General features: G+C 53.9%; 61 protein-coding genes, 1 tRNA gene and 3 pseudogenes (1 of these 65 only partly in view). 58 read left to right on the top strand and 7 right to left on the bottom strand.

What is annotated here, in order from left to right:
• The first annotated feature begins 252 nt into the window (after window positions 1–252).
• Both FEM44_RS12840 and FEM44_RS12845 read left to right on the top strand, forming a co-directional pair.
• Window positions 253–1,644 carry a TraI domain-containing protein gene (locus FEM44_RS12840; protein ID WP_138159033.1) on the top strand — a complete coding sequence of 464 codons (1,392 nt, stop codon included), beginning with the start codon at window positions 253–255 and terminating at the stop codon, window positions 1,642–1,644.
• Between the two features lie 10 nt (window positions 1,645–1,654).
• Window positions 1,655–2,617, top strand: coding sequence for a tyrosine-type recombinase/integrase (locus FEM44_RS12845; protein ID WP_138159035.1), 963 nt, complete (start codon window positions 1,655–1,657; stop codon window positions 2,615–2,617).
• Between the two features lie 212 nt (window positions 2,618–2,829).
• Here FEM44_RS12845 and FEM44_RS25165 read toward each other — a convergent pair.
• A tRNA-OTHER gene (locus FEM44_RS25165) sits at window positions 2,830–2,908 on the bottom strand.
• Window positions 2,909–2,969: 61 nt separating this feature from the next.
• Here FEM44_RS25165 and FEM44_RS12850 point away from each other — a divergent pair.
• The gene (locus tag FEM44_RS12850; RefSeq protein WP_047659266.1) at window positions 2,970–3,848 is read left to right on the top strand and encodes a ParA family protein; all 879 of its coding nucleotides are present in this window, start codon (window positions 2,970–2,972) and stop codon (window positions 3,846–3,848) included.
• Complete coding sequence (locus tag FEM44_RS12855) at window positions 3,842–4,102, top strand: hypothetical protein (RefSeq protein WP_138159037.1); 261 nt, start codon at window positions 3,842–3,844, stop codon at window positions 4,100–4,102. Before FEM44_RS12850 ends, FEM44_RS12855 begins: the two co-directional genes overlap by 7 nt.
• 338 nt (window positions 4,103–4,440) lie before the next feature.
• Here the strand turns inward: FEM44_RS12855 and FEM44_RS25545 are convergent, their stop codons facing one another.
• Window positions 4,441–4,605 (bottom strand): hypothetical protein, encoded by a 165-nt coding sequence (locus FEM44_RS25545; RefSeq protein WP_240731790.1) that lies wholly within the window; start codon window positions 4,603–4,605, stop codon window positions 4,441–4,443.
• Between the two features lie 227 nt (window positions 4,606–4,832).
• Between FEM44_RS25545 and FEM44_RS12870 the strand changes: the two genes are divergently transcribed.
• From FEM44_RS12870 to FEM44_RS13005, 26 genes and pseudogenes are all read left to right on the top strand, one after another.
• Window positions 4,833–5,570 (top strand): hypothetical protein, encoded by a 738-nt coding sequence (locus FEM44_RS12870; RefSeq protein WP_138158904.1) that lies wholly within the window; start codon window positions 4,833–4,835, stop codon window positions 5,568–5,570.
• Window positions 5,571–5,923: 353 nt separating this feature from the next.
• Window positions 5,924–7,291: an SPI-7-type island replicative DNA helicase gene (dnaB-PI, locus tag FEM44_RS12880; RefSeq protein ID WP_138159042.1), complete on the top strand. Its 1,368-nt coding sequence runs from the start codon at window positions 5,924–5,926 to the stop codon at window positions 7,289–7,291.
• Window positions 7,291–9,003 (top strand): ParB family protein, encoded by a 1,713-nt coding sequence (locus FEM44_RS12885; protein ID WP_138159044.1) that lies wholly within the window; start codon window positions 7,291–7,293, stop codon window positions 9,001–9,003. The genes dnaB-PI and FEM44_RS12885 overlap by 1 nt, the downstream gene beginning before the upstream one ends.
• Window positions 8,996–9,721 carry a DUF2786 domain-containing protein gene (locus FEM44_RS12890; RefSeq protein ID WP_138159046.1) on the top strand — a complete coding sequence of 242 codons (726 nt, stop codon included), beginning with the start codon at window positions 8,996–8,998 and terminating at the stop codon, window positions 9,719–9,721. The genes FEM44_RS12885 and FEM44_RS12890 overlap by 8 nt, the downstream gene beginning before the upstream one ends.
• Window positions 9,718–10,296 carry a DUF2857 domain-containing protein gene (locus FEM44_RS12895; protein WP_001065818.1) on the top strand — a complete coding sequence of 193 codons (579 nt, stop codon included), beginning with the start codon at window positions 9,718–9,720 and terminating at the stop codon, window positions 10,294–10,296. The genes FEM44_RS12890 and FEM44_RS12895 overlap by 4 nt, the downstream gene beginning before the upstream one ends.
• Window positions 10,293–10,541, top strand: coding sequence for a ParE family toxin-like protein (locus tag FEM44_RS12900; RefSeq protein WP_000784282.1), 249 nt, complete (start codon window positions 10,293–10,295; stop codon window positions 10,539–10,541). The genes FEM44_RS12895 and FEM44_RS12900 overlap by 4 nt, the downstream gene beginning before the upstream one ends.
• Window positions 10,542–10,614: 73 nt before the next feature.
• The gene (locus FEM44_RS12905; protein ID WP_001004374.1) at window positions 10,615–10,890 is read left to right on the top strand and encodes a hypothetical protein; all 276 of its coding nucleotides are present in this window, start codon (window positions 10,615–10,617) and stop codon (window positions 10,888–10,890) included.
• 80 nt (window positions 10,891–10,970) lie between these two features.
• Entirely contained in the window at window positions 10,971–11,318 is a 348-nt protein-coding gene (locus tag FEM44_RS12910) for an ead/Ea22-like family protein (RefSeq protein WP_240726930.1), read from the top strand.
• Window positions 11,319–11,478: 160 nt separating this feature from the next.
• Window positions 11,479–12,723, top strand: coding sequence for an STY4528 family pathogenicity island replication protein (locus FEM44_RS12915; protein ID WP_135524150.1), 1,245 nt, complete (start codon window positions 11,479–11,481; stop codon window positions 12,721–12,723).
• A gap of 475 nt (window positions 12,724–13,198) precedes the next feature.
• A complete protein-coding gene (locus FEM44_RS12925) occupies window positions 13,199–13,945 on the top strand; it encodes a MipA/OmpV family protein (protein WP_135524149.1) in 747 nt (248 codons plus the stop codon).
• 164 nt (window positions 13,946–14,109) lie between these two features.
• Complete coding sequence (locus FEM44_RS12930) at window positions 14,110–14,802, top strand: PFL_4669 family integrating conjugative element protein (protein ID WP_135524148.1); 693 nt, start codon at window positions 14,110–14,112, stop codon at window positions 14,800–14,802.
• A 15-nt stretch (window positions 14,803–14,817) separates the two neighbouring features.
• Entirely contained in the window at window positions 14,818–16,827 is a 2,010-nt protein-coding gene (locus FEM44_RS12935; protein WP_135524147.1) for a DNA topoisomerase III, read from the top strand.
• Window positions 16,828–17,417: 590 nt separating this feature from the next.
• Complete coding sequence (locus FEM44_RS12940) at window positions 17,418–17,873, top strand: STY4534 family ICE replication protein (protein WP_055385412.1); 456 nt, start codon at window positions 17,418–17,420, stop codon at window positions 17,871–17,873.
• A 90-nt stretch (window positions 17,874–17,963) separates the two neighbouring features.
• Complete coding sequence (locus FEM44_RS12945) at window positions 17,964–18,167, top strand: hypothetical protein (protein WP_047659586.1); 204 nt, start codon at window positions 17,964–17,966, stop codon at window positions 18,165–18,167.
• Window positions 18,168–18,182: 15 nt separating this feature from the next.
• Window positions 18,183–18,719, top strand: coding sequence for a single-stranded DNA-binding protein (gene ssb, locus FEM44_RS12950; protein WP_135524177.1), 537 nt, complete (start codon window positions 18,183–18,185; stop codon window positions 18,717–18,719).
• Window positions 18,720–18,767: 48 nt separating this feature from the next.
• A complete protein-coding gene (locus FEM44_RS12955; protein WP_135524145.1) occupies window positions 18,768–19,700 on the top strand; it encodes an Rpn family recombination-promoting nuclease/putative transposase in 933 nt (310 codons plus the stop codon).
• A 191-nt stretch (window positions 19,701–19,891) separates the two neighbouring features.
• A complete protein-coding gene (gene pilL2, locus FEM44_RS12960; RefSeq protein ID WP_171022614.1) occupies window positions 19,892–20,488 on the top strand; it encodes a PFGI-1 class ICE element type IV pilus protein PilL2 in 597 nt (198 codons plus the stop codon).
• A complete protein-coding gene (locus FEM44_RS12965; protein WP_135524144.1) occupies window positions 20,485–21,258 on the top strand; it encodes a Tat (twin-arginine translocation) pathway signal sequence in 774 nt (257 codons plus the stop codon). The genes pilL2 and FEM44_RS12965 overlap by 4 nt, the downstream gene beginning before the upstream one ends.
• A gap of 6 nt (window positions 21,259–21,264) precedes the next feature.
• The gene (locus tag FEM44_RS12970; RefSeq protein WP_171022597.1) at window positions 21,265–21,984 is read left to right on the top strand and encodes a TIGR03759 family integrating conjugative element protein; all 720 of its coding nucleotides are present in this window, start codon (window positions 21,265–21,267) and stop codon (window positions 21,982–21,984) included.
• Window positions 21,963–22,637 carry a transglycosylase gene (locus tag FEM44_RS12975; protein WP_135524142.1) on the top strand — a complete coding sequence of 225 codons (675 nt, stop codon included), beginning with the start codon at window positions 21,963–21,965 and terminating at the stop codon, window positions 22,635–22,637. Before FEM44_RS12970 ends, FEM44_RS12975 begins: the two co-directional genes overlap by 22 nt.
• Window positions 22,634–23,152 carry an integrating conjugative element protein gene (locus tag FEM44_RS12980; RefSeq protein ID WP_135524141.1) on the top strand — a complete coding sequence of 173 codons (519 nt, stop codon included), beginning with the start codon at window positions 22,634–22,636 and terminating at the stop codon, window positions 23,150–23,152. Before FEM44_RS12975 ends, FEM44_RS12980 begins: the two co-directional genes overlap by 4 nt.
• Window positions 23,149–23,754: a restriction endonuclease gene (locus FEM44_RS12985; RefSeq protein ID WP_135524140.1), complete on the top strand. Its 606-nt coding sequence runs from the start codon at window positions 23,149–23,151 to the stop codon at window positions 23,752–23,754. The genes FEM44_RS12980 and FEM44_RS12985 overlap by 4 nt, the downstream gene beginning before the upstream one ends.
• A complete protein-coding gene (locus tag FEM44_RS12990; protein ID WP_135524139.1) occupies window positions 23,751–24,263 on the top strand; it encodes a hypothetical protein in 513 nt (170 codons plus the stop codon). Before FEM44_RS12985 ends, FEM44_RS12990 begins: the two co-directional genes overlap by 4 nt.
• On the top strand, window positions 24,260–25,042 hold the full coding sequence (locus FEM44_RS12995) for a hypothetical protein (RefSeq protein WP_135524138.1): 783 nt from the start codon (window positions 24,260–24,262) through the stop codon (window positions 25,040–25,042). The genes FEM44_RS12990 and FEM44_RS12995 overlap by 4 nt, the downstream gene beginning before the upstream one ends.
• Window positions 25,039–27,135, top strand: a complete 2,097-nt coding sequence (gene traD / locus FEM44_RS13000; protein ID WP_138159048.1) for a type IV conjugative transfer system coupling protein TraD — start codon at window positions 25,039–25,041, stop codon at window positions 27,133–27,135. The genes FEM44_RS12995 and traD overlap by 4 nt, the downstream gene beginning before the upstream one ends.
• A pseudogene (locus tag FEM44_RS13005) lies at window positions 27,128–27,868 on the top strand (TIGR03747 family integrating conjugative element membrane protein); the annotation flags it as partial. The gene traD and the pseudogene FEM44_RS13005, both read left to right, overlap by 8 nt.
• Before the next feature lie 120 nt (window positions 27,869–27,988).
• Here the strand turns inward: FEM44_RS13005 and FEM44_RS13010 are convergent.
• The 3 genes from FEM44_RS13010 to FEM44_RS25860 form a co-directional block, all read right to left on the bottom strand.
• The gene (locus FEM44_RS13010; RefSeq protein ID WP_138159050.1) at window positions 27,989–28,492 is read right to left on the bottom strand and encodes an outer membrane beta-barrel protein; all 504 of its coding nucleotides are present in this window, start codon (window positions 28,490–28,492) and stop codon (window positions 27,989–27,991) included.
• A 60-nt stretch (window positions 28,493–28,552) separates the two neighbouring features.
• Window positions 28,553–29,494 carry an omptin family outer membrane protease gene (locus tag FEM44_RS13015; RefSeq protein WP_135524134.1) on the bottom strand — a complete coding sequence of 314 codons (942 nt, stop codon included), beginning with the start codon at window positions 29,492–29,494 and terminating at the stop codon, window positions 28,553–28,555.
• A gap of 263 nt (window positions 29,495–29,757) precedes the next feature.
• A complete protein-coding gene (locus FEM44_RS25860) occupies window positions 29,758–29,946 on the bottom strand; it encodes a DUF1093 domain-containing protein (protein ID WP_138159247.1) in 189 nt (62 codons plus the stop codon).
• A 1,398-nt stretch (window positions 29,947–31,344) separates the two neighbouring features.
• Between FEM44_RS25860 and FEM44_RS13035 the strand changes: the two genes are divergently transcribed.
• The 12 genes and pseudogenes from FEM44_RS13035 (at window position 31,345) to FEM44_RS13090 (ending at window position 40,473) form a co-directional block, all read left to right on the top strand.
• On the top strand, window positions 31,345–31,689 hold the full coding sequence (locus FEM44_RS13035) for an integrative conjugative element protein, RAQPRD family (RefSeq protein ID WP_057698393.1): 345 nt from the start codon (window positions 31,345–31,347) through the stop codon (window positions 31,687–31,689).
• A complete protein-coding gene (locus tag FEM44_RS13040; protein ID WP_135524132.1) occupies window positions 31,689–31,931 on the top strand; it encodes a TIGR03758 family integrating conjugative element protein in 243 nt (80 codons plus the stop codon). Before FEM44_RS13035 ends, FEM44_RS13040 begins: the two co-directional genes overlap by 1 nt.
• A 43-nt stretch (window positions 31,932–31,974) precedes the next feature.
• Window positions 31,975–32,373, top strand: coding sequence for a TIGR03745 family integrating conjugative element membrane protein (locus tag FEM44_RS13045; protein ID WP_171022596.1), 399 nt, complete (start codon window positions 31,975–31,977; stop codon window positions 32,371–32,373).
• Between the two features lie 12 nt (window positions 32,374–32,385).
• Window positions 32,386–32,751 carry a TIGR03750 family conjugal transfer protein gene (locus FEM44_RS13050; RefSeq protein WP_135524131.1) on the top strand — a complete coding sequence of 122 codons (366 nt, stop codon included), beginning with the start codon at window positions 32,386–32,388 and terminating at the stop codon, window positions 32,749–32,751.
• Complete coding sequence (locus FEM44_RS13055; protein ID WP_138158894.1) at window positions 32,748–33,410, top strand: PFL_4703 family integrating conjugative element protein; 663 nt, start codon at window positions 32,748–32,750, stop codon at window positions 33,408–33,410. Before FEM44_RS13050 ends, FEM44_RS13055 begins: the two co-directional genes overlap by 4 nt.
• The gene (locus FEM44_RS13060) at window positions 33,410–34,357 is read left to right on the top strand and encodes a TIGR03749 family integrating conjugative element protein (RefSeq protein WP_135524151.1); all 948 of its coding nucleotides are present in this window, start codon (window positions 33,410–33,412) and stop codon (window positions 34,355–34,357) included. The genes FEM44_RS13055 and FEM44_RS13060 overlap by 1 nt, the downstream gene beginning before the upstream one ends.
• Window positions 34,347–35,847 (top strand): annotated as a pseudogene (locus FEM44_RS13065) (TIGR03752 family integrating conjugative element protein). Before FEM44_RS13060 ends, FEM44_RS13065 begins: the two are co-directional and overlap by 11 nt.
• 32 nt (window positions 35,848–35,879) lie before the next feature.
• Window positions 35,880–36,272 carry a TIGR03751 family conjugal transfer lipoprotein gene (locus FEM44_RS13070; protein ID WP_112935046.1) on the top strand — a complete coding sequence of 131 codons (393 nt, stop codon included), beginning with the start codon at window positions 35,880–35,882 and terminating at the stop codon, window positions 36,270–36,272.
• A 207-nt stretch (window positions 36,273–36,479) separates the two neighbouring features.
• Window positions 36,480–39,174: pseudogene (locus tag FEM44_RS13075) on the top strand (conjugative transfer ATPase).
• Window positions 39,175–39,178: 4 nt separating this feature from the next.
• Complete coding sequence (locus FEM44_RS13080; RefSeq protein WP_135524201.1) at window positions 39,179–39,559, top strand: acetyltransferase; 381 nt, start codon at window positions 39,179–39,181, stop codon at window positions 39,557–39,559.
• 100 nt (window positions 39,560–39,659) lie between these two features.
• On the top strand, window positions 39,660–39,884 hold the full coding sequence (locus FEM44_RS13085) for a hypothetical protein (protein ID WP_135524128.1): 225 nt from the start codon (window positions 39,660–39,662) through the stop codon (window positions 39,882–39,884).
• A gap of 385 nt (window positions 39,885–40,269) precedes the next feature.
• Complete coding sequence (locus tag FEM44_RS13090) at window positions 40,270–40,473, top strand: DUF1187 family protein (RefSeq protein WP_096147722.1); 204 nt, start codon at window positions 40,270–40,272, stop codon at window positions 40,471–40,473.
• A gap of 213 nt (window positions 40,474–40,686) precedes the next feature.
• Here FEM44_RS13090 and FEM44_RS13095 read toward each other — a convergent pair whose 3' ends face one another.
• Entirely contained in the window at window positions 40,687–41,343 is a 657-nt protein-coding gene (locus tag FEM44_RS13095) for a DsbA family protein (RefSeq protein WP_135524187.1), read from the bottom strand.
• 517 nt (window positions 41,344–41,860) lie between these two features.
• Here FEM44_RS13095 and FEM44_RS13100 point away from each other — a divergent pair.
• From FEM44_RS13100 to FEM44_RS13120, 5 genes are read left to right on the top strand one after another with little or no spacing between them, the layout of a single operon-like run.
• The gene (locus FEM44_RS13100) at window positions 41,861–42,256 is read left to right on the top strand and encodes a TIGR03757 family integrating conjugative element protein (RefSeq protein WP_135524188.1); all 396 of its coding nucleotides are present in this window, start codon (window positions 41,861–41,863) and stop codon (window positions 42,254–42,256) included.
• Window positions 42,253–43,227, top strand: coding sequence for a TIGR03756 family integrating conjugative element protein (locus FEM44_RS13105; protein ID WP_135524189.1), 975 nt, complete (start codon window positions 42,253–42,255; stop codon window positions 43,225–43,227). The genes FEM44_RS13100 and FEM44_RS13105 overlap by 4 nt, the downstream gene beginning before the upstream one ends.
• Before the next feature lie 13 nt (window positions 43,228–43,240).
• On the top strand, window positions 43,241–44,692 hold the full coding sequence (locus FEM44_RS13110; RefSeq protein WP_138159052.1) for an integrating conjugative element protein: 1,452 nt from the start codon (window positions 43,241–43,243) through the stop codon (window positions 44,690–44,692).
• The gene (locus FEM44_RS13115) at window positions 44,685–45,020 is read left to right on the top strand and encodes a hypothetical protein (RefSeq protein ID WP_001422118.1); all 336 of its coding nucleotides are present in this window, start codon (window positions 44,685–44,687) and stop codon (window positions 45,018–45,020) included. The genes FEM44_RS13110 and FEM44_RS13115 overlap by 8 nt, the downstream gene beginning before the upstream one ends.
• Window positions 45,021–45,022: 2 nt before the next feature.
• A complete protein-coding gene (locus tag FEM44_RS13120) occupies window positions 45,023–46,597 on the top strand; it encodes a conjugal transfer protein TraG N-terminal domain-containing protein (protein ID WP_138159249.1) in 1,575 nt (524 codons plus the stop codon).
• A gap of 46 nt (window positions 46,598–46,643) precedes the next feature.
• On the opposite strand, the gene FEM44_RS13125 is transcribed toward FEM44_RS13120, so the two are convergent.
• Complete coding sequence (locus FEM44_RS13125; protein WP_135524191.1) at window positions 46,644–47,057, bottom strand: hypothetical protein; 414 nt, start codon at window positions 47,055–47,057, stop codon at window positions 46,644–46,646.
• A 126-nt stretch (window positions 47,058–47,183) separates the two neighbouring features.
• Between FEM44_RS13125 and FEM44_RS13130 the strand changes: the two genes are divergently transcribed.
• From FEM44_RS13130 to FEM44_RS13180, 11 genes are all read left to right on the top strand, one after another.
• On the top strand, window positions 47,184–47,747 hold the full coding sequence (locus tag FEM44_RS13130; RefSeq protein WP_000949412.1) for a hypothetical protein: 564 nt from the start codon (window positions 47,184–47,186) through the stop codon (window positions 47,745–47,747).
• 1,629 nt (window positions 47,748–49,376) lie between these two features.
• Window positions 49,377–50,297, top strand: coding sequence for an integrase domain-containing protein (locus FEM44_RS13135; protein ID WP_135524121.1), 921 nt, complete (start codon window positions 49,377–49,379; stop codon window positions 50,295–50,297).
• A 13-nt stretch (window positions 50,298–50,310) separates the two neighbouring features.
• On the top strand, window positions 50,311–50,592 hold the full coding sequence (locus FEM44_RS13140; RefSeq protein ID WP_135524122.1) for a hypothetical protein: 282 nt from the start codon (window positions 50,311–50,313) through the stop codon (window positions 50,590–50,592).
• 608 nt (window positions 50,593–51,200) lie between these two features.
• Window positions 51,201–51,632 (top strand): hypothetical protein, encoded by a 432-nt coding sequence (locus tag FEM44_RS13145; RefSeq protein ID WP_115439820.1) that lies wholly within the window; start codon window positions 51,201–51,203, stop codon window positions 51,630–51,632.
• A gap of 105 nt (window positions 51,633–51,737) precedes the next feature.
• Window positions 51,738–52,130 carry a hypothetical protein gene (locus FEM44_RS13150; RefSeq protein ID WP_113379720.1) on the top strand — a complete coding sequence of 131 codons (393 nt, stop codon included), beginning with the start codon at window positions 51,738–51,740 and terminating at the stop codon, window positions 52,128–52,130.
• A gap of 82 nt (window positions 52,131–52,212) precedes the next feature.
• Window positions 52,213–52,671, top strand: coding sequence for a hypothetical protein (locus tag FEM44_RS13155; RefSeq protein ID WP_135524123.1), 459 nt, complete (start codon window positions 52,213–52,215; stop codon window positions 52,669–52,671).
• Between the two features lie 105 nt (window positions 52,672–52,776).
• The gene (locus FEM44_RS13160; protein ID WP_135524110.1) at window positions 52,777–53,154 is read left to right on the top strand and encodes a hypothetical protein; all 378 of its coding nucleotides are present in this window, start codon (window positions 52,777–52,779) and stop codon (window positions 53,152–53,154) included.
• 87 nt (window positions 53,155–53,241) lie between these two features.
• Window positions 53,242–53,871 carry a hypothetical protein gene (locus FEM44_RS13165; protein ID WP_135524109.1) on the top strand — a complete coding sequence of 210 codons (630 nt, stop codon included), beginning with the start codon at window positions 53,242–53,244 and terminating at the stop codon, window positions 53,869–53,871.
• A 122-nt stretch (window positions 53,872–53,993) separates the two neighbouring features.
• The gene (locus tag FEM44_RS13170) at window positions 53,994–54,377 is read left to right on the top strand and encodes a hypothetical protein (RefSeq protein ID WP_135524108.1); all 384 of its coding nucleotides are present in this window, start codon (window positions 53,994–53,996) and stop codon (window positions 54,375–54,377) included.
• 92 nt (window positions 54,378–54,469) lie between these two features.
• Window positions 54,470–55,447 (top strand): ArdC family protein, encoded by a 978-nt coding sequence (locus FEM44_RS13175; protein WP_135524107.1) that lies wholly within the window; start codon window positions 54,470–54,472, stop codon window positions 55,445–55,447.
• 114 nt (window positions 55,448–55,561) lie between these two features.
• Window positions 55,562–55,674: the beginning of a DUF1281 domain-containing protein gene (locus tag FEM44_RS13180; protein ID WP_135524106.1), read on the top strand. Its footprint extends 835 nt past the window's final position; 113 of the gene's 948 nt are visible here — the first part of the coding sequence; the start codon lies at window positions 55,562–55,564; the stop codon falls past the right edge of the window.

The raw sequence follows: 55,674 nt of genomic DNA on the forward strand, positions 1-55,674 counted from the left end.
AGATATAACTTTTCTGGATGAGAGAAAATTATTTTTCTTATTGTTAGGTATAGATGTATGTAAGTGCTACTGAATAATTATTCAGTAGGCTATTAGGTGATGTGTCACTGGGAGTGCGTGATACACATTATTTTTTCTTTTGGTATGTATGGATTTTATACTGAAATTATATGGTTTGATAAATAATTATTTATTGCATGTTTCCTATAGATATTCAATATTGCGATATTTTTTCTATATTGGTTTCCATTTATGCTAAATCTGAAATTTTTTTCTCGCCCGGGGAGTGCTCGTTCAAATGCTCTATCAACTGTTGAGGCAATAAAACCCTCTTTACCTCCAGGTTACTTCCGGCCTGTGACCGTTAACGAGCTGCTGGAGACGACCTGCCGTCAAAAATGGTTGCAATCACTCTGGGATTATTCCTCTGTGCCAAAGGACATGTATCGCCAGTATTACCTTGCCCCGCTGAAGCATTGTGTTGCGCTCATGCAGGAATTTCCGCTAACGGAGAGTGGTCCATATGCCCGTCTTGGGGGAATGGTTGACTACATGCTGGAAACAGTATCGTATGCAACACGATTGTCGAAAAATTACATGTTGCCGGTTGGCGCTTCGCCTGAAGAACAGGCTGCGCAAAACGCGGCCTGGAATGCAGTAGTGGTTTATGCAGCAATGCTACCTACGCTTAAATACCTTTGTCATCTCCACGTCGAGCTGGAGAGTGGCAAACGCTGGTTTCCGTTACTGGACGCACCTCCAGAACCTTATCGCTTTCGTTTTGCGTCGGAGCAGTCTCCGGAAAGGTTGCAGAGCTTTGGCGCCATGCTTGCGTGGAAGATTATCCCTCCAGAAGCGATTAACTGGTTGAGTAGTTGGCCGGAAGCCATCAAAACTCTGTCAACGTACCTGAGCGGTTTTCGGGCGCAGTCGGGCGTGATCGATGCCATTGTGTCTGAGGCTATTAGCCTCACTGCCGGAGAACAGGAAAGTAAGACATTGGTTACACCGGCGGCAATGGTCCCTGTTCCGACAGAATCATTGCTGGGTGACACGTTGCTGTTTGGATTAGCTGGTGATCTGCCGGAGCTGGTTGCGTCGTATTCCGAAGACGAAATCCTTCTGGCTGCGGCCCCCTCTCCCGGGCCGGTTACAGAACTGTTATTACCGGATGGGCAAGAGGAACCGGATGATACTGATACGTTGCTGGCGATGATGGGATTTGTCAGTGCTGATACCAAGGAAAACTGTGAAATCGCGCCGTCCGTTGAACTGAACGATCCCGGAGAGGCATTCTGGCAATGGCTGGTTACTGGATGCCGTTTAGGAAGTCTGATTCCGAACAAATCCGACGGGCGGATTCATCTGGTCGCCGGTTACGTGTTTCTTCGTGCGCCAGGTATTTTTCACCAGTATATGACAGAGAAGAATGCGCCGGTGGAGGATAAGGCCCGGCTTCAGAAAGCCTTTGAACGACTCGGCCATCACCGGCAGGACAGTGGCGCGATGTACACTTGTCACCTGTATCAGAACGAGCAAAGGGAAGGGCGTTTTCAGAAGCTGAGTGGCTATCTGGTGCTTGCTAGTAAAGTTTACGGCAGCGATAACAATCCTGGGGATAACCCGTTATTGATTGTTATATAAGGATATTCTTATGAATGCTTGTACGTTTGGGACGTTAACTGAACACTATTTTTACAGCAAATCATTACGTCCGGCGACTGAGTGGAGTTACCAGAAAGTGGTTCGCTCGTTTGAAGGCTTTACACCGCATAACCCTGCAAATATCGATCATCTTACGGTGCTGAAATGGCGGCATCGGGTACTGAATGACCAGAATTGTGCCACCCGGACGTGGAATAACAAAGTTGCACACATGAGGGCGCTGTTCAATTTTGGAATTAAGCAGGGATTATTACCGCAGGCCGAAAATCCATTTAATGGTGCGGTTGTGCGTCCCGGAACGAAAAAGAAGAAGACCCTGACTCAGACGCAAATGGATGCGATGTACCGTCTGATGGAGCGGCATCTGGAAACTGAGGGAATGAAAGGGAACAGCAGCATGTTCAATGGTCGCAGAAATGCACTCCGCCCGGTGTGGTTCTGGCTGACGGTAATGAATGTTTTTCGCTATACCGCAATACGGCAGAACCAGCTTCTGCATATCCGGTTGGGTGACGTCAATCTTGAGGAACGATGGATTGACCTGAACGTTGAGGGGGCAAAAAATCACCGTGAACATCGCGTTCCGATTGTTTCGGCGCTGTATCCGTCGCTGGAGCTACTGGTTCTTAGGGCAGGCGAAGTAGGCATGGAACTGGATGACCAGCTATTTAACGTGGGATGGTTTGACTTGGTCAGAAAGAAAAAATACCTTGATATGATGAACGAATATCCTCTACGCGCATTCTTTAAGCGTTTGTCCCGGGAATGCAAATTCACGATATCCCCGCATCGGTTCCGTCATACGGTGGCAACGCACATGATGAAATCCCCGGAGCGTAATTTGTACGTGGTAAAGAAATTGCTGGGTCACGTCAGCATTACATCAACGCTGGAATACATTGACGAAAGTGTTGATAGCTTGCGGGATATACTGGAAACGGAATTGATGTAGCAGCCCGATGAATATGGCGCTGACACAATTTGACATTAACAACGAAGATCTGTAAAGATTACGCACGAAAAAAACAGACTTGCAGGAACAAGTCTGTTTCTCAAGAGCCTTTTCTCAACCACAAGTAACAGCGTTACATCGTGTTTTTACTGGCTCGCCTTCGTGTCCGTCAGAACTGCATCTTGCAAAACTGACCAACCGGCTTTGAATAGTGGTGCCCGGACTCGGAATCGAACCAAGGACACGGGGATTTTCAATCCCATTGTTCTGGCTTTCACGGGTAATCCGGACTGTCAGACAGGAGTCTTCAGTGTAGTTCATTGGTTGCACATTTTAAAGAGAGTGTGTGCCAGTGAACATTCTGCCCGTTGTGTCCACCAAAGGTGGCGAAGGAAAATCAACCCAGTCTGCTAATCTTGCCGGTTTTCTGGCGGATGCCGGCCTCCGTACCCTGCTGATAGACGGAGACCATGCCCAGCCCACGGCAAGCAATATCTTTCCGCTGACGTATGAAGCGCCGGCCGGTCTTTTTGAATTACTGATGCGCACGGTTGACCTCAGTCATCCCGACAACATCATCTCCCGCACGGCTATCGACGGCCTTGACCTGATAGTCTCCAATGATCCCCATGAACAACTGAAAACGGCCATGCTTCATGCACCGGATGGTCGCCTCCGTCTGCGTAATGTGCTCCAGCATCCACTTTTCCAGAGTTATGACGTCATTGTGGTGGATTCACAGGGCGCGCGTTCCGTCATGCTGGAAATGATTGTGCTGTCTGCCACGGAGTCTGTGGTGGGGATGGTGAATCCGGTTCTGCCGGATGTGCGTGAGTTCATTCGTGGCACAGTCAATGTCATGGAAAACCTGTTGCCCTACCGTGAACTGGGTATCCCCCTGCCGAAAGTCCGCACCCTGGTTAACTGCATGGATTATACGGCGCTGGCCAGACAAACACTGGCGGAGCTGACCGACATTATTAACTCAGGTCGCTACAGCAAAGTGCTTCCGGAAGGCGCGGTCACCCTGCTTTCAACACAGATTTATGACCTGAATATTTACAAACAGGGACACGCAGCCGGTCAGCCGGTGCACCGTCTTGAAAAAGCGTCTGCCCGTCGCAGTGATTCTGCGCTGGTCACCATGCATAGCCTGGCCTGTGAGCTGTTGCCGGAGTGGAGTGAGTTTTTTGATGAACTGCTGGAAAACGGAGGCATGCGTCAATGGTAAAGCCGTCGTTTAAATCCCTGACAGGACGCAGCCGGACAGTGTGTGTCGGGTGTGGTTATTCCGGTGTGCGGTTTGGTGATGCTGCAGGTCAGGACACCCGGCAGTGGGTGAAGGTGAACCATGAGAGCGGGCTGGGGCTGTGCTCCAGTTGTGACAACTTTCTTTTGCAGGAGCGCCAGCGTCGTCAGCGGCATGACCAGCTTTTTTCATGTTGTATTTCCGGCAAACAGCGAAAAACAGAGGGGGCGGTATGACAGTTTTTGTAATGCATATCCCTGTCGGTACGGGGGACAGCGGACATGTGTGGTGTCCGCTGCATGCTGATGAATCAGCCTTTACCCGTGAACGGGTCATCCAGCTTATCCATGCGTCTTTCTGCGTTGCGCAACACGTCCTGTGCTCCCGGGGTGGATGCATATGCCTCCAGCTCAGCAGCAAGAACCTGTTCCATTTCTGTTGCTGTCATGGTTGCAACATCGGCTGCAGAGCGGTTGTCGCGAATAATGAGGTAGCTGTGCAGGATATTAAGTGGTGCCGCATTTTTATTGATGTTTTTCAGTCCCTGCTGAACAGCCAGCCAGTCGCCCAGCCACTACAGGCGATACAGTTTGTGCCGGTTGTAAGTTTCATTCGTTGTGTTACAGGCCATACGCCAGAACTCCTCAGACATGTAGATGAGCGTATTTTCACCTTCCGGCAGACTGAACGCAGCGAAGTAATCAATGCCGGACGGCAGTTGTTGATGATTTGTATTCATCTTTTTTCCTTTTTAAGTCAATTGGTTATGAATATAAAGATGCTGTCCGTACCTTCTGACCGGGGTCGGCAAACTTACCGGTCTGAAAATGTACAGACAGTTACCGGGATTTTATTCCCGACAGCTGTACGTCCGGCACCCTTTTTCCTTTTTTTACACAGCCAGGTTTCCGGTTATCTGCGGGGAAGTGACGCACCTGGCGGGCTGAGAGATATGGAGGTGAAAGTATGTCTTCCTCAGTGAAATATTCTCCGGTTCCGGCGGTGTTAACCCGCCCTGAATCGCTGGCTGAACTGAACCTGCTGATGACCCGGATTGCCAGTGGGTGTCGTGTGGGGCTTCCGGCGTCAGGTCGTCCGGTCATTGCGGTGCATGGTGGTTATATTTCATACAGTTCTCCACGCACCGGACATGTTTTTCAGGACGGTTCCCGCCCGGAGACAGTGATGACCGTCAGTAACCGGGAACGGATGTGTGAATGGTTCAGTCAGGTCTGGCTTCCGTTGCATCTGGCTGCCCTTGAAGGTGATGAGAACGTTTTTTTCAGTGCGGAGGTCAACATGGTGCGCCGGGAGCTGCAGCGCGTTCCGGGGGATTCAGTGAACTGCATGTGCTGGGCAAGCCTTGCCGCACTGGCATTTGATGCTGAAGAGCGGGTGGAACTGCAGAAAGGCAATAATGAGAACATCGCAACATATGATGAGAGCATCGCGACATATGCATTCCGTGCTGCCTGTACTGTGAGTCGCTGTCTGAGCCGGAATGCTTCCGGAGGTATTCCGCGCTCATACCCTGAATGGAAAGCGATTTTGTTTCCCCGTGATGGTGCTGATATTTTCCCCGACGGGTGGCTGGAAAATATGACCCGTCGGGCTGAACGTGTTTTTACGAGTGCGAAACGTCAGTGTGGAATGCTCTCAGCCAGTCAGGCAGCGCTTTTTTCTCAACGTGTTGAAACAGAGTGAAAGGATGAGCCGATTCAATACAGTTCGGGGGAAAGGGGTTACAGAGCCCGTCTTTTTCCGTCATGACCTTTCCGTTACTCAGCAGCCAGAACTGCAGGGTGTATTTCACTTCAGATTCAATGCCGGACGGCAGTTGTTGATGATTTGTGTTCATAAGGCTTTTCTCCTCGTAAACATGTTGATTATGAGCGCAAAGATGCTGTCCGTACCTTCTGACCGGGGTTGCCAGACTTGCCGGTCTGAAAACGTACAGACAGTTACCGGGATTTTATTCCCGACAACTGTACGTCCGGCACCCTTTTTCCTTTTTTTACACAGCCAGGTTTCCGGCAGTCAGAGGGGGAGGGTACGCCATGGCTGAAGTGTCTGTTCTCTGTGCATACGAAGCAGAGCAGGCCGTTCTGGGCGGCCTGATGCTGGAGAATGAGCGCTGGGATGAAGTGGTGCTGATACTGAACCCTGACGATTTTTATGTGGCTCCGCACCGGGCCATCTTCCGTGCCATGTCTGAACTGGCGGTGAATGGTCAGCCTCTGGACCTGATTACACTGTCAGAGCATCTGGAACATCAGGGCAGGCTGGACGTCCTGGGTGGTTTTGCTTATCTGGCCGAGCTCAGCAAGAACACACCTTCTGCGGCCAACATCATGGCCTATGCAGGCATTGTGGTGGAGAAAAGCGTTCTGCGTCAGTTACAGGCCACCGGAAACACCCTGATTGCTGATGTGGCGGCTCCGAATGCCACATCACGGGACGTGCTGGATGCAGCAGAGCGGCGTCTGTTTGCTCTTGTGCAGAACAGGACGCTCCGGGAGCGCACGGAAGCCTCTCTTTCATCCGCGCTCGATACTGTTCTGCAGCAACTGGAAAGTGTGCTCGGTTCCGACGGTGTGACCGGTACCCCCACGGGATTTGACTGTCTGGATGAAATGACCTGTGGCCTGCAGCCCGGTGACCTGGTCCTGCTGGCTGCCCGTCCGTCAATGGGGAAAACCTCTCTGGCACTGTCCATGTGTCTCAGTGCCGCCCTGCGGCGGACAGAAGAGAGCGTTCTGGTATTCAGCATCGAGATGCCAAAGGAGCAACTGATTCTGCGCATGCTTTCCATGCTGGGGCGTGTGGAACTGAATCATCTGCGCAGTGGCAACATGGATGATGAGGACTGGGCGAGGGTGTCATCTGCGGTCGGCATGGCGCTGGGTGACGGAGACATGGATGCGCTGGGTGAACGCCTGATAATTGATGACTGCAGCCAGCAGACACCGTCATCGCTGCGTGCCAGTGCCCGCCGTTATACCCGCCTGTACGGTAAACCCGCTCTGATTATGGTGGATTATCTGCAGCTGATTCGTGCGCCGGAGCTGGAGAACCGCACTCAGGAAATTGCGGAAATTTCCCGTTCCCTGAAAGCGCTGGGGAAGGAGCTGGGCTGCCCGGTGCTGGCCCTCTCCCAGCTTAACCGGCAGGTGGAACAGCGTGCAGATAAACGCCCCAATAACGGTGACCTGCGTGATTCCGGGGCACTGGAGCAGGATGCTGACCTGATTATGTTTATTTACCGCGACGAGGTCTATAACCCCGATTCACTGGCAAAGGGAGAGGCTGAAATCATTGTCAGCAAGCAGCGTCAGGGACCCACAGGCACGGTAAGGGTCAGGTTCGACGGTCGTTACACACTGTTTACGCCCTCTGAAAATGACGGGCAGGGAGGATATGCGTGATGGCACACAAGCCACTGAATCTCGGGGCTGCCATTATGCAGCCTGGTCGTCAGGCCAGTGCCGCCGGTAATGTGGTGGCGCTGGGGGAAACTCCCATGATTCTGACGCTGGACCAGTTACGTCCGAATCCGGATAACCCGCGCACCACGCGCAATCCGCGTTATGACGACATCAAAAACTCCATTCACGCCCGCGGGCTGGATACGGTGCCCAAGGTCACCCGTATGCCGGACAGTGAGCCGGATGTGTATATCTTCAGTGACGGGGGAAACACCCGTTACCAGATACTGACGGAACTCTGGAAAGAAACAGGGGACCCGCGTTTTTACCGTATTCATGTGCTGTTCAAACCCTGGCCGGGACGGCTTCAGTGTGTGATTGGTCATCTGGCGGAAAATGAAGTTCGCGGTGAACTGACCTTTATTGAGAAGGCGCAGGGGATCCACAAGGCAAGACAAATTCACGAGGAACAACTCGGCAGAAAAGTTTCTCTTCGTGAACTGGCAGATTTGTTAACCCATGAAGGGTTGCCGGTACACAACTCCACGATCAGCAGAATGGAGGATGCCCTGAAATATCTGTACCCCTGGATCCCCGACCTGATGGAGTCAGGACTGGGGCGACATCAGATTACTGCACTGCTGGCACTTCGTCAGGACGCAGAGCGTGTCTGGGGACAGTTCGCGCTGGCGTCCGGCACGGATGCGGAATTTGATCGTGTGTTCGGGGAAAGCTGCCGGAAGTTTAATTCGCCGGAGCTGTGGTCACTGGAGATGTTCCGCGACGAGCTGATCGGGGATTTGTTGCAGGCGCTGCCACATCCCTCCCTGGACTATGACCGGTGGCTGCTGGAGCTGGATCCGAAAGAGCGAAACCGCCGTCACCATTTTGGTGAGCCGGAACCGGTGGTGATACCGCCGTCAGTTCGTTACAGCGGCACAGGGCAGCCCGGTGCACCGGTATCCCGTACCCGGTCTGAGGCACCGGAGTGTCTGCCGGATACGAACGCAGAGCCGGTACCGGAAATCTCTGCCCCTGATACTGAACCCGGACAGCATGGTATCGCCCGGCCGGGGAACGCTGTTTCTGACACAGACCACACTGAAAAATGCGGGTTTCTTTCCCCGGAGGAGACTGCAGACAGAGCGCCTTCTTCTGCCGGGAAAGTCCGGCGTTCAGAGATGCAGCCGGATATGTACGGTGGTGAGCCGGTCTTCAGCGGTGACGCTGTGGAAGCGGGGATTGCCGGGGCCGCTGTGCCATCCGTTATGACCGGAGATACAGCGCCGTCCGGAACACCTGATGCACTTCCCGCGTCTGTGACGCATTTTGCTGAAGGACGGGATGATATCGAGCATCTGCAGAATGAGGCCTTCCGGCTGGCATGGGAACTGGCTGAATCTGCCGGCTGTGCTGAAGAAATTGCCATGGACAGGGAAAGTGACCTGTCGGCTGGTTTTGGGATGGCAGAGGAGAAATGTTCGCCGGTGACGGCATTTCTGATGGGTCTGACCGGTGATGCACCGCTGACAGTGTCTCCCGTCAGTCTGACAGACCTGCTGACAGGTGGCAGTGCGCCGGAGGCATGGCCACTGCTGGATGATGAACATGCCGTGAAGCTGCTGCGTCTTCTGAGTGTGCTGCGCCGTCTGCGCGCCCTGCAACGCAGTGTGTTACCTGAAGATGATGAGGAGGAGGAAAGTGATGAGTGATATGTCGCATCAGGAGCGCCTGGTCAGACGGGTCAGGAAACTGCTGGAGCTGAGCCGCAATAACAGTAATGCCCATGAGGCCGGGCTGGCGCTTGCAAGGGCACAACAGCTGATGGCGAAACACGGTATCACGGAGCAGGATGCGGGACTTTCTTCGGTACAGACATCTTCATCACAGGGGGCACCTTCTGAGGCTGAAAAAGTTCCGGCGTGGATGTTTCGTCTGGTCATGGTGGTGTCACAGACATTTGGCTGCAGGGCGTATTACGACTGGCGGGAGATGCCCGGGGGGCGGTATCGCCGGTGTGTGACGTTTTACGGTTTCAGTGAACGTCCTCAGGTGGCGGCTTATGCGTTTGATGTTCTGTGCCGTCAGCTGAGGGACGCAACGGATGCGTATCTCCGTACACAGAGCCGGCGGCTGAAACTGAGCACCCGCCGTGCCCGGGCCGCCCAGTTCCGTGATGGCTGGGTTCTGGGCGTTCGTCAGGTGGTGATGCCATTCAGTGTGACAGAAGAGGAAAGCCGGCTGATGCGTCTCTGGCTGGAGCAGCAGGAGATGGAGACGGTGGACCCCCGGGAGGTGAAAGCCTGTCGCGGCGGTGACCTGGCCCGCTGGCAGGGGTATGAGGCCGGGAAAAATGCCTCACTGCATCATGGTGTGGGGGGAACTGCCCGCCAGATGGTGCCGGGGCTGATGATACGGGAGGCGTCATGAATAACAGCTTATCTCAGGCAACCAACGGTCTGCTGATGCAACTGGTGATGGACCTCAAGAGTGGCTATCTGCGCCGTTGTGAATCTCTGGGACTGGCCCGGGAGGAAATGCAGATGCTGCAGGGACTGACCATTGAGGAAATCCATTACCTGTCGAACTCGGAAGTGTCGGTTATCCGGCTGGACATTAATCATGAAAACCTGCTGCGTATGCTGCAGCAGGCCCGGACGGAGCAGAAACGTCTGCAGCGCATTGACCGTGCACTGGCGCTGGGTGGCTCCATTGAGCTGATGGCGTTTTACTTTGGACTTTCCAGTGTGGATGTTGCGGCGCGCCGGCGCATTGCCGGTATTGATGTTCGTCCGGGACGTGGTGTCACGCTGAGCGATGAGGAAAGTGCAGAGCTGTGGCGGTTATGGCAGAAGGCCGGCATCACGGATGTGGAGAGTGCGGACGGACTGGATGTCATGATGCTGGCTGCGGAGCAGATGAATATCCCGCTGACGGCTATCTGGCATGCGGTAAGGGGATGGTGCGCTGACCGGCAGACGGAGCCGGTAAGGAATGCGTCATGAAAATGACAGAACTGGCACCGGGCATTCTGGCCAGCCCGTGCGTTCCGCCGGCCTGCTGTCGTAAGGCGGTTCAGATGGTCAGTCTGTTCCGGCAGGGTGTGCGTAATTACCGGCAACTGAATGACCGGGGGACCCGTTATTACAAGATAAACGTCGGACGCGCCTGGCGTCTGCTGAGCCGTAACCGGGGAGAGACCTGGGAACTGCTCAGTCATGAGCGTTACAACACTGCCAGACGTAAATGAAATGTGCAGGCCGGACCGGAGTATCGGGGCCGGCCCTGTTGACGACAAGGTATTGCACAGGAAATTGACTCCCATGAATGAGCTTAGCTGGAAGGCGTTAAGTAAGGCGGTAAAACGATATCAGGATGTGCTGTCGTGGAGTCGTTCAGACAGGCACAGTCCGGGCGCTGAGCGGGAATTAGCTGCTGCAGCCAGAAATATCAGGAAGGCCATTGGTGATCAGGAAATTGACGTGATTGTGGAACTGGTGACGGAACTGGAAGATGCAGAATGGAGAATTACAGTATACGGCTTCCTCTTATTATGGACGTGGGCATTAATCGCCCTGTACATCCTGTATTTCCGATGAACGGGGAAAACGTGAAATTGCGTGGGAACTGGATGATGGTTCTCGCAGGGTGTTAAGGGGTGAAAAACAGGAGGCAATCAATGAACAGTATTCATTATCAGGCACTGCGTGAGGCAGCGCAAAACTATCAGTCGATGCTGGCGTGGTATGAAGCTATCCCGGATAGCCCAGACGCAGATGTTGATTGTGATGAAGCTTTGGCTGCGTTTAAGCGTCAAATCCGTCACAGGGAAGTGGATATTATCGCCGATCTGCTGGATGAACTGGAAGCCGCAAAAAAGCGTATTGCAGAACTGGAGAAAGAGAAAGAAACATTGCGTCCGGTTGGTGTTATGAGCAGGAGAGCATTTTGGCGGCTTGAGAATAGTGAGTCACGATTTATTGCACTCTGGCCCGGATCGGGAATATACCTGCCGCGTAAACAATAACGCCCTGATGACGGCGTTATTGTTTACGCCAGAGCTGATGCTGGTATTAAGGATTAACCGGAAGTGTTTAGCCAGCCCCCTGCATCCAGCAGGGTGCTGTAATAAGCATTTTTGTACCGGATAAAAAGCGGCGATATTGCCGTTACTGAATGAGGTGATTATGGCGTTACCTGCGGAAAGCCTGATTGCGTATACCCTGGAAAAAATGAAGCATCGTATGACCACCGGAGCCCGGAAGGAGGAGGGGCGAATACGCAGCGGACTGTTGTTCACCGGCAATGTGCACGATGCCATTCCGCGCCGTCTGTTGCTGGATACGCGTCTTTCACCGCTGGATAAGATGGCATGGATGATGATCCGGTTGTATGCACAGAATAATGAGGGGGCCATTTTTCCCACTTACGATGAACTGCAACTGCAGCTGGCATCGCCGGGAAAGGGAAAAGCCTCCAGAGAAACCGTCAGCCGGGTATTGCTGATGTTGCGGATCACGGGCTGGCTGAGCCTGTGTAAACGGGTGCGTGATGATAAAGGCCGGGTTCGGGGAAACATTTACGCCCAGCATGACGAGCCCCTGACGTTCTGCGATGCAGAGGCGATGGATCCACGTTATCTGGATATGGTGGCAGAAGCCTGTATGAGCCGGAACCGGACCATCAATCAGACGGCACGGGATATTCTGGGTGAAATAAAAAATGATCCGGGAATGCGCCACTACCACAGCCATATCAGTCAGCTGGAAGCCCGGATAGGAAGTGCCCAGACACCGGGGCTGATGGCTGCCCGTCAGCGGGTGACGGAGGGCAGAATGCAGCCGGGTTCGGAAACCGAACCGGTGGTGAAAACACTGAGTTCGGCACCGGAAAAGCTGAGTTCGGAAACCGAACCGGGTAAAAAAATGGGGCAAGAAAGACAGAGTTCGGATTCCGAACCATCAGGAAAATCAGCAGGTTATCACAGAGTCCGGAAACCGAACCATTACGTACGTAATATCACACACAGTGTGATTAAAAACACGTACGTACTGCCGGCGTCGCTGACGGGACAAATTCGGGAGGAGGATGCCATCATGCTGACCAGTCAGTTGCAGGCGTTGCCGGAAGCGCTGGCACAGGGGGTGCTGGAAAGCCTGTCAGGGATGCTGGGCAGTCAGTCACTGCAGAACCCTGTGGGCTGGTTGCTTGCGGTGCTGAAGCGTGCCCGGGAGGGAAATTTTTATCCGCCGAAACAGAAACAGCGCGTCGCTGCATTAGCCATCACACGGGCGGGAGCAGGAGGGCGCTCCACTTCGCAACCTGTTGTCACCCGGAAACGTACAGAACCCATTTCAGCAGAACGTCTGAGTGGTATTGTGGCAGGGCTGCGGGCCTCCCTGCGTAACCGTTCTGCGATAAGAGCCCGGTGATGGCGTTGTGGTCCACGTTCACAGAGAGCAAAAATCAACCAGTGTTGCCCGGGGCAGCATAGAGCAAAAATTAGCCAGTGCTGCCCGGGGCAGCATAGAGCAAAAATTAGCCAGTGCTGCTCGGGGCAGCATAGAGCAAAAATTAGCCAGTGTTGCCAGTGGCAACAGAGAGCAAAAATTAATCAGTGTTGGCAGTGCCAACAGAGTATAAAAATTATGCTGCGTCAGCAGCATGGAAGGCGGCGGTACTGAATATCCTGGAACATCTGACGGTAAACCGCCGAAGCCCGGCGTCAGCCGGAAACCCCCTGACAGGATGCAGTGTTCCTCCAGCCCTGCCAGACCCTGTTTGTTTCTGGGAAAAGCCAGGATTGCATAAAGGGACCGGAAGATAAGAGTAAAACAGAATACTTGTCGCCGTTTTTCTCGTCAGTATACTTTCCGCGCTGAAATTTTGACTAAGGAAGGATTTTTTATGACCAAAATTAAAATTCTGGCGCTCAGTATGCTGGCCGCCTTATCAGTAAACACGGCTTATGCAGAAAGCACTCTGACACTGGGGGCCGGTGTCGGAGTGATTGACCAGCCTTATAAAGGTTACGACGCTAAAGCGTATCTTATCCCGGCTGTGTCTTATGACGGCGACAACTTCTGGTTCCGTGGTCTGGGCGGTGGATATTACCTCTGGAACGATGCTGCAGATACTCTGTCGGTGATGGCCTACTGGTCGCCGATGTATTTTCATCCGGATGACAGTAATCACTATCAGTTACGTCAGCTGGATAAACGTAAAAGCACGATGATGGCAGGGATATCATGGTCCCACCATACGGCGTATGGTTTTCTGCGAACGAGTCTGGCAGCGGATGTCCTGGACAACAGTAATGGTGTTGTCGGTGACGTGGCGTGGTTATATCGTTATGTGAATGGCGGATTCATCCTGACGCCCGGTATTGGTGTGGCGTGGAGCAGCCAGAAACAGAACGACTATTATTATGGCGTATCGCGTCGTGAATCTGCGCGCAGCGGTCTGGAGCGGTATAAAGCGGATAATGGCTGGTCACCTTACCTTGAGCTCAGTGCAAATTACACCTTTGCCAGTAACTGGGGGATTTACGGAACCGCACGTTACAGCCGCTTATCTGATGAAGTTAAAAACTCTCCCATGGTGGATAAGTCATGGGATGGACTGTTTTCCACCGGGATCACTTATCGTTTCTGATATCGGTATGATCTGATGCTCACCGGTGCCGGATCACGGGCACCGGTGTACTGAACTTCCCTTTCTTCCCCATTTTTCTGTGGCCTGAATCTGGTTTTCTGTTGTTCCTTCTGCGCTTCGTCCTGACGATCTCACTTTATCCCTGATTGTTATAAGGAACTGATATGAGTGAAGATAAACTGAACCAGAAAGAAGTCCGGGCCGGCGCATTGCAGTCCTCGCTGTCCATTCTGTTACACACCCATTATGCCATCCGCCTGTGGGAAGGGCGCAAAACGGAGAAGGTATCCGGTGATGGTAAACCCCGTCCGGGTATCATCAGCATGCCTCAGGTCATTGCCCGGGCCGGGCAGGCAACACGGGATGCGGAGCGTGATAATCCCTGGGCAGATATGCTGCTGGTCAGGCTGGAGGAGGCATTATCGCAGGCATCGGAGCAGATCCGGCAGCAGGTCGCCGGACTGGAGGTGGTGCTGAACAACATTCCCGGCAATATCGTGATCTCAGATATTGCATCATCTTCGCCCGTGAACATTGGTGTTTTCAGCAGCTCTCCGCTGGGATATCGCTGTGTCTGGTTGCTTGTGGGGTATGACGAACTGGTCATGAAAGCGTTTCATGCCTTTCACTACGGGCTGATTTCGCGGGCTCAGCGGGACAACATACTGGATACCGGAGGACACGCTGTCCGTAAGGTGTATGGCGTGGTGCAGTCCTATAAAACGGTTCATGCCACCCGGCAGGATATTTTATCCGGCACGGAGAAGGGCAGGGTGGCTGTCAGCCGTTTTGGCAAACCTGATCCGGATGTCATGAGTGGTAAAAAACGCTCTGTTTTTTCTCCGCCCCTGAAATAATACAGCGGAGGTACCATGCAACTCTATTTGTGTGAAAAACCGTCACAGGCGCGGGATATTGCCCGGGTGCTGGGGCTCAGCGGGCGGGGAGAGGGCTGTATTGAAGGTGATACTGTCACGGTCACCTGGGCTGTGGGGCATTTGCTGGAGCTGGCCGCCCCGGAAGCGTACGGGGAGCAGTTCGGGGTTCCCTGGCGTATGGAGTCGCTTCCCGTTCTGCCTGAAAAGTGGCAGATGACGGTTAAACCGCAGACGAAATCCCAGTTTGCGGTGATCAGCCGCCTGCTGAAGCGTGCGTCTGAAGTGGTGATCGCCACGGATGCGGACAGAGAAGGGGAAGTCATCGCCCGGGAACTGCTGGCGTACTGCCAGTATCGCGGGCCAGTCCGCCGGCTGTGGCTGTCTGCCCTGGATGAGGCCAGCGTCCGGGAGGCGCTGGCAAATATTCTGCCCGGTGAGCAGATGGCCCGTCTGTATGATGCCGGCCTGGCCCGTGGTCAGGCTGACTGGCTGATCGGGATGAACCTGACGCGCCTGTATACCCTTAAAGCCCGGGCGTCGGGGATCCCGGATGTGTTATCCGTCGGAAGGGTACAGACGCCGACACTTGCCATGGTGGTCAGACGGGATCAGGAGATTGCCGGTTTTGTGCCACGGCCCTGGTGGCAGGTGTTTGTCGGACTGGAGAAAGACGGGATCCGGTTCCGGGCCGTCTGGGCGGCGGCAGAGCAGTACTGCGATGAAGAGAAACGGTGCGTGAACGTTCAGGCGGCCCGGGCTGTTCTTCAGTTGTGTCAGCAGACACCGTCAGCGGTGGCGCATGAGGTAATCCGGAAGCGTGAAAAAACACCGGCTCCGCTCTGTTTTTCGCTGGGTACACTGCAGGAAGCCTGCTCCCGGAAATTTGGTATGGGAGCGCAGACTGTGCTGAATATCGCGCAGTCTCTGTATGAGACGCACAAAGCCACGACGTATCCCCGGACGGACTGTGGCTATCTGCCTGAATCCATGCAACAGGAAAGCCGGGAGGTACTGGCTGCGATGGCGCGTTCAGATCCCGCCCTGACGCCGGTTCTGGCACAGCTCGATCCCGGTTTTGTTTCACGTATCTGGAATGACAAAAAAATTACGGCACACCATGCCATCATTCCGACCCGGCAGGTCTTTGATATCAGGGCACTGAGTGAAGATGAGCTGAAGGTGTATCAGCTTATCCGCCAGCATTATCTGGCCCAGTTTCTGCCTCTGCAGGAATCTGATATCACCGATGCAACACTGACACTCGGCGGGCAACTGTTCAGGGCACGCGGGAAAGTGAATGTGGTGACGGGCTGGCGAGGCCTGTTTTCCGGGGAAGCAGCAGAAGCTGCTGAAGGCGAAGATGAACAGACGACGGAAATGGCGTTGCCGGCGCTTGAACGGGGTGAGCACTGCCGGATTAGCGGTTCAGAACTCAAGGATCGGATGACGTCACCTCCGGCACCTTTTACGGAAGGGACCCTGATTGCCGCCATGAAGAATGCTGCCAGTCAGGTCAGTGACCCGAAGCTGAAAAAAGTGCTGAGGGAGAATGCTGGTCTGGGAACGGAGGCCACGCGGGCCGGTGTGCTGGAGGTGTTATTTGCCCGGCAGTATCTGGAGAAGAGCGGGAAGCATATCCGGTCAACGCAACGGGGCAGGGAACTGACGGCCGCCCTGCCGGAAGCCCTGACCAGCCCGGGCATGACGGCGCTGTGGGAGCAGGCTCTGGATGATATTGCACAGGGCAGAATGTCACTGGATACCTTTATGGGCAGACAGCAGCAGTGGGTGCGTCATCTGGTCTCATCCGGGCGGGAACAGCCCTTCAGTATGACGGTTCCGGTGACGCCGCCGTGCCCGCTTTGTCAGGGGCCAACCCGGCAGCGAAAGGGAAAGCACGGGCTGTTCCTGAGCTGTCAGCGGTATCCTGAGTGTAAGGGGGTGGTGAACACGCAGAAAAAGGCCGGGCGGCGAAAAAAATCGGGAAAAACTAAAACAGAGTAATCTTAATTTCTCCCTGTTCAGGATCGGGTAGTGTGATTAAGCTTTGATGCAATACCCTGCTGACCACAGTGGAGCGGGCAGCTCCAGGGTCCGGTAACCCGTAATGCACACTCGCGGGGTTACAAGGCGCATCCCCTCCGTGAAAACCGCGCCGGGATTTATCCCCGGAGATGATGAGAATTAACCCCGGGGGCTGGTATCCCCCTCAGGCACCGGAAATCCCGGTGCCTTTTTTATTTGTTTTAGCGTTGACATTTGTCAGTGGTGACTTAAAGATGACCGGGCTTGACAGTCGTTTTTACGACCACCAATGTTCCGGCAGCCTGTGAGGAACGCCTTCGGGTGGCTGCATTCAACACCCCCTGAGCCTGAAAGGGTGGTGCATTCCACGTGAATGGGGTAAATCTGCGCGCTCTTGAGAGCAGAATGTCGTCACAAAAAGCGCATTATGACGCGACGATGAGGGCTTTTTTATCTGTTCAGACAGCCGGAATTCAGCTGATCCGGCATCCCCGACGGGAACATTCACTCCCGTCAGGGATGGTGATGTTCTCCGTCATCACATTTTTTAACTCCATGGAGAAATCATCATGTCTGTAAATACTGCCAGAACTGAATACTTTAATCTGACCCTCAAAGGTCTGGGGTATCTCAGTAATGTACGTCAGGTGAATCACCAGAACGGCTCGTTTCTCAGCTGTGTGGTGAATGCGCTGAGCGGACCCACGGACAGCCCGTCCTACGTCCGTTTTGATGTCACGGTTGCCGGTAAAGAGGCGACCGCCCTGATTGCCCGCTGCCAGAAGGCGGTGGATGAAGATCGCAAGGTGCTGCTTGGCTTCACGCTGAGCAACCTGTCCACTGACATTTTCACCCTGAACAAGGGAGAGCATGCCGGTGAGCAACGCGTCAGCCTGAAGGCCCGCCTGATCAAGGTAGACTGGATCAAGATAGGCCAGGAGATGGTTTACAAGGCTGAAAAATCAGACTCCCTGCCGCCGCAAAACGGCACCATGCAACAGCAATACGCAGAAAACTCTTTCTGATCGTACTTTTCTCAACCGTCCTGATGAAAACAGACTGCCTCATCAGGGCGGTCTGTTTTCTTATTGTCTTTATCTTTAAGGAAACTTCCCATGCAACAGCCAAATGGCATTCTGGCCGCACAGGCCGGTTATACGTTACCCCTTCAGGTTCTCAGCAGCGTACGTGGTTATTATATTGGTACTCAGTGTGATGAGGGACCGGTGTCCCGTGAATCCGTGGAGTATTACAGAGACCATGAGCAGGCGGCACAGGCGCTGGAAAACGGCACCTGGACGCAGCGGACGTGTGCGTGAGGATGAGGAGGGTATATGGCGTCACGCGGTATTAATAAGGTGATACTGATAGGGCATCTTGGACAGGATCCGGAACTCCGTTACTTCCCCAATGGCGGCGGAGCTGTGGCGAACCTGACCCTGGCCACCAGTGAATCCTGGCGTGATAAACAGAGCGGTGAAATGAAGGAGCAGACCGAGTGGCACCGCGTGGTGATTTTCGGAAAACTGGCGGAGATTGCCGGTGAATACCTGCGCAAGGGTTCACAGGTATACATCGAGGGCCAGTTAAGGACCCGGAAATGGTTCGATCAGCAGAATGGTGTTGATCGCTATTCGACGGAGGTGGTGGTGAGTGTCAACGGCACCCTGCAGATGCTGGGCTCTCCGCGCCAGCAGGGCAGTGGTACCGCGTCCGCACACAGCGGTCAGGGAACTGCCGGTGTGCCGGCGGGTAACTCACCGTCACCGGCTTCCGGGAACGGTGGGGGAATGCCGATGGATTTTGACGACGACATTCCTTTCAGTGGACCGGGATATGGCGCTGAACGGCGGATTATCCATGCCATGTAATGTTAACCCCGGGGGCATCACTGCCCCCATTTTTACCAAGGAGGTATCGTGAGTGAAAAAAATCATACCACCCCCACGCCACACGATGCGGCGTTCAGGGCGATGATGGAAACCCCTTCGGTTGCAAGGGATTTTCTGGAGGCTGCGTTGCCGCCGGCACAGTTACAGCGGTGCGATATGAACACCCTGAAGCTGGAGCCGGCCACGTTTGTGGATCCGGATTTGCGTCAGTATGCCAGTGACGTTCTGTGGAGCATGAAAACCACCGACGGGCGTGATGGTTACATCTACGCGCTGACGGAACATCAGAGCTCTGCGGATCGTTTTATGGCCCTGCGCATGATGCATTATGTGCTGGCGATAATGTATCGTCACCTGAAAACGCATAAGCAGGCCCCCATTGTGATCCCGGTGCTTTTTTATCACGGTGAACCCAGTCCGTATCCGTACAGCCTGAACTGGCTGGACTGTCTGGACGATCCGGCGCTTGGTCGTGAGCTTTACGGCGAAGGAAAGCCGCCCCGCGTTATTGATGTGGGTCTTCTTGATGATGAGGGTATCCGCTGCTATCAGCAGATGGCCGCCCTGATGCTTCTGATGAAGGTCCGTCAGCGGAAGGGCGATCTGATGGCGCAGCTTGACTTTCTGTCACAGTTGCTTCAGATACAGGGAACACACGATCAGGTGGTGGTTCTGTTAAACTATATGGTGAAGGCGTGCGATTCGGCTTCACCGGAATTTATACGGGCGATGGCAGAACATCTGCCCCGGTATGAGGATGAGATTATGACTATCGCTGAACGACTTGAACTGGCGGGTATCGAGAAAGGTATCGAGAAAGGTATCGAGAAAGGCCGTCAGGAAGAGAGAAAAAAGACGCTTGAGGCAGCCCGTCGGATGCAGAAGATGGGGATGTCGCCTGAGAGTATTCAGGAGATCCTGCAGCTTTCTGATGACGAGCTGCAGAAAGCGCTCGGTTAATCCGTTTCCGTGTTATCACGGGGCGGAGTGTGGCTGATATGAGAGGCCACTTTCCGCATAATCAACATCACGCCAGCTTTTACGCTGGCGTTTTTTTTGTTTACTGATAATGAGTTGTTCGTTGAGCCAGCCGGCGCTTCTTTGCACAGTGACCGCTGTTTTATCACTGCAGAGGAGTTATCCGGATGAAGATGCAACCCGGGATCTTATTTTCCCTGGTTACCCTGGCCCTGCTGGCCGGGTGTAACAGTCCACAAAAACTTCAGCAACGTGCGCCGGCCATGCCGGTACCTTCCGTCAGCGTTTCCCGCAATGTACAGCCGGTGTCACCGGATATTTATGCGCAGCCGGCACCGGAAGTGGTGCGTTACGACCGTTACCTGCTGGTCAGCACGGCACCGCAGGCAGCGCAGCGTGACCCGCTTTCCCAGGTGATTGATATCCGTATTCCGGCGTCGTTAAAGCCCACTGTGGCCGATGCCATGCGTTATGCCCTGAAACAGTCCGGTTACACGCTGTGTGCCACCGGGCCGGCCAATGGTGTGCTGTACCGCCAGCCCCTGCCCGCCGTGCAGTATCAGCAGGGACCGGTGCGACTGCGTACAGCCCTGCAGGTGATGGCGGGACCGGCCTGGCAACTGGAGGTGGATGACGTTCAGCGTGTGGTCTGCCACAGCCTGCGGGCGGGGTATCAGTTACCGGCAGGCCAGCTGGCACCGGTGCCGGCTTCTCCGGCAATCACGGCCCCGGTGGCGCAACCGGCTAGGGGAGGCTTCCTGAAAAAATGAGCGAACAACAGGAGATGATGACACCCGTCCCTGCAGATAAACCCACAACGCGCCGGCGTTCACTTCTGCGGGGCGTGGCAGTCGGTTCCCTGACTTTGCTGGTTATGGTGACGGGCGTGGCTCTGTATCTGACGGGACGCGGCATGCTGGCGATGGATACCCGTCTGGCAACCCTGGAACAACAGCAGGGGGAGCGTCTGACACCGGCGTCGCTGGCCCCGTTGCAGTCACGCCTGAGTGAACTGGAGACGAAGCTGCAGGCGGAGAGTGCGCGTCTGGCGCAGCTGGCCCGGCAGCCCGTTCTGACCGAGGTTCAGCAGACGCTGCTTAAGGAAGTGCCGGCGTCCCTTGAGCAGATTCAGGCAGCACAGAAAGCCCTTTCCCTGCGGCTGGACACACTGGCGGCACTGGCAGAGAAGCCACAGCCCCGGGCTGTTCAGTCCGAATCCCCCTCTGCTTCCGGCACCGGGAAAAAGGACGTGTCCGGAACGAAAGACCCCTCTCCGGTGGTACAGAAAATCGCCCGCCCTCTGACTGCACGTTCAGGTACGTCGCACACTTTCCGTCAGGCACCGTTTGTGCTGACCGGCACCGAGCGCCGGGGGGCGCAGTCATATGCGGCGGTGGCACCCCGGGGATATACCCGTCTGTCGCAGGTGGCACTGCTCGGGGAAGGTGAGAGTGTGGCCGGCTGGACACTGATTCATGCCGGTCACGAACAGGCGACGTTCCGGGTGAACGGACGTCAGGTACAGGTCAGGGTGGAGTGAATGAAGATGAGACTGAAATCCCTGTTACTGGTGATACTGATACCTGTACTGGTACAGGCCGCAGACCAGAACACGACCGTGACGGACGTGTCCCGTACGGATACGTCACAACATACGCAGAGCACCACGCAGTCGCTGCAACAGCAGGCTGGCCGGTGGGGGCTGAGTGAGGAGGACTGGGGGCGTTATCAGGCACTGATGGCGGGCCCCCGCGGGATACACTCACCGGGTCTTGACCCGCTGACAGCACTGGGTATTGAGGCCCGGACACCGGCTGAGCGCCGGGCGTATGCCGAAAAGTGGGTGAAGGAAGAGTATGCCCGTACAGAGAAGGAGCTGGCTTTTCAGCGGGAGGTTGATGCGGCATGGCAGCGTCTTTATCCCGGAAAGCTGCCGGTCAGCATGGGCAATACCGGTGTTCTGGCCGGGGACACCGGAGGCAGACTGGCGCTGTTTGTGAAGGCGAAGGACTGTGCGTCCTGTGATATCCGCCTGAGTAAGGTGCTGGCATCCGGTAAGCCGGTGGATATTTACCTGGTGGACAGTCAGGGGAAAGACGGGCTGCTTCGTCAGTGGGCACGTGAGCACAATATCCCACCAGAGAAGGTTCGCAGCCGGCATATCACCCTGAACCATGATGCGGGGCGCTGGCTGCGTTTTGGTGAGGGACAGATGCCGGTGGTACTGCAGCAGGGGGCGGACGGATGGCGCGTGGCTGCATTCTGACCGTTCTGCTGATGCTGGCAGGCAGCGGTATGTGTCAGTCTGTTGCACAGACCATTCCTGACGGGTATGTGCAGGTGGCCCGTGCACACGGTATTCCGGCAGAAGTGCTGTATGCCATCTCCCTGACAGAGACCGCCATGGCGCCCGGTGATGTGGCCGGCGTCATGCAGTATTCCCGCCGCGACGGGCGTCTTCCGGATGTCTCCCGCCCCTGGCCCTGGACAATCAATGTGGCCGGGAAGGGGTACCGTTATGCCAGCCGTCTGGAGGCCTGGCAGGCACTGCAGGTGTTTCTGAAACGTTATCCGGCCAGATGTATTGATGTCGGGATAGCGCAGGTCAATCTGGGGTGGAATGGTCATCGTTTTCCGTCAACATGGGCGGCTTTTGACCCGTACACCAGTCTTGAAACGGCGGCAGTCATTCTGCAGGAGTGCCGTCAGCGCCATCCTGACAGCTGGCTGAAGGCAGCCGGTTGTTATCATCATCCTGCCGGTGGAAAGCCGGCCGCCCGTTACACCGCCGTGGTCAGACGTCATCTGGACCGACTGCATGCCCGGTCAGCAGCAACAGGGATGACGCCACGGCAGACAGCCATGCTGACGCCTTCTCCCCGTTATATCTGGACTGAACCTCAGGAGAAACAGAAATGAAACAACACGGGCGAATTTATGCCCTGAGTCTGCTGCTGTTCTGTGCGGCGGCAGAAGCGGAACTGACGGTGATTGCTGACCTGGGTGGCAGGGATGCCGCGCCTTTTTTTGAGGGTATCAACCGGCAGGCACCGGCTTCTGCACCGGTTATTTCACCACAGCCTCTTCTGCAGGGAGAAGCCGCGATGCTGCCGGTCAGCACACCTGAAATGTCACCCGGCGAGGTGACACCACGCCCGCTTCAGCTACCGGGCATCGGTGCACTTTTCCTTGTGGGGGATGATGTGTATTCCCGCGCGTGGCTGCAGAAAAATGCGGCTGTGCTCCGGGCGCGTCATGCTGCCGGAATGGTGGTGAATGTGGCTGATGAAAACGGCCTGCGCACGCTGCGTGAACTGGCCCCCGGCGTGGCGATGGCACCGGCATCCGGTTCTGCGCTGGCCCGCCGGTTACAGCTGAAGTCTTATCCGGTACTGATAACGGACAACGGGCTGTCACAGGAGGTGGAGCCATGATGCAGGCACCTGTGATAACCGCAGCCCTGCTGGTCAGCCCGGTGCTGATGGTTTGTCTGGTGTTCTGCCTGCTGGCCGTGTTGCTGATGCTTATCCTGCGGGGAGGGTGGCGAAAACAGAAATGCGCCCGGACCCGTCGCCATCAGCGTTATCGTGCCACTGCCGCCCGGGTACTGGCCAGACTGAAGACGCTGCCGGGGGATGCGCATCGTCTGAAGTATCTGCGCAAAATCAACCCGTATGTCTTCGAAGAAGTGTTGTTACTGGCCCTGACGCAGCAGGGGATGACGGTTATTCACAATCCCTGCTACAGCGGTGATGGCGGCCTGGACGGACAGGTGGTGATTAACGGTGAGCGCTGGCTGATACAGGCAAAGCGCTACGGACGGACCATCCGCCCGGCACATATTGATGCCTTCGGGGAACTGCTGCGCCGGGAGGGGTGCCGGGGGTTTTTTATTCATACCGGTCGTACGGGGCCGGTCAGCCGGGCCAGGCTGACACTGTGGCCGGATATCGAACTTGTCAGCGGTCAGCGTCTGCTGAAACTGCTGAACGGAACATTACTGACAGATGAACTTACCAGGGGGGAGCGGGGATGATGACGGTAAAACGGATGTTTATGCTTTTATTCAGAACAGTGATTGTCTGGCCATCCGTGCTGACGGGATGCCTGATGATGCTGTATTTCGTTGAGGTCGCCAGCGGTGGTGTGACAGGGCTGGCGCAGCGTTATGAGGCGGAGTCAGCACGCTGGCGTGATGCGCCGGAAGGGACGGTGATGATGCTCCGGTGCCCGTCGCGTCCTTTCGTGGCACCGGTGACAACCGGGGAGTGGCGTGCACTGTCCGCCACTGATGCCGAATGCCTCCGGTCACCGCGCTCTTTCAGGCAGGCTGCAGAGGCAGATTTTCAGTCACTGCACACGCTGGCGCTGACACTGCTGCTGGCATCCGTGGTTCTGGAAGGCATTTCGGCCGGCATGTTGCGCCGGAAAACCGCATCCGTACCGGTATCACCACATTGTGGATGTGGCCGGGGCCGTGGTGCGGTTGCACACTGGCCTGACCATGATAATGATGCAATTCCGCAGAAGGGAGGTCAGGTATGACGGCTTCACTGCTGGTCCGTGTGCAGGCAAATGTTCCGGCCTGGGCACATGAACAACTGGCTGCATGGGATGCTGCAGAGTTTGCGGCAATGTCGGATTTTATTACGGAACACTACTGGACGGGACAGGGCAGTATCAATGTGTACCGCATTGTGGGAACTGACCATCCACAGTATGCCGGAATGACCTGGCTGGAGCTGCTGGAGCGCGGTAAACGCATGGACATCAATATCCCGTTACTCGAAAAGAATCCGGGATATTACACGCAGGCAGAGCAACAGCATGCCGGGATGAGTTTTGTCAGCACGGATGGCATTCACTGGTATGTCAGTGCTGACGGTAATCACCGCAGCTGTCTGGCCCGCTTTCTGTTTCACCTGCAGGGGGAGGGGCGTACACAGCTTCACAATGTGGCCCAGAGTGTTTATCACACAGACCAGGCGTTCCGGTCTGCCTGTCGGGAAATTCACAACCTGACAGAACCGTTGTCCCGGCATGGTGTGTATCTTCGTCTGCAGACCCGGCGGCAGTGTGTTTCCCGCGAAGACCAGGCCTGCTGGAAAGTGGACCGTTTCAGCACAGAAGCCCTGCTGATAGTGGATGATGTGCATGCAGGCGGACATGACGGGCCACCGGTGTATAAGGCATTACTGCTGAATGCGGCGGACGCATGGCAGGAGGTAATGGCGCTGCGATACCGTCTGGAAAGATTTTCAGCGCGTGCGGATACAGGGCGCTCATGGTGGCGCCGTCTTTTACAGAGAGGTACCCGGTCATGAGTAATCGTTATGTCATTGAGGCTTTGCTGCGACCGGCGGTGGAGCTGAACACTGCCGTGGTGGCGGCAACGGCGGCCGGTGTCTGTGTGACAGCGCCCTGGGCGGTGGCGCTCGCGCCGTCGGTCAGTTATGCCACTGCTGCCGGTTTTGGTGTTCTGGCAGCGGTCCGTTTTCGCCAGGGAATGAAGGTCATCCGCTACCGTCGCAATCTGCGGCGTCTGCCCCGTTATGTGATGAGTACCCGGCAGATACCCGTGAGCCGTCAGCGCCTTTTTCTGGGCCGGGGATTTCGCTGGACACAGAAACACACCCAGCGCCTTCAGGATACGTTGCGCCCGGAGGTGGCCAGGTACCTTCAGCCGGGCTGGCTGTACCGGATGGCCCGTCAGCTTGAGCTGAAAACGGAGCATACCGTCCCCCGTCTGGGGCAGCTTTTGCGCAAGGACTCTCCGCTGAATCCGGTACGCCCCCTGCCGCCAGTGGGCGGGAATCCGGCACTGCATGGTATTGAACCGGATGAACAGGATGTGACGCTGGCGCTGGGAGAGCGGGTGGGACATACCATTGTTTATGGTACCACCCGTGTCGGTAAAACCCGGCTGGCAGAGCTGCTGGTCACACAGGATATCCGCCGGGGAGAGGTCACCATTGTCTTTGACCCCAAAGGGGATGCTGACCTGTTGCTGCGTGTCTGGGCAGAAGCACACCGGGCCGGCAGGGGCGATGAGCTTTATATCTTTCATCTGGGCTGGCCGGAAATCTCTGCGCGTTATAACGCAGTGGGGCGTTTTGGCCGGGTATCGGAAGTGGCCACCCGTGTGGCGGGACAGTTGTCCGGTGAAGGCAACAGTGCTGCTTTCCGGGAGTTTGCCTGGCGTTTTGTCAATATCATTGCCCGCGCCCTGGTGGCGCTGGGAGAACGCCCGGATTACACGCTGATTATGCGCTATGTGAATAATATTGCTGACCTCTATATTCGCTATGCCGGAAAGGTGGTCAGTGAACAGATGCCGGAACTGGAAAGCGCCATTCTGAATAACATGAATGTGCTGGGTGAGAATGATGTGCCCCGGACCATGCAGAACCAGCCGGATGCTGTGCGTATCTGGGCCATTGAGGTGGCGCTCAGCAGTGAAGCCGGGAAGAAACTTTATGACCCGATACTGGATGGTCTGCGAAGTGCGGTACGTTATGACCGGACCTATTTCGATAAAATCGTGGCATCCCTGCTGCCGTTGCTGGAAAAACTGACCACCGGAAAGACGGCAGAGCTGCTGGCACCGGACTACCTGGATATGAGCGATACCCGTCCCGTGTTTGACTGGGAGCAGGTGATACGTAAAAAGGCGGTGGTGTATATCGGTCTTGATGCACTCAGTGACAGTGAAGTGGCCAGTGCCGTGGGAAACTCCATGTTTGCAGACCTGGTGAGTGTGGCCGGACATATCTACAAACACGGTATGAATGCCGGATTGCCCGGTGCCGGGGAGAGTAAAAATGTGGTCAACCTGCACTGTGATGAGTTCAACGAACTGATGGGCGATGAATTTATTCCGCTCATCAACAAGGGCGGTGGTGCCGGTATGCAGGTGACGGCGTATACCCAGACGTCTTCGGATATTGAAGCCCGCATCGGTAATGCGGCTAAAACTGCCCAGGTACAGGGTAACTTCAATAACATGATTATGCTGCGCGTCAGGGAGAACAGGACGGCAGAGCTGCTGACCAGTCAGCTGCCTCAGGTGGAGATTTACACCAAAACACTGGTGTCTGGACATCAGGATACCGCCGATGTGACGTCCGGACAGGATTTCACCTCCAGCACTCAGGACCGCGTTGGTACAGTAAAGGTTCCCTTACTGGAGCCGGCGGATATCGTCACCCTGCCAAAGGGGCAGGCATTTGCCCTGCTGGAAGGCGGACAGTTGTGGAAAATCCGGATGCCGCTGCCGGCACCGGATAAGGACGATGCGCTGATGCCGGAGAGCATTGCAAAAGTGGCTGAAGCCATGCGGCGTCATTACCACACCGGAGAGGGATGGTGGCATGAAGCCCCGGCCGTGAATGTGCCGGAAGGAGACGGACATGGCTGATTCCCGTCGTGATGTGGAGCGTCCTGACGCCGCACAACCGCCACGCCGGCACGGGCTGCTGTATAACCTGCTGTGGGGGTGGCCGTGGGCACTGGCCGGGATGGTACTCTCTTCCCTGTTGCTGAGCCTGCTGATTGAGTACGTGGGTATTACGTTTTTCTGGCCCGGGCAGGGGGCCGGACACAGTGAAGCGGTCATGAACACCGAGCTGGGCTGGTTATCCTCGGAATTCACCCGCAGTCTGCTGCTGTCCACGCCGTCAGTGACGGTGATGAAGTGGGTGTCCACGGCGTACCAGTGGCTGTTTGTGGACAGCGGATTTATGGCCTGGATGAAGCAGGGCGCTTCGGCTGATAACAGTGTGATACAGGAAGTGGATACCCTGGGCCGCTGGCTGGCGCATTACCTGCATGATTACCTGATGGCCACGGTATATGTGACGGTGGTGACGCTGGTCCGGGTGACGATTCTGGTGCTGTCAGCCCCTCTGTTTGTGATGGTGGCTCTGGTGGCTGTGGTGGAAGGTCTGGGAAGACGTGACCTGCGCAGGTACGGTGCTGCGTATGAATCCAGTTTTGTTTATCACCATGCCAGAAAGTCCATTAAACCGGCGATATACATTCCCTGTATTCTTTATATGTCCTGGCCCACGGCAGTATACCCGAACCTGCTGATATGGCCGGCGGCCATGCTTCTGGGCGTGGCCATCACCGTGACCATGGCGTCATTCAAAAATACCTCTGAGTCCGGGGGGCGCTGGACAGCCCGGGACAAAACTGTTTTTGTGCCGGGCTGTCAGCAGACAAGCCACGCCATTACTGTCAGTGCGCGTCAGTGCTTCCCGCTGTTGGCATCAGAACCGGTATCCAATACCCAGTATCCAGGTATTATTATTCTCGCCCAGCAGACGGGAATACTCCCATGAGGCATCGATAACAACGCTTTGCCACGGATTTATCTGTAAACCGAGAGCGCCCATTGCCCCTCTGTCTTTATGATTGATGGTATTTCCTGTTATCCACTGTTCTTCCTGTTCTGCAGAGGCTATTCCTGCAAGAGCATAAATACTGAGGGACGGAGAAATACGGTAAAAGGGGCCCACTGAAAAGGCATCATAGCCGCCGGCACTGTTAACTATTATTCCGGGCATTAAACTGGCTATGCCCGTATATGAAAAGCCCGCTCCCCATTTCTCATTAAATTCATAACGATATTTGAGGTTTATTCCTGCTCCGGTATATGCACCGTCAGTTACGCCGATGCCTGCGGATATGGAATGTTTTTGCTCACTGGCATTGGCTGTGGTGATAAAATCATCAGTGTGCATACCAGTAGTATTTTTATATAGCGCATACACAACTCTCCCGGGAGATAAAAAATGAAGTATTCATGGCGTGGAATGCCAGATATTGTGGTATCAGAACGTGTATTTCAGACCTGCGGTGGCGATGAAGTTATAGTTTTCTATGCCCATCCCTCCCGGGTTTTTATCGAATGTTCCGTCTCCATAATTATATTGTGTGGCATCGCCTTTTTTGTTTGTGATACGATTCCAGGTCCCTTCCACATAAACTCTGGCATTCGGAGTGATATAATATCCGGCATTTGCTGTAACAGAATAATAGTTCTGATTTTTTATACTCCCTCTGAATGTTGTGGTTCTCAAATAATGCTCATCGTTATCGGATGAACGTACCCAGCTGCTGTATTTAAACGCGCCGCCAAATTCAACATTGCCGTAACGATAACTTCCTGTCAGCCCGATATAAGGCATTCTGAAGCGTTGTGTATAACCAATGCTTTTTCTGTCCAGTGGGTCAGTGCCACTGATTTGTTCACCGGTCTCAAAATTTGTGTCAACCCAGGGGCCGCCCGTCGCGTTAAAACTGTAACGGCTTTCCTGATAGCCTGCCATTATGCCAAGGCGATAATCCGGTTCGTTTAAAAACCAGCCTTTGATATTCAGGTCCCATTCATTGGCATATTTTAATCGGGTGTTGGGGTGCCAGCTGCGGGCTGTCCAGTCGTTTGTATCTACACCCTCCCAGTCGGTATCGGTCATGAAACCACCACGCTGACCAATAGTGGACCACCCGGCGGCGCTGAATGTCGTCCATGGCGTAACATCCCAGTTAAGGGCTCCTTTTAAAATGGCGGCGTTATTGTATTTCCAGTCCAGCTGGCTAAGTTTGCTGCCATCCCGGGAAGAGTAAACCCGTTCTTTTGTTTTACCGCTCAGAGTGCCCAGGCTGATGTCTGTGCTGACTTTTTCAGGAGTAAAGAGAGCAGGGGCGGTACTGGCCTGCACGGCAAAAGCGGTGGGGGCGCAGAGTACAAGAATAAGCTGTTTTAATTGCATAAATGAAGCTCCATTTTGGTTATTCCGCCTTTTTATTATTTTTTATGATATCTGGCGTCAATACTGAATGTCCGTGTTGTTTGGGTTTTGTTTAATTATCTGTGTAGGGGGACCAGGGGGATTTGATGGCGGTTGATGATTCTGGCGATAAATAAAATCGCCAGAATATTAGTGTATAGTAATTAATTATTACCAGAGTCTTGATTGCGATGTTTTATACTTTTGTGTGTACCACGCCTGTTTTTAATGAATTTTGTACATTATTACAGAGAAGGATTTTCTCTCAGTTGTTTTCGTGCATCTGGTGGAATGGCATGGAGCGGTATCTCTTCCCAGGAGATAACGTCGTCGTCACGCACATAAATCTGAAGATGGGCGCCGGGTCTTAATACATGGCTGGTTGTAAACTCCAGTGATTTTTCTGTGCCGGTGGCGGAATAAGCTTCGATCAGATAAGTGAATTTCCAGGGGGGCGGCCATTATCGATGGGATGATCTGTTGATATTTTTACGTAATATGGCTCACTCCCGATACGTTTCGCCATTCTGATAAGGCTGCCCGCATTAAATATAATGGCGATAATAGTAACGATGATTATTATTTGTAAAGACCGTTTCGCTATTTTCTGCATGTTATTTTTCTCCATAAAATAGTTATGGTGAAAGGCAAGTTTATATGTGGTTGAATATCAGGTAAACCCTGCGGTTGCTTACGTGCTGTTTTGTGAACAGCACCAATATTATGCGCTTTATCTGAAAGATGGTATTACAGCTGATTCCTCTCCGCTGAATCTGCAACATTTCCGGCATGTTATTCCAGTGGATCAGGTTGAAACTATTTCTTTGTTCGATACAAGTATATATCCTTCTTTTGATGAGTGTACTTGCAGGAAGCCCTCATAGCGATAGTATCGTGAAGCATATTTACTTAGAGCCGCGACACCCTGGTGTAAAACTTGTTTTTGTAGCAGGGTGTCGGCCTGTTATCATCAGTGCGCATCAGTGGAAAACTGCCAGTGTCAGTTCACCGATGAGAGAAACGGGCGGAAGATTGTCACTGTCAGCACGGGGATGATAATAACATTCAGTACAATAATGAGCCCGTTGATGGTCTGTATGACGTAACATGCCCACAGAGGGTAATGGGGTTCTTCCAGACGGAGGTAATTGAGAAATACAAACCAGAAGGCGCAAAAAAATAACCAGCCCAGAAGTAGGGGCTGAAACAGATGTTCAGGCGTATTCTCTCCTTTTGAATGGGCATGCAGATAAACAGCCCCGGAACAATATCAAAGCGATCAGGTTAAGTTGCATATGCTGTTTTCTTCAGAGAACGTACTGGTCAGAAAGCAGGGCTGCGTATCAGTTCCCGCAGGAAAACGGGCAGTGTGATGATAAAAAAAACGGCGATGCATTGCATGATGGTCCATACCCAGGGCGGAAAACGGAGTTCTGCAACTTTGATGAAGCAGTAAAACAGGAGCCAGAAGGCAAGTGCGCCAGCATATATCTTCAGTGTAAGCTCAGTCATTATTCCGCCTTTATTGATGTTACAAATGAGAACAGCGTAATTTCTGAGCGTTGTTCCCGACAGCGTTAATTCATTCACGTCACGATGAAATTATTCGCCAGTGCAAATTCCGTTTTTTGCCAGCCCGGATGTCGGTGCAAATGTGTGAGTTTGCCAGCCAACACCATCAGAATCCTTGCTCAGCGCCGGAAAATCTTCCGGTGTTCAGCCATGCTGCTTTTCCCGTGAAAATTTTCAGTTCTGCAAACAGAGTTTATTGCTGATCTGTTTCCCAGCCTTACGCATCCTGTACGTACCGTTTAACTCTGAAGGAGGTGCGTATGCGTTCTTTTCCGGCATCAGCCTGTCGTGTCGGCCGTCGGGCCGGTGCCGCGGGGATGCTGTTTCTTTTCACCCTTGCCATACCCGTTCAGGCGGCTGAACAGGATGAACTGGCCACCGCCATGCGCCAGCTTGATCAGGTGCAGGCGGCGCTGGAACGGGCCCGGGTGGCTGCAGTTCAGTCCGGTTCGTCTGAGCCATCCCGTTACTTCTTTGATTATCCCCGGGCACGTGCCGATCTGGAGACCATCCGTGATGGCATTGACCGCTATCTCACGCCCTCCCGGGCCCAGCCCCGCACAACGTCAGCCGTGAACGGTCATTACCGGCGGGAGCGTCCCTGATGGGCATGTCTGCCGCGCAGTCCTCCGCCTTTAAAGCGGCTTCCGGGGAAATGGATATCAGCGTGCTGCATCTGCTGTCACTCGGGCTGCTCCTGGCTGTGCTGTTTCTCTGGGCGGCCTGGGCGCTGCTGGATGTCTGGGCGGGCTGGAGTAATGAGAAAGTCCGCAGCGCAATGCTGGGGCGCTTTTTTATCCGGCTGGCTCTCCTGCTGGTTCTCAGTATCTGGATGTTTGCCAGCTGAGGTGATTTGTTATCTGAATCATGATTACGAGGATTTTGTGTTTATGAAGTGGTGTTTTCGTTTTCTGAAACGTCTTGTTTCTCTGCCGCACACAATGCTGTTACGCCTGTGGCAGGCCGTGTTCTCACTGTGTTTGCTGCTCTGGATGAGTATGCAACCGGCGCTGGCTGATCTGCCTCAGATGGAGCCGCCGTCATCGGGAGGTGGCAGCGGGCTGTTCGGGCAGATTAAAGGCTATTCCCAGGACGGTGTGGTGCTGGGTGGTCTGATTATCTCCGCCATTGGGTTTATTGTCGTGGCGAATGCCGCGATTTCCACGTTTGCGGAAGTGCAGGATGGCAAAAAAGGCTGGACGCAGTTTGGTGCCATTGTGGTGGTGGGGGTGATCCTGCTGGTTGCGGTGATCTGGCTGCTGACCAAATCGGCGTCCATCATTCTGTAAGGAACGCCGCCCATGCAGACCATTCATTTTTTACCCGATCGCCTTAACGTGGAGCCGGCTGTGTTCCGGGGCTTCACCACGCCGGAGCTGGGGCTGGCTGCACTGAGCGGTGCCGGTCTCGGCCTGCTCTGGCCGTTACCGCTGCTTCCGCTGACCGGCTGGGTGATTATCCCGACAGGAATGATGGTCACGCCGCTGTTACTGGTCTGGTTCGGCGGAAGCTGGATCACCCGGATGAAGCGTGGCAAGCCGGATAACTGGCTCTGGCAGCGGCTGGAGGAGAAAAAGTGTCGTGCCGGTATGGGGCGTTCATCGCTGATTATAGTGGCGCAGGGCTGGTCCCTGCGCCGTACCCGGCCGGTAAGGAGAGTATCATGAGTCGTTTTCGTCACGCCCTTCAGGACAGGGACCAGCATATCCGCAGCCTGCGCATTATCAGTGCCGTGCTGGCAGGATTTCTGTTACTGGCCTGTATTGGCTGGATGACTGCCCCCAGTCGCCTGACCATTCATAATCCGCCGGATTTGCGTTCCGGCAGTACCCGTCCGTGGTGGGAAGTGCCCCCGTCGACGGTCTACTCCTTCGCCTTTTATATCTTCCAGCAGTTAAATGCCTGGCCGAAGAACGGTGAGGTGGATTACCCGGCGAAAATTCATGCCCTGTCGGCCTATCTGACGCCGTCGTGTCGTGAACTGATGGAGGGAGATGCCCGCCGCCGTAAGGATGCAGGGGAACTGCTCGACCGCGTGCGTGTGGTGTATGAAATCCCTGAGCACGGGTACGGTGGTCGCTACAACAAAAATCCGGTGACCGTACAGGGCCGGGATAACTGGCTGGTACGTCTGGACCTGGTGGCGGATGAGTATTTTCATGCCGAGCCGGTCAAACGTGCGCTGGTGCGTTATCCCCTGAAAGTGGTGCGTTGGGAGGGGGACCCGGAACATAACCCCTTCGGGCTGGCACTTGACTGCTACAGCGGTACACCACAACGGCTGGAAGCCGCGCCGGTGGCTTCAGGCCCGGGAGGTGCGCAGTGATGGTAGCTACCGTTCGTCATTTCCTCCGGAATAGCCTGACGGCGCTTCCGTTACTGATATCTCCGTTTGTGCTGCATGCTGACGAACTGATGAAGTGGGAGCGTATTCCGTTATCCGTACCCCTGAAGGTGGGGCAGGAGCGGGTGATTTTTGCGGACAAAAATGTGCGGGTGGGATTCCCGCCGGCACTGAACGGTAAGCTGCGGGTACAGAGTACCGGTGGTGCCGTGTACCTGAAGGCGGACAGTGCCTTTCCGCAGACACGACTGCAGTTGCAGGATGTGGAGACCGGGGAAATGATTCTGCTCGATGTCACCGCCGGTGAACAGGGACCTTCTGAGCCGGTACGTATTGTGTATGACGGTGAGGTCAGCATGGTCAGTCAGGCGACTGACCTGATGAAACCGGCGCCCTCATCCGGCAAAACCTCCGCCGGTCAGTCGCGGGCACCGGGACAGGATGATGGTACGCAGGCCCGTCGTCAGCCGGTTCGTTACAGCGCGCCCCTGCCAGTGCTGCTGACCCGTTACGCCGCCCAGTCCCTGTATGCCCCGCTCAGGACTCTGGAGGCGGTGCCGGGTGTTCACCCGGTCAGTCATCACCTGCCAGGGCGCATCACCACCCTGTATCCGTCAGAGCCCCTGACCGTCACGCCACTGGCAGCATGGGGCGCCGGCGGGCGTTCGGTGGTGGCGCTGAAGCTCACCAGTACGGTCAGCCGTAAGGTGGTGCTGGACCCCAGGGCTCTGCAGGGAAACTTTGTGACCGCCACCTTCCAGCATCGCTGGCTGGGACCTGCAGGCTCACCGGAGGACACCACAACACTGTATCTGGTGACAGAGGGCAGACCGGACAGGGCGTTTATCGCAGAGCCAGTCCGCCGTAAAGTCACCACAGCCCGTAAGACAGGGGGCAGCGCCCGTGGGGAGGTGAATCGTGCAGATTAAATCCAACACGCTGGTCAAATTTGTGGTGCCCGCTGTGGTGTGGGTGGGGTATTCATCGGGCTTAAAAGCTGTGGTGATTCAGCGCCGTCATCAGACCCGTCAGCACAGCAGACACAGGTCCTGGGGACCTGTCTCAGGAGGAACTGAAGGCGCTGGGTGTTGAGGGCGACACACCGGAAGATACCCTGCGCACGCTTATCGGGCGTCTCAATCAGGTACGTGAACGTCAGCAGACGCTGGACGAACAGAACAGCAGACTGCTGAAGGAGAATGAACAACTGCGCAAACGCGGAACGGATGTGTCCGGTCAGCTGAACGATGCCGTGGCAGGACTGCAGAAAAGTTATGAGGAGAAGCAGCGCCAGCTGCAGAACGAGCAGAACACCCTGATGGCAAAGGTGCAGTCCCTGACGGAACAACTGTCACAACAGGGGCACTCCGGTAAGGCGGATGCGAACAACAGTACCGACAGCGATATTCCCCTCGGGCTGGGGCTTGACGGGCTGAGCGGTTCCCCGGGCAGCGCGGTGTCACAGGGGGCCGATGGCCTGATGTGGGTGACGCCGGCTGACCAGTCACAGCCTGACCCACGGGATGTGGCAGGGGGCAAAAGTGGTCCCCGTTTCCCCACCTCCTTTCTGGATGATAATCCGCTGACCCGTCAGAAGGCGGCGTATGAACAGCAGGTGAAGGGATACAGTAACGAGAAACAACAGGCCACCACACAGGCCGTCTACACCCTGCCGGAGAATGCCACCCTGGTCGGGAGCCGGGCAATGACGGCCCTGCTGGGGCGTGTGCCGGTCAACGGCACGGTGACAGACCCTTATCCGTTCAAGGTGCTTATCGGTAAGGACAACCTGACCGCCAACGGCATTGAACTGCCGGATGTGGAAGGGGCCGTGGTGTCCGGTACCGCCAGTGGTGACTGGACGCTCTCCTGTGTGCGGGGCCAGGTGAACAGTATCACCTTTGTGTTTGCTGACGGGCGGGTTCGCACGCTGCCGGCACCGGATGTGAATGGCACCACCAACAGCAATCAGCAGACGAAGAACGGGAATAACACCGGCGGCATTGGCTGGATTTCGGATGAGGACGGCATTCCGTGTATCAGTGGCACCCGTAAGTCCAATGCTGCTACATACCTGCCCACCATTTTCGGTCTGTCTGCCGCGGGGGCGGCCGGTGAGGCCCTGAGCCAGGGGCAGTACACCACGCAGAATAACGTCAACGGCCTTTCTTCTGCGCTGACCGGCAGTGCCGGGGAGGCGGCACTGGGTAAGGCGATTTCCGGCGGAATGAATGAGACAGCAGAGTGGGTGAAGCAGCGTTACGGGCAGACGTTTGATGCCATTTATGTGCCACCGGGAAAAAGGCTGGCCGTTCACATCACCCGCCAGCTGGCGATTGATTACGAAGACCAGGGCCGTAAGGTGCGTTATGACTTCACCCTGCCGGGAGAGGCGGACGCACAGGGTGGTCTGGACTGAGGGAGCAAACCGTGAAGCATTTTTTTTCTGTAATGACCCTGATTACCGTCACGCTGACACTGTACGGCTGTGCGACATCAAAAGAGGAACTGCTGCCCGCCGGTGACCAGACGATGCTGGAAATCTGGCAGGGGCAGTCTGGCGGCGGAAGCGCCCGTTCTGCTGCGGCAGCCCGTGACACACTGCGGCGTCCGCTGACAGAAACGGAACAGCAGGACGCAGCGCAGACGGACCGCAGTTACAGCCGGACACAGGAGAGTGAAATCAGCCAGCAGTTTCCACGCCTGCCCAACCCGGACATGGTGATGTATGTCTTTCCGCACCTTGCAGAGGGGAACTCACCGGTACCGGGCTACAGCACGGTGTTTTCATTTTACAGCCAGACGCAGTATGCGATGCCCGGTGAACGCACGGCAGCGTTCTGACGGGGCAGATGAGCTGAGTGATGGTGCCGGCGTGATGCCGGCAGTTTATCAACGTATGTTAAGGGCGTAAGTAAGATGGTTTTCCCGCTGTTTAAAAAGAACGTGAAACCGGCAATATCTGCAGAGACGACCGTGTCAGCAGAATGCGCGCAGCATTCAGGAGGCGATGACGCCGGTACTCCCCGTAACCTGACCCGCCCCGGGCGAATGACCCGCCGGGAGGAGGCGAAGATTTACCATGCGGGCCCGTCCATTATTGATTTTCTGCCCTGGGTGGAATACCTGGATGAAGAGCAGTGCCTGCTGCTGGATGACGGGGTGTCTGTCGGGGCGGTGTATGAGGTGACACCGGCAGCCACGGAAGGGCGCACGGCAGAGCGTCTTGAGCAAATCCGTGACACGGTGGAGGATGCCCTGCAGGACAGCTTTGATGAATACGACACCCACCCCTGGGTGGTGCAGTTCTTCTGTCAGGATGAAAATGATGTGGATGCGTATCTTGACCATCTGAAGGGGTATGTTAAGCCCCATGCGCAGCGCACGGCTTTTACAGAGGCCTGGCTGGGTGAGATGGAACGGCATCTGCGGGGAATTGCCCGCCCGGAAGGGCTTTTCACGGACACGCTGGTGACCGGTCAGCCCTGGCGTGGTCAGCAGCGACGGACCCGGATGGTGGTGTACCGCCGTATCGGGAAAAACAGCCATGACCCGATGCCGCCGGTGGCGATGCTGAACCAGGTGTGTGAACGCGTGGTGGGGGCGCTGGGCGGGGCGGGGGTGCGCTGTACCCGTATGAACGGTCTGCAGGTGCATGGCTGGCTGCTCAGACTGTTCAATCCCCGACCAGAGTGGGTGGACAGGGACACACTGTACCGTCTGGCCACTCGCGCGGCACCGCAGGAGACCCCGGAGGGTATGATGCCGGTGATGACCGACTTTGCGGAAAGTCTCTGGTTCACGCCGCCGGTGTCGGATCCGGAAAACGGTGTGTGGTGGCTGGACGGACTTCCGCATGCCGCCGTGGTGGTGGAGAAACTGCGTACGCCTCCGGCGCCGGGGACGCTGACCGGTGAGAAGGCCCGGGGCGAAAAGACGGTGAATGCCCTGATGGATACGTTCCCTGAAGGTACCCTGTTGTGCATGACCATTGTGGTACAGCCGCAGGACACACTCGAGGAGCGTTTTACCCGTCTGTCAAAAAATGCGGTCGGGGAAAACACAGAGTCCATTCGTGCCCGTCAGGATGTGGCCACCGTGAAGGAATATCTGGGGAACCGCCACAAACTTTACCGGGCGGGGATCAGTTTTCTGTTACGGGCAGAGGATATGGACAGCCTGAAGCGTAAGCGGGTGGCTCTGACCACGGCACTGCTGGGCGCCGGCCTGCAGCCGGTACGTCCGGAGTTTGATGTGGGGCCACTGAACAGCTGGCTGCGTGCGCTGCCCATGTGTTTTGACCCGGATACGGACAGGAAGCAGTGGTACACGCGTCTGATGTGGGTGCAGCATCTGGCGGGGCTCCTGCCGGTGACCGGGCGGGAAACAGGCACCGGTCATCCCGGATTCAGTTTCTTTAACCGGGGGGGGGATGTGCTGACATTTGATCCGCTGAATAAACTGGATCGCACCCAGAATGCGCACCTGCTGCTGTTCGGTCCGACCGGCGCCGGGAAATCCGCCACGCTGTGCTCCTCGCTGTCGCAGATCATGGCCGTACATCGCCCCCGTCTTTTTATTGCTGAGGCTGGTAACTCGTTCGGGCTGCTTGCTGATTATTTTGAGAGCCTCGGGCTGAGCGTCAACAAAATCAGCGTGAAACCGGGCACCGGTGTCAGCCTGCCGCCGTTTGCGGACGCGCATCACCTGGTGGCACAGGGACAGACCCTGCAGGATGTGGATGAACAGACACTGCCGGATATTGATGATGACACGCAGGACGAGAATGAGGAGCAGCGCGATATCCTGGGAGAAATGGAGATTTCTGCCCGCATGATGATCACCGGGGGGGATCCGAAGGAAGAGGCGGCACTCAAACGGGCGGACAGGGCGATGATCCGCGAAGCCCTGCTGATGGCCACGCACACCACATACCGGGAGGGACGCCAGATGCTGCCGGCGGATTTGCAGTCGGCACTGTGGGAAATCTCCCGGGACAGTCAGCGAAATGAACTCCGGCGGACGAAAGCGGCAGAGATGGCGGAAGCGCTGGGGATGTTCACCCAGCCGGGCAGTTTTGAGGCAGAGCTGTTTAACCGTGAGGGGGCGTTGTGGCCGGAGGCGGATGTGACGCTGATTGATCTGGGGCATCTGGCCCGTGAGGGGTATGAAGCCCAGATGGCGCTGACCATGGTGTCGATGACCAACATGATTAACAACATCGCGGAGCGTGACCAGTATCTGGGGCGGGATATTCTGTTTGCGGTGGATGAGGCACACATTGTGACGGTGAATCCGTTGCTGTCCCCGTACATGACAAGGTGGTGAAAATGTGGCGCAAGCTGGGTGCCTGGCTGTGGCTGGCCACGCAGAACCTGAAGGACTATCCGGATGTCGCCGAGAAGATGCTGAATATGGCCGAGTGGTGGGTGTGTCTGACCATGCCGCCGGAGGAGGTGAATAACATTGCCCGCTTTAAGGCCCTGACAGAGGAGCAGAAAGCGGTGCTGCTGTCAGCCGGCAAACTGTCGGGGTGTTACACGGAAGGGGTGGTGCTGGCGAAGAAAGTGGAGGCGCTGTTCCGGTGGTGCCCCCGAGTATTTACCTCGCGCTGGGGATGACGGAGAAGGAGGAGAAGGCGGAGCGTCGGGCGTTAATGAAAGCGCATCAGTGCAGCGAACTGGAAGCCGCATTTCATGTGGCCCGGAAGCTGGACAGGCTGCGTGGGCTGACTGACGGGGAGTAAGACGATGCTGTGTCTGAAATATCCGGAGCCGGAAGAGGTTTCACAGGTGCACCCTGCCGGAAGTGTGTTTGTGCTGCCGCCACAGGGGCAGCCCGGTGCCAGCCGTGCCACCCGGGATAATCTTGAGCGTCTGCGCGGACATCTGCAGAAGCTGCTGGGGCCGGTGACGCGTATCTGTTGTCAGCCTCAGCGTGTGGGAGTGAACAGCAGCGTGGCGGTGGCACTGGAAGGGCGGTCGGGTCAGAAGGTGCATCTTCTGTTGACGGTAAGTGGTCATGAGGGCTGGCCGTCGGAGGAGGAGTATGCACATCCCCGCTGGTATATCCCGGTGACCGATGCTGCTGATTTGTGTTATCTGCTGCTGTGGCTGGCTGAGTTAAAGTGAGGGGATATGTGCACTGATTTTAATGCTGCTCCGGTGCCCGCACTGACCGGGGTGACAGTGATATATGGCGTATTTCAGATTAAATAAAGAGGGATGAAGTATGAACTCTGGTTATGATTTACCGGGAGGGCTGGGGCCGGTAAGGGAACGGATAATTGATGACCCATGGTTTTTTCTGTCTGTCGCACTGATTCTGTTGGTCGTGGTATATGTCGTGTCGTTGGGGCTTAAAGAAGTTATTTTCAGTATCAGAAAGGGGAAAGGAAAGAGAAAAACACTCAGGGAGGCATCGCGTTCGCGGGGCACGACTGATGAAAAAGTCTGAAAAATAAATCAGAGTATTACAGATGATGGATGACTTTCGTTATTATGAACGGGCAGACACTTATTGTTATGCAATCTACTCTTATTACCAGCATTATTTCCATCGTTTTCCGCACTCCGGTGCGGTTTTTTTATTTCCGAAACTGACCGACGGGAAAAATCCGAAAAATTTTTCAGGAGTTGAAATCAGCAGAAGGCTACGGGCAGAATTTTCAGGGTAAAGTTGTTTCATTGTTTTTTTATTGCTCTGGACGGTTCGCCCGCAGGAGACGCGGGCTTTTTTTAGTCTGTCTTCGCATGAGCCATTGCTGCTCCGCTGACTTTTTTTCGCGCTTACGTCACTGGTGATGGCTCAGTCGAAGATATACTGGTTACAGAGATGAAGTATGGCTGTGCGTTACAGAATTACGGCAACGATAATGAAGCCCGGTAATCTGCCGGTGCTCTGGACCCGTTATTCAGACCACCGGATGACCCGGACAGAGTGTGAGAAAATGTTTTCCATTCCGAAAGAGCCCGGTCGCTCTTTTGGCGATAAAGTTCGGGTGGAAGACTTTCGTTGTGTGGCGGTTGAGAACGAAAAAGTCTGAAAATATCACGTTGCAATAAAAATGAAGGTTATATGGTGATAACATTCTGTCTCTGTCAGGTGAATGTTTCATCATGATATTAAACACGAATGATGGCTTACTTACATTGAGATATCAGATTTCCGGGCATGATTGCCCGTTTTTTTATTTTATATACCCGCAGCTCTGCCTGTATTCCGGAACAGGCAGAGCGGATATAACGACCGGAATACGTCAGGGATTTGTCATCATCAACTGACGCACCACTTCGGCAAATTCCTTTCCGTAGCCTTCTGTGGAGCCGTCTTTAATACCGTTGTTTTTAATCTGGTACTTACCGTTGACATAAAAAGCCGGCGTTCCGGTAAGACCAAATTCCTCAGCAGCCTGTTCCTGGCGGGCGGTCATCGTTTTTACCATAAAGCTGTTTCTGGCGGCATCAAATTCACCGGCATCCACGCCGGCCTGAATGAATACCGCCCTGATATCGTCTTCGCTTTTTACCGAGCGCTCTTTCAGAACGGCTTCAAACAGGGGGCCTTCCACTTTGTCTTCCACACCCAGTGCCCTGGCAATGGACCAGGCTTCAGTGAGCTGTTTTCCCATCGCCCCCATAAAACTGGCATGGTATTTTTCAACTTTCCCCCCTTCAGGCAGAATGTTTTCAATATTTTTACTGACCTGGTAAGGGCTGTAGAAGCTGCTGCAGGCGGGGCAGTAGAATGAGAAAAATTCCACGACTGGTGGTGCATCTTTTACCGGGTTATCCAGTTTTGTGTACTGTTTGCCTTCAGTGACGGTAACAGCCGCCTGTCCGGGCAGGCTGGCAGCGAAGAATAAGGATAAAGCCAGAAGGGCGCGGGTTGTTAATTTCGCAGGTATCAGTGTCATGTTTACGGATTATACAAATCAGACATTATAAACAATGGCGGCGGGTCTGACCGGTGGTCTGCACGCAGATAAACGGTATCCTGCCGCCTCCTTATCAGCCACCTGATGATACAGATGACAGCAGGTTATAATACATCAAAGTTATAATGTAAGCGGGTTATTTGTCTGAAACAGAGAGGCAGAATACCCGGTGAACTTTGGGATAAGGCGTTATCACAGGGGATGTCAGCTTCATGAGGTTAAAAGAGACGTGATAACGCCTTATCCGAAAAGAAGAGAGTGTTCCCTCAGGTATCAGATTTCCAGGTCGTCAAAAAGAGGGAACACTCTCAGTTTTTCAGGTGGCATACCCGAAACCTATTCTGATATCTGGCGGACTGACAGGCAATAATAAAATGGTGGAAAAATTCCTGGTTTGATGTCGTTAATTTTCAGTTTCCGGTTTTGAATTTATTGATGACCTTCCCGGTGGTTCTGCGCACGCTGTCAGGTATGTATTGTCTGACGGAGTCATTCCATGTACCGGAAGCTGTTGTATTCCTTTCTTACCCTGCCGGTGATATCAGTTGCCGGCACTACCGTTTATACCGACTCGGCACATCTGCCGGTTAATCCGCCCCCTGATGTACAGGTTGTGTTGCTCGACGGGCCACAGCAACTGCAGGATGCTTTTTTTGGTCCGTTGCCGGCTGACCCTGAAGCCGCTGAGGCAGCTGTTCGTGAACACATGCAGTCTCCTGAATGGCAGTCTGCACAGGCTGACCTTGCAGAACGTTATCGCCATGTGACCCACGCCTGGTCGCTGGGGCTTAAAAAATACCCGGCGGTGGTGTTCGATGACCGGGAAGTGGTGTACGGCACCACCGATGTGGCACGGGCTGAACGACTCCGGAGTCAGGGAGGTCAGCCATGACGGGTCTGCGAACACGACGTTATGCCGGTGCTCTGCTGCTGTGTACGGCGACCGTCTCTGTGGCTGACGCTTCCCTGAATACGGCACAGATAGTGGCCGGTGCTGTCTCTCAGAGCTGCATCAGCTGGCGGGTCAGCGGTATCTGTTACTGGCTGCACTGCTCCTGGTCGGGGTGTCGGGTCAGAACATCCGTGAGGGTCTCACATTTTATCCCTGAAGCAGTGGTGTCCACCTATACCGCACCGGGCGGTAATCCCTGGCGGGAAATGGCTCTGGTCAGTCAGGCATCCGGCGGTGTGGAGAACACCATCAGTAGCGGGATTGCCGGGCTGTCTGCTGGCGGGGGAAACCCGGCAGATATGAAATCGCCGGGGCAGCGTAAATCTGCCATCCGTTTCAAATACGCGGATGCGCTGGGGCATCCGGCCACGTTGCTTATCGGGGGCAGCATTCCCGGGTATTCGTGTGAGTCTGCTGCCACGCCACTGAGGCCTTATTTTCTCAGCACGCTGGACAGCCTTGCCTGGCGTACCGGCATGCCTGAATCCCTGTATCCCGAAGCCATGATACCCGGCAGACGGGAGCTGGGGAGTCAGCGTAATGCAGGCATGTGGGGAAATATCTACCCCCGTTCCGGTTTTGTCAGCCAGACCGATGATGACAAAGCGGCAGCCCTGGTTGCCCAGCGGGTGGCGGATATCATCACACGCACAGGAGAACCTCACGTCTATCAGTCGCTGAAAGGCCGAAAAAAGGATGGCTACTGGCCACCGGATGCGGTGGAAGAAAACACCGGCACCCGTAATCACAAGTGGCAGCGCCTGACCCCTTCAGTTTCTTCATCCTGTGCCGTATTCCCGGATGGCAGTCATGCCGCGCCGGAGGACGGTAATGCCGCGTTTGCCCTGTGGCGTCCCTACAGTTGCTGCAAAAAGCGGGGCCAGAAATTCCTGGGCAGTACGAATTTTTAGAGGAAAGCAAATCATGAAGCATAAACCACAACTGACAAACGTCGTGGCACTGGCTGTCATGCTGGCCTGCAGCTCTGTGGCCAGTGCGGCGGAGAATGAACGCAGTACGTTCGGTCTCTCCCTGCCACAGGTGAATGACAGTGCCATTGGGTACGGGAAATCCATTGATGGTGCCATTTCGGACAAACTGTTTTACACCCTGGGAGGTGGGTCAGTGATATCTCAGCCGGCGACCCGGAGCAACATGAAGAAGCTCGGGGTGGATATTGGCTGGAGCAGCAACCTGATGTGCGGCAACTTTGACCTGAAAACCACGGTGGGTAATCAGCTGAACGGGGTGACGGACGGTTTTAAAAACCTGATGGGGGATGTGATACAGGGGGCAACGGGCGCGGTGGCCAGCCTGCCGGCGATGGTTATCCAGCGGGCTAATCCGGGGTTGTATGACGCCCTGACTAACGGGGTGTTACAGGCAAATGTGGCGTTCGACAAGGCACAGTTGAACTGCCAGAACATGGCGAAGCGCATGATGGAGTTCTCGGACAGCAGCAAGTGGACACAGGCTGCGGTTATGGAGGAGTACAAGTCACTGGTCAACAGTGGTGAAGCGGATGCCATTCGTATTGATCATCAGGCGCAGAATTTTAAAGGAAATTCAGGACGTAGCTGGATTGGTGGTCAGAAACGGGGAGGTGCAGGGCAACCAGCTATCCGTCCCACACATGATCTGGCAGCAGCGGGTTTTAACATGATGAATAACCTGCCGGTTACCAGTACATCAATGGTCGGGAGTACCAGTTGTACCGGAAGTGTGTGCAGTAAGTTCAGTAATGCTGAAGAGGCGGCAAAGGCGGTGGTGAAAGTGCTGGGTGATCGCACTATGCGAACCTGTAGTAAAGCAAATGAATGCACCAGTGGTGGTGAAGAGCAGCAGTCTGGTGCGATCGCCGGAACCGGATTCACGCCGATGCTGGAAGAAGCGGTGAAAGTGAATACGGAGCAACTGGTAAAGCTGGTTAATGGTACTGAAAAACCGACAGCAGCAAATCTGGCTAAACTCCGGTCAGGCAGTCTGACAGTAACGGCCGGAGTGATTAAGGCGCTACAACGGGATCCGGATAATGCTGCACTGACCGGACGTCTGGCCGGCGAACTGGCAATGGCAGATACGGTGGAGACGGCGCTATTGATGCGCAGAATGATCGTGACGGGAATGTCTGAACCGAATGCGATGTTACAGGATGATGCGTTGGCAGAGGGAGAGCGTCGTATTGAAGCGCTGGATCGGGAGATTGCTGCGCTGAGAAACGAGATGGAGCTGAAGCGTGAACTGGCCCGCAACAGCGTGCTGACCATTATTGAACGTGAGAATCAGCGAGTTGGCGTTAACCCGCAGACGGAAAGTGCAGACAGCTCTGATACCCGAATTAATCAACTGGAGCAGGGAACAGGTGAAGATGAATAAACGTAACGCCCGTCAGCGTCTGAAAGCGGTGCTGCTCACAGGCGGTATCCTGCTGGCATTTATGGTGGTGGCGCTGTTCATTGCGGATATGGCCATTCGTCATCCGGAAGGAACTGCCGCATTCAGTACGTGGATGCGGGCTCACCGTTCTGGCTGGCTGCTCTGGCGTCTGTGCATTTATATCCTGCTGGGCTGGGGTATCTGGCGTATCGCGCATGCACCGGGATTCCGGGCGGAATACCGCCAGCCACTGATACGTATCTGTTGCGCCAGTGTGGCGTTTATTCTGGTCTGTGAATACGCGCTGCTGAAGGCGCAGGGAGGCTGATGATGACAACAAACAGCTATCTTGAATATTTTCTGACCCTGCTGGGCTGGCTGATTAATAATGGCCTGTGGGATGTGCTGCTGGGAACCGGGCTGTTTGCACTGCCGCTGGTATTTAAGGTTATTGGGATCTGGCTGCGGGTCAGGGAAGAAGGGGAGGATGAGGGGAATAAGGGACTGCTCTCGCTGCCCCGTATTGAACATGCGCTGTACATGGGATTCTTTGTGATTATCAGTTGCTGTGTGCCGCTGGTCAATGTCAGTCTGGGGACTGTTGAGTATGACGGCAACCGGGCGAAGCAGTGTGGGACATGGACGCCGAAGGCGCCGGATAAGACCGGGTATGCAGGCGTGATTTCCAGCATGGACGGTAAAACGGCGCAGATCCCGCTGTGGTGGCTGATGGTGCACAAACTTTCAAAAGGGGTGACTCAGGCCGCCGTGGCATCCATTCCCTGTTCGCCTGATATGCGACAGATGCGTTTTGAGGTTCAGCATACCCGAATCAACAATAAGGCGCTGATTGAAGAACTGCAGGATTTCACCAATGACTGCTACTCACTGGCGCTGTACAGCTGGAAGCACCAGGATCAGGGAATGACAACGGATAAAAATACGCTGCGGGATATTGAGTGGATTGGCAGCAGGACATTCCAGTCGCGTTATTACAATGCGCTGCAGTCGAAGATGCCGAGAAGTGCATTCCCGTGGAATGAGGCCAGGGACAGCGGGCGACCAAACACAGGTCGTGGTGGTTACCCGACCTGTAATGAGTGGTGGAATGAGGCGGATGTCGGGCTGAAAAGTCGGGTGATGAAGCAGGCTGACCCCGGTATGTGGCTGCGTCTGTCAGCGACGATGAAAATGATCGGGAATACAGGCAAGGAGTATGAAGAAGCGGTGATACGCCGTCTGGTCAGTCCGGTGAATATGACAGTGTCACATGGTGGCAGAGCCTATGCTGGTTATGGCGGGAATGCGGATTTGTCGCTGGATAACGCGGTGACCCGCGTGTTCTCAACGGGGGGCATGGCGCTGGGGAGTCTGGCGGCGTTTCCGGCCCTGGATGCGATGCGACAGGCATTACCCATGGTACAGGGGATCCTGTTGATGGCTATTTACGTGATGTTACCGCTGATTCTGGCGTTTGCGGCGTACGAGATAAAGACGGTGATTACACTGACGTTTGTGATTTTTGCGACTAATTTCCTGACGTTCTGGTGGGAGCTGGCACGATGGCTGGATTCATGGATGTTTACAGCGCTGTACAGTTCGGGAACGCACAGTCGCTTCAATATGGCAGGGTTTCAGAATACCTCGGATGACCTGATTATGAATCTGGTGATGGGCAGTATGTTCCTGATTCTGCCAGCGGTCTGGATGGGGGCATTATCCTGGGCCGGGGTACAGATTGGGGGAGGGATAGCTCAAAGTATGGGAGATGGCACCAGACAAGCTCAAAATACCGGAGGCAGTGCAGTGGATATATTGCAAAAGGCTGGAATGCGAGGGATGTCGGGTGGAGGGGCATCAAACCAACAGGTAATGGAACGTCAACAGCCTAAAAGTAACAAATGAGCAACTAGGAAATCAGGGATTACATCCTGATTTCCTGTAATCTTGGTTAGTCTTTATCAATTCTAACGCCATTACCATCATAAACTCCCCACCCCATAGGGCCATGATCGAGATTAGGGCCCTTATATTTAAAATTAATATCGCATTTATTAAGGCTATATTCTTCGTCAAAGCAATCATGTGGCGTATTAACTCCACTACCTATGCATTGAAAAATGTATGCAACAGCCCATGTAAACGCCAGACACCCGAGAACTGCCGTGATACTGAAGAGTGCACAAACCACAATTCCGGTTAATCCAATAGCCAGCGGGAGCCGTCCAGTCCAGGTTGGCAGATGTCTTTTTCTGGCCGCATGAACCCAGAAGTTGTCCCACTGACGAAGCGTTCTTACGAGTCGTTTCCACTGAATGGCAAACCGTTGTCCTCTGAGATAAGCGGCTTTGTTAGTCGTTTTCATAAGAAAAACTCCTAATTTTCAGTCCTATGTGATGAATTTAATGTTCAAACTATAAGCCATTTTTGTATAAATATAGGTGAAAAACCATACAGAATCTACCGATAAATGTCTCAAAAGGAGGTGTAAATGTTGAGTAAAAAATTGTTATTGGTTTGTGTTTCATGCCTGGCGTTAACTGCCTGTTCTGTTGATGAAATTGCTTCGGTTAACAAGCAAATTAGTGATGGTGCTTTTGCTTTAACGGGGGCATTGCGTGGAAACTCATCGTCTACGGATTCAAATGGAATGCCATTTTTAGCTCAGGCGCAAAAACCAGCGACAAAATCCAGTACACAGGAATATTCTGTGCCCGTTGATATTGATACTGCAGCTGCGCGTCTGAAGCGATATTATCAGTTTGTATCAAATGATGAAGTTGATGCTATTCGTAAAAAAGACAGAAATGGTAGTTGGGTCGCTGGCGCAATTACAGATGCGAATCAGGAATGGGAGGCTATGCCGGGAAGTTATTATAAAATGGGGAATGACTGGAATGAATACGATCATCTGACTATTGAGTTGGAAAAAAATGGAGCAGGGAGTAAATTATACATTACATTTAAATCCCCATCGGACAAACGACTGAATAGTGAAGAGCTTAAGAAATTAATGTTAAATATTAAAGGTGTTGCTGAAGGTACAATCAGGTAATTATGGTGGGATTGTGTTGAGGAAAATTCTTTTCGCTTTATTAATTATAGTGGTGGCTGTTTTATCGTTCGATTTCGGCCGAAGCTGGGAATTGTCCAAAACAGCGGAGTATTGTTCTTCAATTGGCAAAAAATTATCTGATGCTGGTCCTGCATATTGTGTCAGTAGGTGAATTTTATGATGAGAATGGAGGTGGTCCTCCATTCTCTGATATATAGACTAAAAGTCTTTTATTCGATATAAATCCTGACGGCACTGAAAACAATAATGAACTCGTCTTCCTTGCTTATTGTTCCACAGATAACTTTTTATCTGGTTAGAGCCACAGTAATAACACTTTATTCCATTTTTTGTTTTCGTATCTGGGTGAATGCGCCAGTATTCCTCCAGTGTAGGATAATTTTCAATCCATGGCTTGTCATCAATTCGTATAAATACATACCACAAAAACCATAAGAAAGGCAGAGATAAAATATATGAATAATGTATATTGAATAGAATAATCATAGTAATGAGCGCTATTATTCCCCATCCCCATAGCGGAAGTTTTTTTAATGTTTTCCCAAAACGGTACGCCTTTTCTTCCATTAGATGTACTTTGTCATTCTTCTCCATGAGCAATGCCTTTTTAATTATAGAACATAATTCAAATTATAGAGTTTGTGTGTGTAATGGGAAGTCTTGACATATAAACCCCCGCCTTGCTAGTCTTTCCCCGCTGTAATTGTCGCTATGCGACCACCAATGTTCCGTATAGCCTGTGAGGAACGCCTTCGGGTGGCTAGTTAAACACCTCCTGAACCTGAAAGGACGGTGCATTCCACGTGAATGAGGTAAATCTGCGCGCTCTTGAGAGCAGAATGTCGTCACAAAAAGCGCATTATGACGCGACGATGAGGGCTTTTTTTACTTCCATCCAGTACCGCTACGATCGGTCTGTAGTCATCCGCAAAACTGCGGATTGGCGTCTTTAATCTGTTCGGGCATTCGCCCCGGGCTTCTTACGACTGTACGCACGACATAAGGCCATCTGAAATCTGGCCGCTTGCGTGCGTATGTGGAGTTTGAAGCTGCGCGGCGTCACTTGTGTGCGACCGAAGGGAACACCAAGTGACGCCGCGAAAAAACGTCCTGAAAGCCGCGTCATTTACGGCCTGACAGAAGATCGTCGCTCGTGATCAGCTTTTTGTTGAAAATTTCGGCGATTTTAGGTCCGTTTTCTGTGACGTATTCACGTCCTTTCCGGAGCGTCCGTTTTCACGGACGGCCGCCCCGGACGACTGTCTTAACTTCGTTAATACATAAAGATATGTATCAACCATCTGATATTAAGAGGAAAAATGTAAATTCGTTCTGATGTCTGGAGGCGTCAGCGCTGGCTGACGGGGAGTAAAACATCGCCCTGGTGCACAGGTAGCGAACTCCTGTAAAAACTCAACACGTGCACGCTCTGCTACATAGACATCATACGAGCCAGGAAGGCGAGCAACCGCGTTACAGAGCCGTCCGAAACGACGTAAAACTAACAATATCAATGTATTAGTCTGTTTATCCGGGAAGACTGTTTGTGCAGTTGTTCAGTATAAGCGGATGGATTTCTGTATCCGTATGTCACCAGGAGAAGCATGTATGAGCAGAAAATCGCAGCGTTCCAGAGTTGAGATGTTTCGCAAGGATTTCATTACTCTTGCCCGGGAGTGTGGCGGCAGTTATGCGACAAAAGCCGACAGGGTTCGTATTGCAAAATATTTTCTGAATTATTTACGGGAAAACGGAATAAAGCTGCGGGACACCCACAGTATCAATACGAGGCATTTTCAGGGGTATCTTCTGAGCAGAAAAGCGCAGGGGATTTCTCACCGGACTATTCAGAATGAAAGGGCGGTGATGAGAGCTATTTTACAGAAGGACGGTCGTTATAAATTAGCCGCTCCTGATAACCCTTTACTGAGTAATGAGACGCTTGGTCTGACAAATACATGCCGGGATGGAAAAAAAATACCGTTGCCACCGGAGGAATTCCGGAAGGCATTTACAGAGGTGGAAAAAAAGAATCCCGGTGTTGCAGCGGCAATGCAACTTTCTTATGTACTGGGTTTGCGAACGAAGGAAGCAGTCCAGTCATGTAAATCAGTTAAGTCGTGGATGCGGGCTCTGGAATCGGGGCACAATTCTCTGTTGATTGTATTTGGCACAAAAGGTGGGCGCCCCCGGGATACTATTATTACCGATCGTGATGTTGTCAGACAGGCTCTGAGTTATGCTGAGAAAATAATGAATGAACAGAGTGGAAAGCTTATCGATCGCCCGAATATAAAACAAGCAATAGATGTTTATCGCTATCATGTTCGTAAGGCTGGATTAACCGGAGAAAAATCACCTCACAGTATGCGTTACCATTTTTCTCAGGAGGCCAGACGTTTTTATCGAAAAGATGGGGTGAGTGATAAAGAGATATATGCACGGGTTTCTATGGATTTAGGCCATGGGGACGGTCGGGGGCGTTATGTGAAACAGGTTTACTTTAAAAACGGTGATATTCAGGAATAATACAGGAGGATGTGTGATGTATCATATATTGATGGAAATAAAAGCGGTTCGTTATATCAGGGATATTGTACTGGATAGTGAGGATGATTATGTGGATATTATGGTGCATTACCGCTGTAAAACGCCACTGAATGAATCTGATACATGTGCCATGATTTGCCGCTATTTTGAGTCAGTATATTTTGATGATAAAGCTGGCGGTGATTATTTTATTCCAAAAAAACGGTGGTTGAATTGTGGTCGGAAATGGGTGGTGTTCTCAGATGTAAACCGGATCACCGGAGCCTTTCGCTGAAAGTGGATAATACGGTTATTATTCCGGTGATTCCGGAAATTGTTTATGCCCTGAAAAATGGGACATATGATCCAATCTCATCTGATATTACATCATCTGTAAATACATGGTTTGGTGATCTGTTTGATGATAATGGAGATCTGATCATACATAAACAGAATTGCTGATAACGTAATCTTGACAGGATAAACAGAGCAACAGAAAATAAGCATGTTAATTCTGTCACCTTTGGGTGACCACCAATGTTCCGGCAGTCTGTGAGGAACGCCTTCGGGTGGCTGCATTCAACACCTCCTGAGCCTGAAAGGACGGTGCATTCCACGTGAATGGGGCAAATCTGCGCGCTCTTGAGAGCAGAATGTCGTCACAAAAAGCGCATTATGACGCGACGATGAGGGCTTTTTATACTTAATCTGTGCGGGGGGGGGGTCCGCATGGCAGTTATGCACCCTGTCTGATGGCAGTGGCGCATGGCATTTTATCTTCGACTGTGCTGGCGATAAAAGCATCGTGCAGCCCTGCTGTTTTGTCGTTTATTACCCTGTCGGGAACATGCTTCCCGCAGGGCAGATGTGTTCCCGTGATTTTTCTGTATCTGAGGTGAACACATGAATAGTCTGTTAATACTCCTTTACGTTGTTGTATGGCGTGTCTACACCATTCTTCGGGTAATCGCACCAGAGTCAGCGGCCCGTGCGTGGTGTGAGTATCACCTGGAGGGCATGTCGATCCTTCGTTATACGTACCGCACACTGGCAAAGGCGGCAGAAATGCGTGAAGGAGAAGCACCTCTTCCTCCGGAGGGGGTGTCCGGTTATCTTGAAGGCCTCGCACATTATTTGGGTTACAAAAGCGGCGATGAAAAGCTGGAATCAGGATTTCTCCGGCTGTTTCTGTGGCATATATGTGCGAAAGGCCATGCGCTGGGTGCTCTTATAGAAATGGAGGCACGTGTGTGCAGGTACAATCCATGGGAGTACGGCTGGCGCGATGGCTGGACTCAGTGTGTCTATATTGACAGAAATGAATATTTCGAATGAGTTCTACTGAGCTGAAGCGTTAATCCCGTATTGATGTTTCTGTCCCCTGACGGGTATTTTTGTCCGTCGGGGCGAAGACTCCCGTTTCTTTTTACAGGAGTCTTTATGTCAACGTTTATTTTGTGCCCTGAACCGGGCATCTCTTCTTTTTTCCGGCGAATGACGGCTCAGTTGCGGGTATTTTTTTCTCGCAATAACCTGTCATATTACAGTCGCTGGTACACCAATCCGGCCGGCAATCTGAGCGTCCGGGTCTGTATGTTCCGTCGGGGCGGTGTCTGGACACCCTGCCTGTACTACCGGCAGGGAATGCACCGCAACGAGTACACCGGCTGGTATCAGCCGTTGCCGCGTGAGGTCATTTGTCTGAACCGGTTTACCGGGCGGATATCCCGTCGCAGGACCTGGCATGCTGCCTGCCGTATGGCGGAACAACTGACCACCCTGCGTTACCGGTTTGGTCTGCAGGCTGATGAAAGCGTCGTACAGCCCTGCTGATTTATCATTTATTACCCTGTCGGGAACACGCTTCCCACAGGGGTGATGTGTTCCCGTGATTTTTTGTCTCTGAGGTGAACACATGAATAGTCTGTTAATACTCCTTTACGTTGTTGTATGGCGTGTCTGCACCATTCTTCGGGTAATCGTACCCGTGTCGGCTGTCCGTGCGTGGTGTGAGTATCAACTGGAAGGTATGACGATACTTCGTGATGCGTACAGCTCGCTGGCAAAGGCGGCTGGAATGCAGAATGAAGCATTTGAATATCTTAAAGGTATTGCACGTCATCTGGGCTACGAAAGCGGTGGTGACCAACTGAAATCAGGACTTTTCCGGCCGTTTCTGTGGCATATACGTGCGAAAGGCTACAGGCTGGGGGCTGTCATGGAGATGGAGGTATGGAAGACATGGAAGAACGGCTGTAACGATGTCTGTAATCCATGGGAGCGTGGATGGAACGATGGCTGGACTGAATGTCTGAATCAACGTGTAGCCGGCATCCTGAAGCAGGCCTGTGTCGACTTTTCCGGTGCAGACTGAACGGTCTTTCTTTTACTTACTGCACCGTGTGTCTGCGCCGGTGTTTTCCCTGACGGGAGTTTTGTTCCGTCAGGGACAGGACTTCCTGAACAGACGGAGGTCATTATGTATTCACCCTTACTTGTTCATTATTCAGCGTTGCAGACGCAGTCTGCTCTGCTGGCGCATATCAGCCAACTGGAAGGTGAGCTGATGCGGTTACGTGCCTGGCAACGGCTGGGTATTACCCCGGAGCCGGATGATGAGACGGAGCCTTCACTGGTATACGTGCAACTGTGGGATACCGGTGAGGCGCCGGGCTGGCTGCTGTATGACCTGGAGCAGGAGAACATTCCTGCTCCGGGAGTTCAGGCCCGTCAGGCGCTTGACAGTCTGATGGCGCTGGGGCGTGAAATTAATCATGAAATCTGGACTGACAGTATCAGTACCGGAAAGCTGACGGCCGGGGCGGATGCCTGTTTTGCCCGGCACGACATGATGTAGTTCATAACCTGACCCTGACGGGGTGTGCTCTCCGTCAGGAAAGCATTCCCCGTTGTTTATTTTTAATCTGACCATGAGGAATGTTCCATGTCTGAATTATCTTCACGTCCGACCCGTGAGCCGGCGGTATATACCCTTGAGCAGGTTGCCACAATACCGGAAAAGCAGTGGCATGCTTTTGTTCTGGCCGTAACAGAAACCTTCTGGCAGTTGCCGGAGGCGTTACGGCCGCAGAATGCGTATTTCGGCTCCCTGACCCGGGCATCTGAGTTGTTTCCGGTAACGGATACACTGGCGTTTTACAGCCGGTCTGCAGACGGGCTGTGGTCGGTGAATGTCACCATTGAACGGGAGCATCGACAGAACATTCTGGTGCTTAAGGAGCTGAATTTCGGACGCCAGCCGGGGGATTTCTTTGCCCGTACGGTGTTTGTGCTGCTGCACAATCTGTGTCCGGATTGTTTCCGCATTCATTCCACTGCCGGTGGTGCCAGCTGGTCACTGCCGCTGAAATGGATAAAACGATTCCTGGGACATGAGAATTTTTCTGCTCCGGAGTCTGTATTAACCACCCCGGTAAGGGGAGATGCATTTGACCGTTTGCTGCTGCAGTTTTTGTCCGGTCAGGGGCGACAGTTATCCCCGGATGACTGGTCAGCACTGGAAGAGGCTGAATATCAGCTTTACTGGCTGCGTGCACTTACCGGTGGGCACTGACAGAACGCCGTTGTTTCTTTTCATTTACCCGGAATAACGTCATCACGTATTCCGTCATTCATATAACCCGGCAGGGACATATCCCTGTGGGGAGAGTTCCTGCGTTATTCAGGAGAATTGTTATGGGACTCGATATTTACTTTATGGCTCGTGATAACCATCAGAATGGTGCCGTTGTGGAAACACAGGAGCATCAGGAAGTGGGGGCTTTCCGTAAGGTGATGCCGCTTCTGACATGGTTCCTTAATCATACTGATGCTTCAGATGAGCAGCATACTTTCCCGGTAACACGCCGGTCACTGGCTGCATTATTGCGTGACCTCAGTATGCTGACGCCGGGGAACTGCCACAGGCTGTTTCCTTATGTCAGAAACTCGCGTTTACGGGGTGAAGACTATGCTGATGACTACTGGTATGACGTGAATGACGTAAAAGCGTGGGTCAGCGATACGCTGAAGACGTTTGATTTTGAGCGTCGTTCACTGGTGATGCTGGCGTTGTGGTAAGTCCGGCCAGTCTGATTTTCGTTATTAATTTAACCGTACGGTGCATGCTCACCGTACGGGGAGCGTGCATCTTTTTTATGGAGCGTGCTCTTATGAAAACGAAAAAACATACTTCACGTGCCGCGAACAAAGCGCCGGAACGTGACCTGTATCAACTGGTGACCGACAGGATTGTGACGGCCATTGAAAATGGAGTTCCACCCTGGAAACGCCCCTGGCATTCTGCGCGTAACGGCGCGGGAGTGCTGGAGATGATGCCGGTAAACGCCCTGACCAGGAAGCCTTATACGGGAGTGAATGTCCTGCTGTTGTGGCTGACTGCGGATGAAGCCGGATACGCCAGCAATCACTGGCTGACGTACCGTCAGGCGCAACAACTGGGTGGTCATGTCCGTAAGGGGGAAGTGGCCACGCTGGCGGTGATTTACAAAGACTGGAAAAGACAGGCTGTGGATGAGCACGGTAACCGGCTGACGGACCGTAAGGGGGAACCGCTCATGGAAACGGTACCGGTACTGAAAGCGAATCCTCTGTTTAATGTGGGACAGTGCGACGGTTTACCTGAGCATCTGATGGTGAAGGCGGAAGGCAGAGCAGATGTACTGCTGGCTGATACCATCAGTGAGCGGGTGCTGCCGGTACTGAATGGCAGTGGCGTCAGTGTTTCGTCGCTTCCACAGGACAGGGCATTCTACCGGCCTGACACTGACCGTATCGTGATGCCTCTGTCGTCACAGTTTGATTCAGTGGCCGATTACTGGGCCACGCTGCTGCATGAAATGGTACACAGTACTGGTCATGAAAAGCGTCTGCGGCGAACCGGGATAAGCTCTTTTGTCGGTCGTAAGAGCCCAGAATATGCGTTCGAGGAGCTGATTGCCGAGATGGGCTGTGCTTTTCTGTGCGCACATCTGGGAATTGCCGGTGACGTACAGCATGAAAGTTATATTGACGGATGGCTTAAGGTCCTGAAGTCTGACAAAAAAGCGCTGTTTCGCGCCTGTCGGCAGGCACGCGAAGCATCAGAGTATTTACTGATGCAGCGGGCTTCGCAGGCGCGGGTCGCATAATCTGAACTGCTGGCGGAGGGGGTAACCCGACCGCCATTCATCCCGTGAGGGCATTGTTCCTCACGGGACAGTGCCCTCTTTTTACATCTGACAGATAAAAGAGGAGCGTAAACCATGTCTGAATGGTGCCAGAATCGTTTTGAAATTACCGGTAAGTCAGTCTGCCTGGATGTGCTGACGCAGTGGATTGAAGGATGTGAGACACCGCGTTACCGCCATGCCATACA

The sequence above is a fragment of the Escherichia sp. E4742 genome (assembly GCF_005843885.1).
Lineage (GTDB): Bacteria > Pseudomonadota > Gammaproteobacteria > Enterobacterales > Enterobacteriaceae > Escherichia.

Bases quoted from the DNA above. Each gene is read 5' to 3' on its own strand.
- FEM44_RS12845 (WP_138159035.1), top strand. From the start codon at position 1,655: ATGAATGCTTGTACGTTTGGGACGTTAACTGAACACTATTTTTACAGC.
- ssb (WP_135524177.1), top strand. From the start codon at position 18,183: ATGGCGTCACGCGGTATTAATAAGGTGATACTGATAGGGCATCTTGGA.
- FEM44_RS12945 (WP_047659586.1), top strand. From the start codon at position 17,964: ATGCAACAGCCAAATGGCATTCTGGCCGCACAGGCCGGTTATACGTTA.
- FEM44_RS12985 (WP_135524140.1), top strand. From the start codon at position 23,149: ATGATGCAGGCACCTGTGATAACCGCAGCCCTGCTGGTCAGCCCGGTG.
- FEM44_RS13110 (WP_138159052.1), top strand. From the start codon at position 43,241: ATGAAGCATAAACCACAACTGACAAACGTCGTGGCACTGGCTGTCATG.
- FEM44_RS13015 (WP_135524134.1), bottom strand. From the start codon at position 29,494: ATGCAATTAAAACAGCTTATTCTTGTACTCTGCGCCCCCACCGCTTTT.
- FEM44_RS12935 (WP_135524147.1), top strand. From the start codon at position 14,818: ATGCAACTCTATTTGTGTGAAAAACCGTCACAGGCGCGGGATATTGCC.
- FEM44_RS12900 (WP_000784282.1), top strand. From the start codon at position 10,293: ATGAAAATGACAGAACTGGCACCGGGCATTCTGGCCAGCCCGTGCGTT.
- FEM44_RS13120 (WP_138159249.1), top strand. From the start codon at position 45,023: ATGACAACAAACAGCTATCTTGAATATTTTCTGACCCTGCTGGGCTGG.
- FEM44_RS13155 (WP_135524123.1), top strand. From the start codon at position 52,213: ATGAATAGTCTGTTAATACTCCTTTACGTTGTTGTATGGCGTGTCTGC.
- FEM44_RS25545 (WP_240731790.1), bottom strand. From the start codon at position 4,605: ATGAATACAAATCATCAACAACTGCCGTCCGGCATTGATTACTTCGCT.
- FEM44_RS13175 (WP_135524107.1), top strand. From the start codon at position 54,470: ATGAAAACGAAAAAACATACTTCACGTGCCGCGAACAAAGCGCCGGAA.
- FEM44_RS13100 (WP_135524188.1), top strand. From the start codon at position 41,861: ATGTACCGGAAGCTGTTGTATTCCTTTCTTACCCTGCCGGTGATATCA.
- FEM44_RS12855 (WP_138159037.1), top strand. From the start codon at position 3,842: ATGGTAAAGCCGTCGTTTAAATCCCTGACAGGACGCAGCCGGACAGTG.
- FEM44_RS13160 (WP_135524110.1), top strand. From the start codon at position 52,777: ATGTATTCACCCTTACTTGTTCATTATTCAGCGTTGCAGACGCAGTCT.
- FEM44_RS12975 (WP_135524142.1), top strand. From the start codon at position 21,963: ATGGCGCGTGGCTGCATTCTGACCGTTCTGCTGATGCTGGCAGGCAGC.
- FEM44_RS13060 (WP_135524151.1), top strand. From the start codon at position 33,410: ATGGTAGCTACCGTTCGTCATTTCCTCCGGAATAGCCTGACGGCGCTT.
- FEM44_RS13150 (WP_113379720.1), top strand. From the start codon at position 51,738: ATGTCAACGTTTATTTTGTGCCCTGAACCGGGCATCTCTTCTTTTTTC.
- FEM44_RS12970 (WP_171022597.1), top strand. From the start codon at position 21,265: ATGAGACTGAAATCCCTGTTACTGGTGATACTGATACCTGTACTGGTA.
- FEM44_RS13080 (WP_135524201.1), top strand. From the start codon at position 39,179: ATGCTGTGTCTGAAATATCCGGAGCCGGAAGAGGTTTCACAGGTGCAC.
- FEM44_RS12965 (WP_135524144.1), top strand. From the start codon at position 20,485: ATGAGCGAACAACAGGAGATGATGACACCCGTCCCTGCAGATAAACCC.
- pilL2 (WP_171022614.1), top strand. From the start codon at position 19,892: ATGCAACCCGGGATCTTATTTTCCCTGGTTACCCTGGCCCTGCTGGCC.
- FEM44_RS13095 (WP_135524187.1), bottom strand. From the start codon at position 41,343: ATGACACTGATACCTGCGAAATTAACAACCCGCGCCCTTCTGGCTTTA.
- FEM44_RS12930 (WP_135524148.1), top strand. From the start codon at position 14,110: ATGAGTGAAGATAAACTGAACCAGAAAGAAGTCCGGGCCGGCGCATTG.
- FEM44_RS12905 (WP_001004374.1), top strand. From the start codon at position 10,615: ATGAATGAGCTTAGCTGGAAGGCGTTAAGTAAGGCGGTAAAACGATAT.
- FEM44_RS12940 (WP_055385412.1), top strand. From the start codon at position 17,418: ATGTCTGTAAATACTGCCAGAACTGAATACTTTAATCTGACCCTCAAA.
- FEM44_RS13040 (WP_135524132.1), top strand. From the start codon at position 31,689: ATGGGCATGTCTGCCGCGCAGTCCTCCGCCTTTAAAGCGGCTTCCGGG.
- FEM44_RS12915 (WP_135524150.1), top strand. From the start codon at position 11,479: ATGGCGTTACCTGCGGAAAGCCTGATTGCGTATACCCTGGAAAAAATG.
- FEM44_RS13105 (WP_135524189.1), top strand. From the start codon at position 42,253: ATGACGGGTCTGCGAACACGACGTTATGCCGGTGCTCTGCTGCTGTGT.
- FEM44_RS12890 (WP_138159046.1), top strand. From the start codon at position 8,996: ATGAGTGATATGTCGCATCAGGAGCGCCTGGTCAGACGGGTCAGGAAA.
- dnaB-PI (WP_138159042.1), top strand. From the start codon at position 5,924: ATGGCTGAAGTGTCTGTTCTCTGTGCATACGAAGCAGAGCAGGCCGTT.
- FEM44_RS13130 (WP_000949412.1), top strand. From the start codon at position 47,184: ATGTTGAGTAAAAAATTGTTATTGGTTTGTGTTTCATGCCTGGCGTTA.
- FEM44_RS13090 (WP_096147722.1), top strand. From the start codon at position 40,270: ATGGCTGTGCGTTACAGAATTACGGCAACGATAATGAAGCCCGGTAAT.
- FEM44_RS12995 (WP_135524138.1), top strand. From the start codon at position 24,260: ATGACGGCTTCACTGCTGGTCCGTGTGCAGGCAAATGTTCCGGCCTGG.
- FEM44_RS12910 (WP_240726930.1), top strand. From the start codon at position 10,971: ATGAACAGTATTCATTATCAGGCACTGCGTGAGGCAGCGCAAAACTAT.
- FEM44_RS12980 (WP_135524141.1), top strand. From the start codon at position 22,634: ATGAAACAACACGGGCGAATTTATGCCCTGAGTCTGCTGCTGTTCTGT.
- FEM44_RS13070 (WP_112935046.1), top strand. From the start codon at position 35,880: ATGACCCTGATTACCGTCACGCTGACACTGTACGGCTGTGCGACATCA.
- FEM44_RS13115 (WP_001422118.1), top strand. From the start codon at position 44,685: ATGAATAAACGTAACGCCCGTCAGCGTCTGAAAGCGGTGCTGCTCACA.
- FEM44_RS13125 (WP_135524191.1), bottom strand. From the start codon at position 47,057: ATGAAAACGACTAACAAAGCCGCTTATCTCAGAGGACAACGGTTTGCC.
- FEM44_RS12870 (WP_138158904.1), top strand. From the start codon at position 4,833: ATGTCTTCCTCAGTGAAATATTCTCCGGTTCCGGCGGTGTTAACCCGC.
- FEM44_RS13055 (WP_138158894.1), top strand. From the start codon at position 32,748: ATGAGTCGTTTTCGTCACGCCCTTCAGGACAGGGACCAGCATATCCGC.
- FEM44_RS13085 (WP_135524128.1), top strand. From the start codon at position 39,660: ATGAACTCTGGTTATGATTTACCGGGAGGGCTGGGGCCGGTAAGGGAA.
- FEM44_RS12990 (WP_135524139.1), top strand. From the start codon at position 23,751: ATGATGACGGTAAAACGGATGTTTATGCTTTTATTCAGAACAGTGATT.
- FEM44_RS13145 (WP_115439820.1), top strand. From the start codon at position 51,201: ATGAATAGTCTGTTAATACTCCTTTACGTTGTTGTATGGCGTGTCTAC.
- FEM44_RS12895 (WP_001065818.1), top strand. From the start codon at position 9,718: ATGAATAACAGCTTATCTCAGGCAACCAACGGTCTGCTGATGCAACTG.
- FEM44_RS13050 (WP_135524131.1), top strand. From the start codon at position 32,386: ATGCAGACCATTCATTTTTTACCCGATCGCCTTAACGTGGAGCCGGCT.
- FEM44_RS13135 (WP_135524121.1), top strand. From the start codon at position 49,377: ATGAGCAGAAAATCGCAGCGTTCCAGAGTTGAGATGTTTCGCAAGGAT.
- FEM44_RS12885 (WP_138159044.1), top strand. From the start codon at position 7,291: ATGGCACACAAGCCACTGAATCTCGGGGCTGCCATTATGCAGCCTGGT.
- FEM44_RS13165 (WP_135524109.1), top strand. From the start codon at position 53,242: ATGTCTGAATTATCTTCACGTCCGACCCGTGAGCCGGCGGTATATACC.
- FEM44_RS12840 (WP_138159033.1), top strand. From the start codon at position 253: ATGCTAAATCTGAAATTTTTTTCTCGCCCGGGGAGTGCTCGTTCAAAT.
- FEM44_RS12925 (WP_135524149.1), top strand. From the start codon at position 13,199: ATGACCAAAATTAAAATTCTGGCGCTCAGTATGCTGGCCGCCTTATCA.
- FEM44_RS13170 (WP_135524108.1), top strand. From the start codon at position 53,994: ATGGGACTCGATATTTACTTTATGGCTCGTGATAACCATCAGAATGGT.
- traD (WP_138159048.1), top strand. From the start codon at position 25,039: ATGAGTAATCGTTATGTCATTGAGGCTTTGCTGCGACCGGCGGTGGAG.
- FEM44_RS13045 (WP_171022596.1), top strand. From the start codon at position 31,975: ATGAAGTGGTGTTTTCGTTTTCTGAAACGTCTTGTTTCTCTGCCGCAC.
- FEM44_RS13035 (WP_057698393.1), top strand. From the start codon at position 31,345: ATGCGTTCTTTTCCGGCATCAGCCTGTCGTGTCGGCCGTCGGGCCGGT.